52 protein-coding genes (2 of these 52 only partly in view) are annotated in these 57,321 nt (G+C 65.4%); 33 read left to right on the top strand and 19 right to left on the bottom strand.

Annotated features, from left to right (window positions below; all coding sequences use genetic code 11):
• On the top strand, nt 1-517 hold the 3' portion of the coding sequence (locus AB0J47_RS09595) for a TetR family transcriptional regulator (protein WP_364342634.1). 89 nt of this gene lie to the left of the window's left edge; only the last 517 of its 606 coding nucleotides appear in the window; its start codon lies beyond the left edge, outside the window; it ends in the stop codon at nt 515-517.
• Nucleotides 518-564: 47 nt separating this feature from the next.
• On the opposite strand, the gene AB0J47_RS09590 is transcribed toward AB0J47_RS09595, so the two are convergent.
• Nucleotides 565-2,160, bottom strand: coding sequence for a GMC oxidoreductase (locus tag AB0J47_RS09590; RefSeq protein WP_364342631.1), 1,596 nt, complete (start codon nt 2,158-2,160; stop codon nt 565-567).
• Nucleotides 2,161-2,480: 320 nt separating this feature from the next.
• Nucleotides 2,481-4,100: an MFS transporter gene (locus AB0J47_RS09585; protein WP_364342628.1), complete on the bottom strand. Its 1,620-nt coding sequence runs from the start codon at nt 4,098-4,100 to the stop codon at nt 2,481-2,483.
• A gap of 307 nt (nt 4,101-4,407) precedes the next feature.
• On the opposite strand from AB0J47_RS09585, the gene AB0J47_RS09580 reads away from it, so the two are divergent.
• The 12 genes from AB0J47_RS09580 (at nt 4,408) to AB0J47_RS09525 (ending at nt 18,010) form a co-directional block, all read left to right on the top strand.
• On the top strand, nt 4,408-4,920 hold the full coding sequence (locus AB0J47_RS09580; RefSeq protein ID WP_364342625.1) for a hypothetical protein: 513 nt from the start codon (nt 4,408-4,410) through the stop codon (nt 4,918-4,920).
• A gap of 222 nt (nt 4,921-5,142) precedes the next feature.
• A complete protein-coding gene (locus AB0J47_RS09575) occupies nt 5,143-5,952 on the top strand; it encodes an SDR family oxidoreductase (RefSeq protein ID WP_364342622.1) in 810 nt (269 codons plus the stop codon).
• Complete coding sequence (locus tag AB0J47_RS09570; protein ID WP_364342619.1) at nt 5,949-6,143, top strand: ferredoxin; 195 nt, start codon at nt 5,949-5,951, stop codon at nt 6,141-6,143. Before AB0J47_RS09575 ends, AB0J47_RS09570 begins: the two co-directional genes overlap by 4 nt.
• 9 nt (nt 6,144-6,152) lie before the next feature.
• The gene (locus AB0J47_RS09565; RefSeq protein ID WP_364342616.1) at nt 6,153-7,391 is read left to right on the top strand and encodes a cytochrome P450; all 1,239 of its coding nucleotides are present in this window, start codon (nt 6,153-6,155) and stop codon (nt 7,389-7,391) included.
• A 34-nt stretch (nt 7,392-7,425) separates the two neighbouring features.
• The gene (locus AB0J47_RS09560) at nt 7,426-8,598 is read left to right on the top strand and encodes an amidohydrolase family protein (RefSeq protein ID WP_327100537.1); all 1,173 of its coding nucleotides are present in this window, start codon (nt 7,426-7,428) and stop codon (nt 8,596-8,598) included.
• Nucleotides 8,595-9,830, top strand: a complete 1,236-nt coding sequence (locus AB0J47_RS09555) for a Xaa-Pro peptidase family protein (RefSeq protein ID WP_364342612.1) — start codon at nt 8,595-8,597, stop codon at nt 9,828-9,830. The genes AB0J47_RS09560 and AB0J47_RS09555 overlap by 4 nt, the downstream gene beginning before the upstream one ends.
• Nucleotides 9,820-10,974, top strand: coding sequence for a M24 family metallopeptidase (locus AB0J47_RS09550; RefSeq protein WP_364342609.1), 1,155 nt, complete (start codon nt 9,820-9,822; stop codon nt 10,972-10,974). The genes AB0J47_RS09555 and AB0J47_RS09550 overlap by 11 nt, the downstream gene beginning before the upstream one ends.
• Complete coding sequence (locus AB0J47_RS09545; RefSeq protein ID WP_364342606.1) at nt 10,967-11,923, top strand: enoyl-CoA hydratase/isomerase family protein; 957 nt, start codon at nt 10,967-10,969, stop codon at nt 11,921-11,923. The genes AB0J47_RS09550 and AB0J47_RS09545 overlap by 8 nt, the downstream gene beginning before the upstream one ends.
• 3 nt (nt 11,924-11,926) lie before the next feature.
• Entirely contained in the window at nt 11,927-14,341 is a 2,415-nt protein-coding gene (locus tag AB0J47_RS09540; protein WP_364342603.1) for a CoA transferase, read from the top strand.
• On the top strand, nt 14,341-16,014 hold the full coding sequence (locus AB0J47_RS09535; protein WP_364342600.1) for an FAD-dependent oxidoreductase: 1,674 nt from the start codon (nt 14,341-14,343) through the stop codon (nt 16,012-16,014). Before AB0J47_RS09540 ends, AB0J47_RS09535 begins: the two co-directional genes overlap by 1 nt.
• Nucleotides 16,015-16,209: 195 nt before the next feature.
• Nucleotides 16,210-17,682: a fatty acid--CoA ligase family protein gene (locus AB0J47_RS09530; protein ID WP_364342597.1), complete on the top strand. Its 1,473-nt coding sequence runs from the start codon at nt 16,210-16,212 to the stop codon at nt 17,680-17,682.
• Nucleotides 17,683-17,698: 16 nt separating this feature from the next.
• Nucleotides 17,699-18,010 (top strand): hypothetical protein, encoded by a 312-nt coding sequence (locus AB0J47_RS09525; RefSeq protein ID WP_364342594.1) that lies wholly within the window; start codon nt 17,699-17,701, stop codon nt 18,008-18,010.
• Between the two features lie 275 nt (nt 18,011-18,285).
• Here the strand turns inward: AB0J47_RS09525 and cyaB are convergent, their stop codons facing one another.
• The 4 genes from cyaB to AB0J47_RS09505 all read right to left on the bottom strand — a co-directional run bounded on the left by cyaB (nt 18,286) and on the right by AB0J47_RS09505 (nt 21,276).
• Entirely contained in the window at nt 18,286-18,849 is a 564-nt protein-coding gene (gene cyaB / locus AB0J47_RS09520) for a class IV adenylate cyclase (protein WP_364342591.1), read from the bottom strand.
• 7 nt (nt 18,850-18,856) lie between these two features.
• Nucleotides 18,857-20,224, bottom strand: a complete 1,368-nt coding sequence (locus AB0J47_RS09515) for a hypothetical protein (protein WP_364342588.1) — start codon at nt 20,222-20,224, stop codon at nt 18,857-18,859.
• Nucleotides 20,225-20,285: 61 nt separating this feature from the next.
• Nucleotides 20,286-20,507: a hypothetical protein gene (locus tag AB0J47_RS09510; protein WP_364342585.1), complete on the bottom strand. Its 222-nt coding sequence runs from the start codon at nt 20,505-20,507 to the stop codon at nt 20,286-20,288.
• 118 nt (nt 20,508-20,625) lie between these two features.
• On the bottom strand, nt 20,626-21,276 hold the full coding sequence (locus AB0J47_RS09505; protein ID WP_364342582.1) for a hypothetical protein: 651 nt from the start codon (nt 21,274-21,276) through the stop codon (nt 20,626-20,628).
• A gap of 642 nt (nt 21,277-21,918) precedes the next feature.
• Here AB0J47_RS09505 and AB0J47_RS09500 point away from each other — a divergent pair.
• Entirely contained in the window at nt 21,919-22,785 is an 867-nt protein-coding gene (locus tag AB0J47_RS09500; RefSeq protein ID WP_364342579.1) for a hypothetical protein, read from the top strand.
• Here AB0J47_RS09500 and AB0J47_RS09495 read toward each other — a convergent pair.
• The 3 genes from AB0J47_RS09495 to AB0J47_RS09485 form a co-directional block, all read right to left on the bottom strand.
• Nucleotides 22,769-23,305, bottom strand: a complete 537-nt coding sequence (locus AB0J47_RS09495) for an NUDIX domain-containing protein (protein ID WP_364342576.1) — start codon at nt 23,303-23,305, stop codon at nt 22,769-22,771. The genes AB0J47_RS09500 and AB0J47_RS09495 overlap by 17 nt on opposite strands.
• Nucleotides 23,306-23,629: 324 nt before the next feature.
• Entirely contained in the window at nt 23,630-24,007 is a 378-nt protein-coding gene (locus tag AB0J47_RS09490) for a hypothetical protein (protein WP_364342574.1), read from the bottom strand.
• Nucleotides 24,008-24,016: 9 nt separating this feature from the next.
• Entirely contained in the window at nt 24,017-25,627 is a 1,611-nt protein-coding gene (locus tag AB0J47_RS09485) for an FAD-dependent oxidoreductase (RefSeq protein WP_364342571.1), read from the bottom strand.
• 40 nt (nt 25,628-25,667) lie between these two features.
• Here AB0J47_RS09485 and AB0J47_RS09480 point away from each other — a divergent pair, with 40 nt between their 5' ends.
• From AB0J47_RS09480 to AB0J47_RS09450, 7 genes are all read left to right on the top strand, one after another.
• The gene (locus tag AB0J47_RS09480; protein WP_364342568.1) at nt 25,668-25,838 is read left to right on the top strand and encodes a hypothetical protein; all 171 of its coding nucleotides are present in this window, start codon (nt 25,668-25,670) and stop codon (nt 25,836-25,838) included.
• A gap of 152 nt (nt 25,839-25,990) precedes the next feature.
• On the top strand, nt 25,991-26,986 hold the full coding sequence (locus AB0J47_RS09475) for a VOC family protein (RefSeq protein WP_364342565.1): 996 nt from the start codon (nt 25,991-25,993) through the stop codon (nt 26,984-26,986).
• A gap of 10 nt (nt 26,987-26,996) precedes the next feature.
• On the top strand, nt 26,997-28,190 hold the full coding sequence (locus tag AB0J47_RS09470; RefSeq protein ID WP_364342562.1) for a cytochrome P450: 1,194 nt from the start codon (nt 26,997-26,999) through the stop codon (nt 28,188-28,190).
• 36 nt (nt 28,191-28,226) lie between these two features.
• Nucleotides 28,227-29,714 (top strand): AMP-binding protein, encoded by a 1,488-nt coding sequence (locus AB0J47_RS09465; protein WP_364342559.1) that lies wholly within the window; start codon nt 28,227-28,229, stop codon nt 29,712-29,714.
• On the top strand, nt 29,711-30,538 hold the full coding sequence (locus AB0J47_RS09460) for an NAD(P)-binding domain-containing protein (RefSeq protein WP_364342556.1): 828 nt from the start codon (nt 29,711-29,713) through the stop codon (nt 30,536-30,538). Before AB0J47_RS09465 ends, AB0J47_RS09460 begins: the two co-directional genes overlap by 4 nt.
• Before the next feature lie 80 nt (nt 30,539-30,618).
• Nucleotides 30,619-31,521 carry an IclR family transcriptional regulator gene (locus AB0J47_RS09455; protein WP_364342553.1) on the top strand — a complete coding sequence of 301 codons (903 nt, stop codon included), beginning with the start codon at nt 30,619-30,621 and terminating at the stop codon, nt 31,519-31,521.
• A gap of 128 nt (nt 31,522-31,649) precedes the next feature.
• Entirely contained in the window at nt 31,650-32,189 is a 540-nt protein-coding gene (locus AB0J47_RS09450; protein ID WP_364342550.1) for a flavin reductase family protein, read from the top strand.
• 18 nt (nt 32,190-32,207) lie between these two features.
• On the opposite strand, the gene hsaA is transcribed toward AB0J47_RS09450, so the two are convergent.
• Together hsaA and AB0J47_RS09440 are read right to left on the bottom strand one after the other, a co-directional pair.
• Nucleotides 32,208-33,368: a 3-hydroxy-9,10-secoandrosta-1,3,5(10)-triene-9,17-dione monooxygenase oxygenase subunit gene (gene hsaA / locus AB0J47_RS09445; protein WP_364342547.1), complete on the bottom strand. Its 1,161-nt coding sequence runs from the start codon at nt 33,366-33,368 to the stop codon at nt 32,208-32,210.
• Nucleotides 33,369-33,447: 79 nt separating this feature from the next.
• Nucleotides 33,448-34,926 (bottom strand): aldehyde dehydrogenase family protein, encoded by a 1,479-nt coding sequence (locus tag AB0J47_RS09440; RefSeq protein WP_364343084.1) that lies wholly within the window; start codon nt 34,924-34,926, stop codon nt 33,448-33,450.
• A 298-nt stretch (nt 34,927-35,224) separates the two neighbouring features.
• Here AB0J47_RS09440 and AB0J47_RS09435 point away from each other — a divergent pair, with 298 nt between their 5' ends.
• A complete protein-coding gene (locus AB0J47_RS09435; protein WP_364342544.1) occupies nt 35,225-36,721 on the top strand; it encodes an MFS transporter in 1,497 nt (498 codons plus the stop codon).
• A 41-nt stretch (nt 36,722-36,762) separates the two neighbouring features.
• On the opposite strand, the gene AB0J47_RS09430 is transcribed toward AB0J47_RS09435, so the two are convergent.
• Together AB0J47_RS09430 and AB0J47_RS09425 are read right to left on the bottom strand one after the other, a co-directional pair.
• The gene (locus AB0J47_RS09430; RefSeq protein WP_364342540.1) at nt 36,763-37,755 is read right to left on the bottom strand and encodes an LLM class flavin-dependent oxidoreductase; all 993 of its coding nucleotides are present in this window, start codon (nt 37,753-37,755) and stop codon (nt 36,763-36,765) included.
• 42 nt (nt 37,756-37,797) lie between these two features.
• Nucleotides 37,798-38,571, bottom strand: a complete 774-nt coding sequence (locus AB0J47_RS09425) for an enoyl-CoA hydratase/isomerase family protein (protein WP_364342537.1) — start codon at nt 38,569-38,571, stop codon at nt 37,798-37,800.
• A gap of 295 nt (nt 38,572-38,866) precedes the next feature.
• On the opposite strand from AB0J47_RS09425, the gene AB0J47_RS09420 reads away from it, so the two are divergent.
• From AB0J47_RS09420 to AB0J47_RS09410, 3 genes are all read left to right on the top strand, one after another.
• Nucleotides 38,867-39,178 (top strand): hypothetical protein, encoded by a 312-nt coding sequence (locus AB0J47_RS09420; protein ID WP_364342534.1) that lies wholly within the window; start codon nt 38,867-38,869, stop codon nt 39,176-39,178.
• Between the two features lie 10 nt (nt 39,179-39,188).
• Entirely contained in the window at nt 39,189-40,697 is a 1,509-nt protein-coding gene (locus AB0J47_RS09415) for a long-chain fatty acid--CoA ligase (RefSeq protein WP_364342531.1), read from the top strand.
• A gap of 281 nt (nt 40,698-40,978) precedes the next feature.
• Nucleotides 40,979-42,049: a phosphotransferase family protein gene (locus AB0J47_RS09410; RefSeq protein WP_364342528.1), complete on the top strand. Its 1,071-nt coding sequence runs from the start codon at nt 40,979-40,981 to the stop codon at nt 42,047-42,049.
• A gap of 324 nt (nt 42,050-42,373) precedes the next feature.
• On the opposite strand, the gene AB0J47_RS09405 is transcribed toward AB0J47_RS09410, so the two are convergent.
• The 4 genes from AB0J47_RS09405 to AB0J47_RS09390 form a co-directional block, all read right to left on the bottom strand.
• Entirely contained in the window at nt 42,374-42,973 is a 600-nt protein-coding gene (locus AB0J47_RS09405) for a cysteine hydrolase (protein WP_364342525.1), read from the bottom strand.
• A 79-nt stretch (nt 42,974-43,052) separates the two neighbouring features.
• Complete coding sequence (locus AB0J47_RS09400; protein ID WP_364342522.1) at nt 43,053-43,799, bottom strand: glucose 1-dehydrogenase; 747 nt, start codon at nt 43,797-43,799, stop codon at nt 43,053-43,055.
• Nucleotides 43,796-45,115: an acyl-CoA dehydrogenase family protein gene (locus tag AB0J47_RS09395; protein ID WP_364342519.1), complete on the bottom strand. Its 1,320-nt coding sequence runs from the start codon at nt 45,113-45,115 to the stop codon at nt 43,796-43,798. Before AB0J47_RS09395 ends, AB0J47_RS09400 begins: the two co-directional genes overlap by 4 nt.
• Before the next feature lie 18 nt (nt 45,116-45,133).
• Nucleotides 45,134-46,153 (bottom strand): phosphotransferase family protein, encoded by a 1,020-nt coding sequence (locus tag AB0J47_RS09390; RefSeq protein ID WP_364342516.1) that lies wholly within the window; start codon nt 46,151-46,153, stop codon nt 45,134-45,136.
• A gap of 84 nt (nt 46,154-46,237) precedes the next feature.
• On the opposite strand from AB0J47_RS09390, the gene AB0J47_RS09385 reads away from it, so the two are divergent.
• From AB0J47_RS09385 to AB0J47_RS09350, 8 genes are all read left to right on the top strand, one after another.
• A complete protein-coding gene (locus AB0J47_RS09385; RefSeq protein WP_364342514.1) occupies nt 46,238-46,897 on the top strand; it encodes a TetR/AcrR family transcriptional regulator in 660 nt (219 codons plus the stop codon).
• 76 nt (nt 46,898-46,973) lie between these two features.
• On the top strand, nt 46,974-48,206 hold the full coding sequence (locus AB0J47_RS09380; protein ID WP_364342510.1) for a CoA transferase: 1,233 nt from the start codon (nt 46,974-46,976) through the stop codon (nt 48,204-48,206).
• Nucleotides 48,207-48,545: 339 nt separating this feature from the next.
• Nucleotides 48,546-49,745 (top strand): cytochrome P450, encoded by a 1,200-nt coding sequence (locus AB0J47_RS09375; RefSeq protein ID WP_364342507.1) that lies wholly within the window; start codon nt 48,546-48,548, stop codon nt 49,743-49,745.
• 20 nt (nt 49,746-49,765) lie between these two features.
• Nucleotides 49,766-50,236, top strand: a complete 471-nt coding sequence (locus AB0J47_RS09370; protein WP_364342504.1) for a VOC family protein — start codon at nt 49,766-49,768, stop codon at nt 50,234-50,236.
• The gene (locus AB0J47_RS09365) at nt 50,236-51,351 is read left to right on the top strand and encodes an acyl-CoA dehydrogenase family protein (RefSeq protein WP_364342501.1); all 1,116 of its coding nucleotides are present in this window, start codon (nt 50,236-50,238) and stop codon (nt 51,349-51,351) included. The genes AB0J47_RS09370 and AB0J47_RS09365 overlap by 1 nt, the downstream gene beginning before the upstream one ends.
• 484 nt (nt 51,352-51,835) lie before the next feature.
• Nucleotides 51,836-52,135: a hypothetical protein gene (locus tag AB0J47_RS09360; protein ID WP_364343123.1), complete on the top strand. Its 300-nt coding sequence runs from the start codon at nt 51,836-51,838 to the stop codon at nt 52,133-52,135.
• A 423-nt stretch (nt 52,136-52,558) separates the two neighbouring features.
• Nucleotides 52,559-54,055 carry an AMP-binding protein gene (locus tag AB0J47_RS09355; protein WP_364342498.1) on the top strand — a complete coding sequence of 499 codons (1,497 nt, stop codon included), beginning with the start codon at nt 52,559-52,561 and terminating at the stop codon, nt 54,053-54,055.
• 22 nt (nt 54,056-54,077) lie between these two features.
• A complete protein-coding gene (locus AB0J47_RS09350; protein ID WP_364342495.1) occupies nt 54,078-55,331 on the top strand; it encodes a MaoC family dehydratase N-terminal domain-containing protein in 1,254 nt (417 codons plus the stop codon).
• A 275-nt stretch (nt 55,332-55,606) separates the two neighbouring features.
• On the opposite strand, the gene AB0J47_RS09345 is transcribed toward AB0J47_RS09350, so the two are convergent.
• The gene (locus AB0J47_RS09345) at nt 55,607-57,007 is read right to left on the bottom strand and encodes an FCD domain-containing protein (RefSeq protein WP_364343081.1); all 1,401 of its coding nucleotides are present in this window, start codon (nt 57,005-57,007) and stop codon (nt 55,607-55,609) included.
• A gap of 229 nt (nt 57,008-57,236) precedes the next feature.
• On the bottom strand, nt 57,237-57,321 hold the 3' end of the coding sequence (locus AB0J47_RS09340) for an SDR family oxidoreductase (RefSeq protein ID WP_364342492.1). 707 nt of this gene lie beyond the right edge of the window; the window shows 85 of its 792 coding nt (coding positions 708-792); its start codon lies beyond the right edge, outside the window — the gene reads right to left on this strand; its stop codon occupies nt 57,237-57,239.

Genomic DNA, 57,321 nt, shown 5'->3' with positions numbered 1-57,321 from the left:
GGGGTTCCACAACGTCACCGTGGATGACATGGCCGCAGCTGCCGGGGTATCCCGCAGCACTCTCCTGCGATATTTCGGCAGCAAGGAGGAAGCGGTGCTGAGCGCCTTCGACGCACACGCCGACCGGTTCGCGGACGCGCTACGTGCCCGGCCCGCCGAAGAGGACGACTGGACGGCGCTGCGCCGGGCATTGGCCGGGGTCACCGAGTTCTATCTGGAGGACCCGGTTGCCGCGCTCGCCATGACGCGACTCATCTTCGATACCCCGGAGTTGTCCGGGCGGCAGTTGGAAAAACAGCACAGTTGGCGACCCGCCCTCACCGCTGCGCTGGCCGAGCGGGCGGGCGTGTCGGGACCCGTCCCCATCGCGGTGGAGATCAAGGTCGCCGCTGCGACGAGTTGCCTGAATATCGCTGTCGAGCGCTGGTCGGCGTCCGATGGCGAACTCGATCTGGCGCAGTTGCTCGATGAAGCTTTCGACGCGCTCTCGTCAGTGCGCAACGGGCGCGTCCACTAGTGAATCGGCGGGGTCGCCCGCTCAGGGGTGACCCCGCCGAAGGGTGGTCAGATGATGGAACCGACGTCTTGCGCCACGATGTGGTCGAGTGCGCGTTCGGCGACGGCGGCGATGGTCATCGATGGGTTGCAGGCAGCGCTGTTGCCCGGGATCAGCGCACCGTCGAGCACATAGAGTCCGCGCTGCCCGTGCACGCGGCCTTCCAGATCGCAGACCGGGCCCATATTCGCACCACCGAGCGGGTGCCAGGTGGACGGGGCCGCCAGGTTCGTATCGCCGAGAACGCTTGCCGGGCCGGCGATCTTCTGCACCAGCGGACCGATGGTGCCGTTCTGGATCACCGCGTCCCCGTCCTTGGGCCAACGCAGCACGGCCTCGTCCTTGCCCGAGTCGTAGACGAAGCGTCCGCGGGCATTGCTGACGCCGTAGCCGACGAGCATGGTGGTTCGCGCATCAATGCCCGCAGGCGGGATCGATGCCTGGATGACCGTGGCGGCTTTCGTGGGATCGTCCCAGTTCAGGCTGCCGTAGACGACCGGTCCGCCCTGCGGGTAGCCGAGATCGCTGTCCAGGCAGGTCCAGGTGTAGATGCGGTCGGCGTTGGTGCCCCAACCGCTGCCGAGTCCGTCCGGCAGATCCGGGATGGTTCCCTTAGCCTTGGCTCGCACCAGCAGTCTGGTGGTGTTGAGGCTTCCGGCGGCCATGACCAGTGTGCCCGCGGTGAGGATCTTGTTCTCCAGCACCGTGCCGGAGGAGTCGGTCCGGTCGACGTAGACGGTCCACCGTCCGTCCCTGGCGCGTTCGACCGCGGTGACGTGGTGGAGTATTTCGACCTGCACCCGGCCGGTGGACTCCGCCGCGGCGATATAGGTGACGTCGACGGAGTGTTTTCCGCCGTTGTTCACGCCGAGCGCACCGTCACCGTTGGTATAGGAGGGCTTCATCTCGCCACGGAGTTCGGCGAGCGCGTAATTCCAGTCGATCGGCATCGGAATCTTCGACACCGGCAAACCGGCCTTGCGTACATGCTGTTCGAAGACCCGGACGGCCTGATAGTTCGGACTGGCGATCAGTTCGTCCGGGGCGACCGCGAGCTGCAACATCTGCGCGACGCGCGGATAGTGGACCCGGTTCATTGTCGGCCAATCCAAGCCGTCCGGGAACTGCGTGGCGAATGCAGCCTGCGATGGCTGCAGCGACATGCCTTGGTACACAAGCGATCCGCCGCCGACACCGGCCGCGCACAGCGCCGTCATATTGTCACCTGACACCGTCTCGAGCAGTCCGGCGTAGGGGTCGAACGCCACCGGCTTACCGAACAGCTCCGGCGCGGACTCGTACCAGAGAATGCGCTTATCCGGCGACGTGGCATGCGGGAACGTCTCCGTGTTCGGGCCTGTCGGCCAGCGTAATCCGCGCTCCAGCATCAAGACCGGAACTCCGGCCTGGGCTAGGCGCAGCGCGGTGACGCCGCCGCCGAATCCCGTCCCGATCACGATGACCCGATGGTCTTCGCGGACGAGCGGGACACTCCTCATATTTGTCGCGATACCGCTGCCGCCGGCGGCAATTCCCGTACCCGCCAATGCGACTGCGGCACCGGCGGCGCCACCGAGAAACGACCGGCGCGTGAATGCGGACATGTTTGATCGACCTCCTGATCGCGGTGATCGGATCGGATCCCCGCGGGGATGTTGAGAGCAAGGAATACCGGCCCGCGCGGCAGTGGATTTCGCGCGCGGGGTGTCGGGGGAACTCCCGGCGGCGAATCCGGCGGGACGTTGAGAGGAGGAATACCGGCCCGCGGCAGTGGATTTCGCGCGCGCGGGGGTTCGGGGGACCTCCCGCGGATGTCGGTGAGTGCAGGGAGTTGACGACATCCGCGGGAGGTCTGGCCCGCCGACCGGACGTGGGCTCGATGGGTGACGGCCGTCGGCGGGGGATCGGGTGTTGCGGGAGTGGGTTATTCGGCGTGGTCGGCGCCGCCACGCGCCGCTGCTCGGCCATGCCGCAGCATCACCGCCAGGACCAGTGCGATCACAGCGGTGCCCAGTGCTAGCCAGAAAGTCTGGGTGTAGCCGCTGTCGCCGAACACCTGCGGTATCGGCTGGACGACGTGGTTGCCCATGACGTCGATGCTCGCCTTGATCGGATTGTTGTTGAGCAAGGCAGTGACAACCGCGAGGGAGACCGACGTGCCGAGGTTGATGGTGACACCGAGCATGCCGGTACTGATGCCTTGCTGTTCCTGCGGTACCGCGTCGACGACGAGATTGGCCACGGCGGCGTAGAAGAAGCCGAACCCGATCCCGGACAGCGCGTAGAACACCGAATAGGTGGCCCAGCTGTAGTCGACCAGGAGGTAGCCAACCCCCGCGACCACGTTGACGGCGAAGCCCAAGATCGCCGGAATGCGGGCGCCGTATCGGTGCGCCAGCCAGCCGCCGAGTGGGCCGGCGATGACGGCGACGAGCCCGGCCCAGAGTCCGACGTGCAGCGCGTACTGCAACATGGTGAAGCCGTTGCCGTAGCTGTAGCTGGGATCGAGGACCACCTTCACCATGTCGACCGGGAGCGTGGCTCCGGTCATCTCATGGGCTTTGGCCACGACACCCTGTGCGACCTGGTCGCGCAGCCCGTCGGCATTCGGGGTCTGGGTCATGTACGCCAGCGTCAGCGGCTGTATCGCGATGATGCCGACACCGAAGAAGGACATCAGCAGCACCATGCTGACCTTGGGGTTCAACAACAGCCGCAGGTCGACCATCGGGCGGCTCACCCGGGTTTCCACCACGAAGAAAAGTGCCAGCAGCAGCAGTCCGCCAACCAGCCAGGCGATGCTGGTTGCGCGGCCCCAACCCCAGCTTTGGCCGTTGTCCAGGTAGAGCAGAACCAGCAGCGTACCGGCGGACAGCAGCACCGCGCCGAAGGGATCGATCCGATCGCGTACCCGCAGCTTCGATTCCGGGACTACGAGCATGACGAGCAGCGTCATCACGGCGGTGAAACCGCCCAGACCCCAGAACAGCGACCGCCAGGAGAAGTGGTCGAGCATCACACCGCCGATCACCGGCGCTATCGCAGCGGCAATACCGATCCCGGCGCCGACGAAGCCGAGCGCGGTCGCCACGAACCGCCGCGGCATCAGATCCCGGATCAGGCCGAAGGCAATGAACTGGCTGGCGACGGCGAACGCCTGCAGACCACGTCCGATCAGGAACAGCGTCCAGTTGTCGGTGACCGCATCGATCAACGAGCCGACGACGAACAGCACGCCGCACGCCACGAACAGCCGCTTCTTGCCCCAGATGTCGCTCATCTTGCCCAGCAGCGGTGTCGCGGAGGCACCGACCAGGCCGATCAAGATGACCACCCAGTTGATGTTGGCCCCGACGTCGGGGAAGGTGGCGCTCATATCGTGCAGTGCCGGGGTGATCATCGTGTACTGAACGGGGACGACTTCGGTCATCAGCACGATGAGCGCGAGCACCGCGTAGATGCGAAGTCGCGAGGCGTTCTCGAGCCGACCGGTGTCGACGGCGACGTCGACTTCATCCGGTGGAGGAGTGGTGGTAGCGGACATAGAACGCTCCAGGGGGAGAAACGATGAGATGGGAGTCACATGAGGTGGCTCTTGGCGGCGGACGATATGAGCTCGCATCCGTCGTCCGCGCATTCGTCCTACTCACCGGAAATTCGTGCATATCCGTGCGGCGACCTTTGGTGATGCGGTCGAGACCGGGGCGCGGCGGTAGTGGTTGTCGCCCTCAGCGGTGTCGCGCCGATGAGCTACGAGCGCGCTTTGCCCGCTGAGCGGAACAACGGATATGCGATGCGTCATCGAGGGCTTTCATGTGTCTCCCAACACACCCCCTTCACAAGGACGCACTATGACCCATCTGTTCGTTCGCCGTGTACTGGCCACCGCCGGGGCCATGGCAGTGGTTTCGGCGACTGTTATCGGTTGTTCCAGCTCGAATGACGACTCCGCCAGCACCACCACGACGGCGACGAGCGCCGCGGCGGCGCAGGCCACGTCCGCGCAGGCCGATTCGAACGACCCGGCGGTCAAGGAAATCACCGACGTCTTCGTCGCATTCTTCGACGGGAAGACCCCCGCCGACACGAAAGCCGGTCTCGTGGAGAATGGTTCGACCTTCGCCCCGACGCTCGCGGCGCAGGCGAGCAGTCCGATGGCCGCCGGTTCCACGGCAACGGTGTCCAATGTGAAACTCGACGACAGCACGCATGCCTCGGTCACCTACACCGTCCTGATCAACGGCAACCCGGCCCTGCCGAATCAGGCGGGCAAGGCCATCAGCGTCGACGGGAAGTGGAAGGTCGCCGCGGCGACCTTCTGCGGTCTGCTGAAGTTGCAGGGCGGCGCTCCGGCCAGCTGTTGATCGCCGCGATACGGGTCGGTAACTCGGTTTTCTACTGAGTGAGACGGCGACCCGCGAAATTCGTGCGGTCAATAGCATCGGCCATGAGCGCAGCGCCTGGTGAAACTCGACCAGTCTGCATGGGATCCGTTGTTGTCCAAGATTTTTCGTATCACACGCCGAGTATCGGGCGGCAGCAGCTCGCCGATGCTCATTCGGCCGTCGATGAAAGGCATACACGCTGTGGTGAATGAATTAGCTGGCAAAGTCGCCATCGTTACCGGCGGCGCGGCTGGAATCGGCGCGGCCGTTGTCGAGCTGTTCGCGGCCGAAGGCGCCCGGGTCGTCATCGCCGACCGGGATTCGGATGGCGGTGAACAACTGGCCGAACGCCTCGGCGCGGACGTCATCTTCACCAAGACCGATGTCGCGGATCCCGAGCAGGTCGCCCAGCTGGTCGCCACCGCCGTCGAGCGATTCGGCGGTCTCGACATCATGGTCAACAACGCGGGCATTTCCGGTGCGATGCATGCCGGATTCCTCGACGACGATCTCGCCGATTTCCATCAGGTCCTCGGTGTCAACCTGCTCGGTGTGATGGCGGGAACGCGGGAAGCGGCACGCCATATGGTTGCCAACGGGGGCGGCTCGATCATCAATGTCTCTTCGATCGGCGGTATTCAGGCGGGCGCCAGCGTGATGTCTTATCGCGCATCCAAAGCGGCGGTAATACATTTCACCAAATCGGCCGCGATGGAATTCGCCGCCGCCGATATCCGAATCAATTGCATCGCACCCGGAAACATTCCGACATCCCTGCTCGCCTCGGCCGTCGCGAACATGAGTGCGGAGGAAGCCGAAAGATTTGTCGGCGCCGCCCGCGAGATCATGCGAAATACCAAACCGCTGCGGCGAGACGGCGAAGCCCGCGATGTCGCCGAGGCCGCACTGTATTTCGGCAGCGACCGGTCGGCGTATGTGACGGGCACGCTCCTGCCGGTCGACGGTGGCACCGTCGCGGGCATGAAAAGCCAGGTCAAGGGCGTTCGATGAAAGTGATTGTCGACCAAGACAAATGCCTCGCGAACGGTCAGTGCGCGCTGTACGCGGGCGACGTATTCGACCAACGCGACGAGGACGGCGTCGTCGTATTGCTGAACGAACATCCGGCGCCGGACCGGGCCGACGACGTCCATCAGGCAGCTGCGGCCTGCCCCGCGCGCGCCATCAATATCGAGGAATGACGGAGACCCATGTCCGATACACCGAGCGGAACCGCGACCGACGCCGCCGTGCCCCAGTATCCGATGGAGCGCTCGATGCGCTGCCCCTTCGCGCCGCCGCCCCTGGAGCTCGAACTCGCCGCGGCGAATCCGCTCAGCCGAGTGCGGATCTGGGATGGCAGCACGCCGTGGTTGATCACCGGATACGCCGAAGCGAAAGCCCTGTTCTACGATCCGCGAGTCAGCGTCGACGACCGTCGCCCCGGATTTCCGCACTGGAACGAAGGTATGCGGGCCATGTCGACCGTGCGTCCGGGATCGGTATTCAATCGGGATCTCGACGAACATGCCCGACATCGCAGAATGCTGACCAAGCCCTTCGCCCTCAAGCGCGTCGAGGCACTGCGGTCGGCGATTCAGAAGATCACCGACGAGCATATCGATGCCATGCTCGCCGGACCGCGTCCGGCCGACCTTGTGGCGGCGCTGGCATTGCCCGTGCCTTCTCTGGTCATCAGTGAACTGCTCGGCGTGCCCTACGAGGATCACGAATTCTTCCAGGACCGCAGCAACGTCGGACTCGGTCGAAACAACACGGCCGAGGAGACACAGGCCAACGTCGTCGAGATGATCAATTACCTGGCCGATCTGGTGGATGCCAAGGCCGAGAATCCCGCCGAGGACGCGATTTCCGATCTGGCGGAACGGGTCAAGGCCGGTGAGATCGATCGATGGGAAGCCGCCATGCAGGGCGTCGGCCTGCTCTTCGCGGGTCACGAGACCACCGGCAACATGATCGGTCTCGGCACCCTCGCCTTGCTGGAGCATCCCGAACAGCTGGCGGTTGTTCGTGACACCGACGATCCGAAGGTGCTCGCCAATGCCATCGAGGAATTGCTGCGTTACCTCAGCATCATCCACACCGGGCAGCGGCGGGTCGCCATGGAGGACATCGAGATCGGTGGCGAGGTGATCCGCGCCGACGAGGGCATCATCATCGACCTCGCCCCGGCGAACTGGGACCCCAACACCTTCCAGGAGCCGGGCCGGCTGGATTTCGACCGCGCGAATGCGAACCAGCACATGGCATTCGGGCACGGGCGGCATCAGTGCGTCGGCCAGCAACTCGCCCGTGCGGAATTGCAGATCGTCTTCCAGACGTTGTTCCGCCGAATTCCGACGCTGCGCCTGGCGACGACGATCGACCGGGTCGATTTCAAGCACGACCGGCTGGCCTATGGGGTCTACGAATTGCCGGTCGAATGGTGACCAATTCCGATAAGAAATGCATGGGAGGCAAGTGATGTCAAGCCCGACGAAGAACGTCTCGCTGTATCCACCCGAGGGCTACGGCGCGCCGAAGGACAGGCAAGGTAACGCCACGGGCGACGTGGGTCTTCCCCCGGGGACGGAGGTGTGGTCGGCGGATAATCACATCTCCCTCTCGGACGATATTTTCTTCCAGTACCTTCCCGAGGAGCTGAAGGCTCAGGCGCCGCGGATCTGGTATGAGGAAGGTGCCTATCAGGTCGGCGCGGCTGGACATTCGTTCTTGCCGCCCGAATTCAGTGCCGTCCTGATGCAGTACGACGACCTCGTCGGCGCGGCCAGCGGCAACCTCGAGGCCCGTATTCAGCAGCTTGCCGAAGACGGCGTTTACAAGGAACTGGCGTTTCCGAACGCCGTCTTGGCGCTGTTCTTCCATTCCGACAAGGAAATGCGCGAGCGCTTGTTCCGGATCTACAACCAGTACATGGCGGGCCTGCAGGAGCGCTCCAAGGGGCGGTTCTATGCCGCGGGGCTGATCAACTGGTGGGATCCGGCCGGTACGCGCCGGACCCTGGAAGAGCTGAAGTCGTTGGGGCTCAAGACTTTCCTGCTGCCGCTCAACCCGGGTACGGACGCCGACGGCAACCAGATCGACTACGCCAGTACGGCGATGGACCCGGTGTGGGACGAGATCGAAGCGTCGGGCGTGCCCATTTCCCATCACATCGGGGAGACCGGGCTCAAGGCTCCTTGCGAGTTCAATACCCTCGTGGTCGGGATGATGGTCAATGTCGACTCCTTCCGGGAGATGTTTTCCAGGTACATCTTCTCCGGCATTCTGGACCGGCATCCGAAACTTCGGATCGGCTGGTTCGAGGGCGGGATTTCCTGGGTTCCCTCGGCACTGCAGGACGGCGAACATCTGTACGCGTCCTACCTGCATATGTGCGAGCCAAAACTGAAGCACGACGTCCGCTACTACTGGAACAAGCACATGAGCGCAGCGTTCATGGTGGATCCGCTCGGCTTGCAGTTGATCGACCAGATCGGCGTGGACAACGTGATGTGGTCCACGGACTATCCGCACAACGAAAGCACTTTCGGCTATTCGGAGAAGTCGCTGCAGCTGGTAATCGACGCGGTCGGCCCGGAAAAGGCAGCACAAATCGTCAGCGGCAATATCAAGAAGTTCCTGGGTATCGAATGACTAATTCTCCGACAGCGGTAGGGACGTCGGTCCGGATTCCGGACGAACCGGATCGCGCCCGCATGCGGCACGAAACCGGAGCTCGGTTGCGGGCGGCGATGGCGGAGCAGGGCGTGGATGCGCTGGTTCTGCTCGAAGATCAATCCGTCATGTACGCGACCGGAGCGAGCTGGCCGCTCGGCGACGCCGGTTTGTCGCATATCGAGTGCCCGGTCGCGGTGGTTCTGGTCGATGACGAGTGGCCGCACCTGTTCCTGCCCTTCCGTGAGGGCGCGGCCACCGAAACCGAGCTGCCCGCGGATTATGTTCACGGCCCGGTCTATCTCGAATTCGATGAAGGCGTAACCGATTTCGCGCGGATCCTGGCCGAGCTCGTCCCCAGCGGGGCACGGATGGCCGTGGACCAATCCACCGGAGCGATGCGGCGCGCGGAGCAGAGATTGTTCCGGTCCGGTCCGCCCACCGACGCGGCCCTGGTGCTCAGCGCGGCCAAATTGGTCAAGACCCAGGACGAGCTGGCCTGTATTCGCACTGCCTGCCGGATTACCGACACCGCGATGGTCGATGTCCAGGCGGCGCTGGCACCCGGAATCCGCCAGATCGACCTCTCGGCGGCATTCGTGCGGCGGGCGTTCGAGCTCGGCGCCACCGCCAATATCCTCGACCCCATCTGGCAGGTCATGCCGGAAAGCAAGCAAGCAGGCGTCTGGACCGTCCACGACGATCTCGCGCTGCCCTTGCTGACAACCGAACGGGAGCTGGCACGCGGCGATGTGCTGTGGACCGACGTGAGCATCAGCTACGGCGGCTACTGCTCCGACTTCGGCCGAACCTGGGTCGTTGGCCAGGACCCCACCCCGCGGCAGCAGGCGCAATTCACCAGATGGCGGGCGATCTTGGACGCGGTGCTCGCGGTGACTCGCGCAGGAGCCTCGCTGAATGACCTGGCCAGGGCGGCCATCGACGCCAACGGCGGCGAAAAGCCCTGGCTGCCCCACTTCTATCTGGGGCACGGCATCGGCGTCGGCCCCGCCGAGATGCCCATGATCGGCACTGACCTGGGCGAAGACTTCGACAAGAACTTCGTCCTCGCACCGGGCACGGTGGTGGTGCTGGAACCGGTGGTGTGGGAGGACGGCACCGGGGGCTATCGCAGCGAGGAGATCATCGTGATCACCGAGGAAGGCTTCATTCCGTTGACCGACTACACCTACGCCCCCTATGGCAACTGAAATCCTGGCCGACGAACGCGCACTCCGTCTCGGGCGACGGGCGCGCGTGCTGGCCCAGATGGAAGCCCACGACCTCGACCTGCTCGTACTGGGCAGGCAGGCCAATATTCGCTATGTCACCGGTACACCGCAGCTGTGGACCGCGGGGACCAGGCCGTTCGGTCCCGGATGCGTCCTCGTCCGCGAAACCGGCGACATTCATCTGTTGAGCACTTGGGACGAAGGCGTTCCCGAGGACATTCCGCACGAGAACCTGTACGGAATCATGTGGAATCCGCTCAACCTCGTGGGGGTGCTGCGCCAGATCGGCGGTGCCGCCACCGCCAGGCGGGTGGGCACCGATGCCCTGTCCCCGCTGTTCTCCCAGTTCCTGCCGATGGCATTCCCACAGGCGGAGTTGGTAGACGGCGAACAGGCTATGCGGGCCGCCCGGCGGATCAAGACTCCCGAAGAAATTGTGGTGCTTCGGGATTCGATCCGCATCGCGGAAGCGGGCCTGGCGGCGGCGGTCGCCGAACTGCGGCCCGGGGTCACCGAGAAGACCCTGACCGGAGTCATGCTGCAGGCTATGGCGGCCGGGGGCATGAGTACCCCGGCCACTCAGGACGCCGCATGGGTGACCGCAGCGGATCACCCGTGGCGGCGTGCGCCGGGTGATCGGCGTGCGCAGGCCGGTGACCTGGTTGCGTTCTCCGCGGGAGTCATCGGAAATGGTTACATCGCCCAGATCGGCCGGACCTGGCCGACGTGGGCGCCGAAAGACGGCACAACCGCGCTCTACGAGCGGTGGGATCAGCTCTGGTCGCGCCTGCTCGGTGCTTGTCGGCCGGGTCGACTCGCCAGCGAATTCCTGAGTGCTTACGAAGCCGCGGGCGAACCGCTGCCGCCGCTGCCGGTGGCACATGCGCTGGGGCTGGGGTTCGACGCACCCGTGGTATCGCCGCAACTTCCAGCAACCGCTGCCGCGGAGTATCTGGAACCCGGGATGGTGCTCGCCGTAACCGGTTATGTCTGGGAGCAGGGTATCGGTGCGGTCTTCGGGCGGGAGATGGTGCTGATCACCGCCGATGGCCCCGAGGTGCTGACCTCCGGTCCGTCGTGGAACAGCAACGCGGGCATCGCGATCGGAGCGGCGAATGAGTGAGCCCGCGCCTTCCGCGGAGGAAATCATCCTCTACGAGAAGGATCCCAAGACCAAGATCGCGACGATCACGTTCAATCGGCCCGACCACCTCAATGCGCCGACCATCGCCGCTCGGGTGCGCTATGCCGATCTGTTGCACCGCGCCAGTGTCGACGACGACGTGAAGGTACTCGTAATCCGTGGCGAGGGCGATGATCTCGGCACCGGTGCCGATTTGCCGGAGTTCATGGCGGCGCACACCAACCCCGATCAGGGGCCCAAGCTCGCCGAATTCCGTATCGGCGCGGACGAAGTCACCTATCCGCCGCAGAATTCGTTCCGGCACGGCGCGACGCTCAGCTCGTGGTATGCCAACTCGAACTCCGGTATTCGCAGTCTCCAGGATTTCAAGAAGATCAGCATCCTGGAGGTGAAGGGCTACTGCTACGGGTGGCACTTCTACCAGGCCGCCGACGCCGATCTGGTGATCTCCTCCGACGACGCGCTGTTCGGCCATCCGGCCTTCCGCTATGTCGGGTGGGCGCCGCGCATGTGGTGGTGGGCACAGACCATGGGTCTGCGTAAATTCCAGGAGATGGTGTTCACCGGGCGGGCGTTCACCGCCGCGGAAATGTACCAGTGCAACTTCCTCAACAGTGTCGTCCCGAGGGACCAGCTGGAAGCGGAAGTGGACAAGTACGCACAGGCCTGTGCCAGCAACCGGCCCACGGACACCGTGTTCATGCAGAAGTCCTTCTTCGAGTTCATGAAGCAGTACCAGGGCGAATATCTGGGCAGCATGATCAGCGGACTCTTCGAGACGGTCGGCGGCTTCGCGGCGCCCGATACCGACGACATGATGTTCGACCAGGCCATGAATCGCGGAATCAATAACGCGGTCAAGGACAACGACAGCAAATTCCCGCCGGAATGGCGGCTGAGCAAGCGCGCTCGGGAGCGGAAGGACTAGCTCGTGGAACCGCTCGATGGTTATGTGGTCGTCGATTTCTCCAGTGGAATCGCCGGGGCCTACTGTACGAAGCTGCTGGCCGATGCCGGTGCCGAGGTCGTCAAAGTCGAAGCGCCCGAGGGCGATCGGTTACGGAGCTGGTCGGCCTCGCACGCCGAAATCCCGTCGGGTTCCGACGGTGCGCTGTTCGGTTTCCTCTCGTGCTCCAAGCACAGTGTCGTCGCCGATCCGAACGACGCCGGTGAGATCGACTTCGTGGACCGATTGCTGGAATGGGCCGACGCCGTGGTGTGGAGTCGCGGGTCGCGGGTGGCGGAGCATCCGTCGTTCACACCGGAAGCCATCCGGCACCGCCATCCCCATCTGACGGTCACCTCGATCACCCCATTCGGTCTGCATGGTCCCTGGCAGGACCGACCGGCGACCGAGTTCACTCTGCAGGCGTGGTCGGGCGGGATCATCGGGCTCGGCCGCGGCGCTCCCGACCGTGCCCCGGTCCACGTCGGAGGTCGAATCGGCGAATGGGTTGCCGGGGCATATGCCGCCGCCGGCACCTTGGCGTCGCGGGCACGGACCCTCGACACCGGCGTGGGCGCGCTGGTCGACCTGTCCATGCTGGAGACCCAGATCCTCAGTCTCACTTACTATTCCGTCACGTTCTTCGAGGCGCTCGGTCGGCTGATGCGCCCGGGACGAGGGCTCATGGTGCCCGGGGTGGCCAGCGCCAAGGACGGCATGGTGGCCGTCGGATGCGGGACCGCCCAGCAGTGGTTCGACCTGTGCGCGATGGTCGGCCACCCGGAGTGGATCGACGAGAGCGCACCGTTTTCGATCAGTGGGCGGGCGGGCGATCTGGCAAGTGAGATCGCCCCGTGGTTTGCCGACCACACTGTCGAGGAAATCCGTGAGCTGGCAACGGCTTTCAGAATTCCGAATTCATTGGTAGCCAATGGCGAGAACATCGCGGAGATGGAGCATTACCGGGCGCGCGGGTCGTTCGTGGCCAACCCCCGCGACAGCTACATCCAACCCGCCCCGCCGTACCGCCTGGGGTCCGAACCACCGCGCGCACCCAGGCCCGCCCCGCGCCTCGACGAGCACGGGGAACGATATTCCACCACACCCCCGGCCGCTCGGCAGACGACGGCCACCGATACGGCGAAAGCATTGCCCTTCAACGGACTTCGCGTGCTGGACATGACCGCTTTCTGGGCCGGCCCGTCCTGCACACACTTGCTCGCCATGCTCGGTGCCGAAGTGATCCACGTCGAGTCGACCACCCGCCCCGACGGAACCCGGCTCATCGCCGGTGTCCCGCTCAGCGAGGAACAGTGGTGGGAACGCTCGCCGATCTTCTCGAGCCTGAACACGAATAAGAAGAGCGTCACACTGGACTTCCGGAGCGAGCGCGGACTCGAGGTGCTGCACCGGCTGATCCAGAGTTGCGATGTGATCGTCGAGAACTACACCCCGCGGGTGCTCGAGCAGATCGGGCTCGACTACGAGAAGGTGCGCGCGCTGCGCCCCGACGCGATCATGCTCCGGATGCCGGGATTCGGCCTCGACGGGCCGTGGCGGGACAACCCGGCCTTCGCCTACATCATCGAGGATGCGTCCGGACTCACCTGGTTGACCGGCCATCCCGACCAGAACCCGGTCGAGCCGTTCTCGATCGGCGATCCGAATGCCGGTCTGCACGCCCTGAATGCGCTCCTGCTCGCACTGGAACATCGGCGGCGTACCGGCGATGGCATGCTCGTCGAGGCGGCGATGGTGGATGCCGCGATGAATGTCGCTGCCGAACAGGTGATCGAGCACTCCGCATACGGGCAACTCCTTGTGCGCGACGGTAATCGGGGACCGGAAGCGGCACCGCAAAACCTCTACCGGACCGCCGATACCGACGAATACGGCGGCAACGACTCCTGGGTCGCCGTCGCGGTGGCCAGCGATGAGCAATGGTCGGCTTTGTGCGATGCGCTCGGTCGGCCCGACTGGGCGATGGAGTTGGCGCTGTCCACTGCCAGTGGGCGTCGCGAGCAGCACGACCTCATCGACAAGAACCTCGCCGCTTGGTGTGGGCAGCGCAGTGCAGGAGAGATCGTCCAAATCCTTTGGGACGCAGGCGTTCCGGTGGGCAAAGTCATGCAACCGCATCGCGTCGCCGAACTGCCGCAACTCGAGTCGCGTGGCTTCTACGAGTACGTCGAGCATCCGGTGAACCCGACGGTGCGGCACAGCACGGTGCCGTTCACGCTGTCGGACGGTCCCGAACGCTGGCATACGCGCCACGCGCCCTTGTTGGGGGAGCACAACCAGGAAGTGCTGGCGGGACTCGGACTCACTGCGTCAGAGATCGCCGCACTGGAAGACGACGGTGTCATCGGGCGGGCGCCCGCAATGGGTAGGGGAAAGTGATGAACGACTGGGACCATACGACCGACTTCCTGGTCGTCGGCAGCGGCGCCGGGGTCGTTGGCGCGCTGCGTGCCCATGCCCTCGGCAAAGATGTTCTCGTCGTGGAGAAGTCCGACCTGCTCGGCGGATCGACCTGCATGTCGGGCGGTGTGATGTGGCTGCCCAACAATCCGCTGATGCAGCGCGAGGGCGTGTCCGATTCGCTCGACACCGCCATGGCCTATTTCGACTCCGTCGTCGGTGATGCTGGCCCGGCGTCGTCTCCGGCTCGGAGACTGACCTATGTCAATTCCGGAATCGAGATGGTCGCGTTCCTCGAATCCGAGGGCCTGAAATTTCGGCGCTGCGAGGGATATAGCGACTACTACGCCGGAGTTCGGGGCATCGAAGGCGGATCCGCCCGGGGCAGATCAATCGAACCGGAGATCTTCGACAAGAAGAAACTCGGGGCGTGGTGCGATCGGATCCGGCCCGGCTTCGCTGGCAGCATGGTGATCTACACCGTGGAAGCGGCGCCGATGTCGTTGATGCGCACGCGAATCGGCATGGCAACCATCGCCAGGGTCGGACGGCGCACCGTCGGCGGACTCATTCGCGGACAGAAGTTGGCGGCCAATGGCGCGGCCTTGATCGCCCGGTTGGTCGACGCGCTGCTTCGGCGCGAGGTGCCGATCTGGACCGAGTCCGCGCTCACGGATCTCGTGGTCGAGGACGGCCGGGTCGTCGGTGCCGTCATCCATCGCGAGGGCCGGGATGTGCGCGTGCGTTCCCGGGACGGGATCTTGCTCGCCGCAGGCGGTTTCGCCCGCAACGAGACGATGCGCAAGGAGCATTCGGACGGGCTGCCGGTCGGCGCCGACTGGACCTCGGCCAACCCGGGGGACACCGGGGAGGCGATCCGGATCGCGGAGGGTCTCGGAGCCGCGACCGACATGCTGGACGAGGCGTGGTGGATGCCCTCGTGGATCATGCCCGACGGCACCCCCGGCATGTGTCTGTCCGAGCGGTGCAAGCCGGGCTCGCTCATCGTCGATGCGAAGGGCCTTCGGTATTTCAACGAGGCCTGCTCGTATCAGGAAGCCGGACAGCAGATGTACGCGCGGCACCGCGAGAGCGGTGCGGCGATTCCATCCTGGCTCATCATCGATTCGCGCCACCGGTCGCGCTATGTGTTCGGGATGGCGCCTGCGGGCTTCACACCGAAGCATTTGATCACCGGCGGGACGCTGAAGCGCGCTGACACACTGGAAGACCTTGCGCGCCAATGTGATATCCCCGCCGACACGCTCCGAGAGACGATCGATCGGTTCAATCTGTTCGCCGAAAACGGCGTCGATGAGGACTTCCATCGCGGCGAGGGCGACCACGAGCGATTCTATGGCGATCGCACCCACCAGCCGAACCCGAGCCTGGGCCCGATCGAGAAGGGGCCGTTCTACGCGGCCGCGCTGTACCCCGGAGATATCGGTACCAGCGGTGGACTGCTTTGTGATGAGTTCTCCCGGGTATTGAATACGGATTACGAGCCGATTCCCGGGCTGTATGCGACGGGCAATTGCACTGCCTCCGTGATGGGACGCAAGTATCTCGGAGCGGGAGCGAGTATCGCCGCGTCGGCGGTATTCGGTTATGTCGCAGCGGATCACGCCTCGTCGGATGCCAGGGTGTCCTAGTGGGCCGTCCGGAAATGCCTGTGCGGCACCGACCCTCGTCATTTCGGCAGGCTTTCGATCGCGGGGGCGCGGTCGCGGGCCGAAAGCATGCCGTAATGCCAGGTTTCGGACCCGACTTCGCTGCAGGAGGCAGCAGCGACCGGCTCGTCCCGTACCGATCCATCACAGCCCTCGATTCCGGAAGTTGTTGAAGACATGCATCTCTCAGCGATGGTCGAGATGATCGAGTCGGGCTTCGCCGACCGTGTCCTGTTGGGCGACGCCGACCGGCGAGTGACCGGGGCGGAACTCGGTGCGCTGGCGAGGGGCGGGGCGGCGACGCTGCGCGATTCTCCCGCGCTTGTGTATGCGGGGGAGAACCACCCGCTACTGCCGGTCGCTCTCTTGGCGGCGGCGTGCGCGGGGGTGCCGTTCGTGCCGGTGAACTACCGGTTGGACGACGCTCAACTGAACAGTTTGATCGAGCGGCAACCCGACGCTCTCGTGCTGGCGGATGCGGCGACCGCGCCGCGAGTGACGGCGCGGGCACACGTCTTCGACGACTGGCTGGCCGCTGTGCCCACCGACGTGCCACCCCTGGAGCCGCAGTTCGATGACGACGCCGTTGCGGTCGTGCTGTACACCAGCGGCACGACGGCCGCCCCGAAGTCGGCACTACTCCGGCACCGCCACCTCATGGCCTACCTGCTCAGTACTGTCGAATTCGGCAGCGCCGATCCCGAAGAGGCAGTACTGGTTTCAGTACCGCCCTACCACGTCGCAGGCGTCGCCAACATGCTGTCGAATCTGTTCGCCGGGCGACGCCTGGTGTACCTACGCGCCTTCGATCCATCGGTCTGGCTCGACACGGTCCGCGCCGAAGCCGTGACCAACGCGATGGTGGTCCCGACGATGTTGGCGCGCATCGTGGACGCGGTAGCAGCCGACGGCGCGAACCTCCCGACGCTGCGCTCCCTGTCATACGGCGGCGCGAAAGTCTCCGAACGCATACTGCGCGACGCCCTTACACGCTTCCCGGACGTCGGATTCGTCAACGCCTACGGCTTGACCGAAACCGCATCGACAATCGCCATCCTCGGCCCCGAAGACCACCGAGCCGCCCTGCTTTCCGACGACCCACTGATCCGAGCCCGCTTGTCCTCGGCCGGACAAGTGCTGCCCACGATCGAGATCGAGGTCCGCGACGACGAGGGCCACGCACTACCACCGGGCAAATCGGGCATCATCTTCCTACGCGGCGAACAAATCTCCGGCGAATACGCCACCGGCAGCCTCCTGGACGCCGAAGGCTGGTTCTGTACCCGAGACAAAGGCCATGTGGATCGCGACGGCTACTTATTCATCGAGGGCAGAGCCGACGACACAATCATCCGAGGCGGCGAAAATATAGCCCCCGCCGAGATCGAAGAGATTCTACTGTCACATCCGGCAGTCGCCCAAGCATGCGTGGTCGGACCGCCGAGTGACGAATGGGGCCAGACCCTCGCCGCAGCGGTAGTGCTCCGCGCAGGCGCTGTCGCAACCGATGAAGAGTTGCGCATCCTCGTCCGCTCGCGACTGCGCGGCTCGAAGACCCCGGAAACGATCGTCTTCCGAGATTCGTTGCCGCACACCGACACCGGAAAGCTACTGCGCAGGCTCGTGCTCGAGGACCTGAGCGCACCTTAGAGAGGTAAGAAACCCCATGGCACTATCCCTTAAGCCCGGTACACGCGTCTACAGCGCCGTCGATTCGACAGAACTGATCGTCGTCAAAGTCCCCGCGGACCCGATCGAACTCACCATCGGCGGCGCCCCCGCAGTGCTCTCCGCAGTGGAAAAGAACGCCACCGCCGCCCCGGCCACCTCCAACGTCGGCACCGCAATAGGAAAGCGCTACACCAACGCCGACGCAACAGTCGAATTGCTTTGCACCAAGCCAGGTCCCGGAATTCCCGCCATCGATGGCGAGGCGCTGGAGCTCAAGGCGGCCAAGCCGCTCCCGGCATCGGACTGACCGGTGTCGCGCTGGATGGTAGGCCTGAGCCACCTTCAATCAGCGTTCGAACCGGATCGGCGATGCACAGCCACTGTGCAGTAGAGCTCGATCGGTTATGCCGTTCACGGACGAGGTCGCGACGGCGTTGTCTCCCCAGCATGAGGGACACCGCGAACCCGCCGCCGGTGTTCTATTTGGTGGTAGCGGGCAGACCCCTTGGGTGCACGTATTTGGAGCCATCGCACATCGCGCCCGTATTTGCATTGGATGGGTTCCCCGATGAAGTCAGGTCATCAGCTGTGCGCCATGACGAGATCGCGGTAGGGAAGGTTGACCACGGCGTGGTCGGCGATTCCGAGCTCGTTTTCAATTTGTTCGAGATGCGCGGTTGCGACGGTGGTTTCGGTGGCGGTGACTTCAGTTTCGACGAAGGTTCCGGCTCCGGTGACTGTGTCGATGCTGACCACGATGTCCTCGCGGTAGGGGTGGCGGTAGGTGGTGCGGGTTTTCTCGACGCGGACGAGTTCGACCATGCCGATAGCGGCGAGGAGTTCGTTGGCAGCGTCGGCCTGGTCGGGACCGTCGAGGATCACGTTGGTTTCATGCTTCGCGATCACGTCGGTATGGCTGTGTGTGCTGGCGGTCGACGGCGGCTTGTAGGTGACCTCCGCGAAGCCTTCGCGGTGTCGAACCCGCAGGCATTCAACGGTTTCCATGTAGTCGACGTCGGGGCGGCTGTAGTAGGTGTCGACCTCGGTGAGCTGACCGGCCTGCCGGTAGCCCAGTTCGGCAAGCCGGACAAAGAGGGTGTCGCTGTCGGGAAGTTCGCGCTTGCGTTCGACCTCGATCAGGTGCATGGATGGATCATCCTCTCGTGTGGATGGCGGTGTGCACGCGGGCCAGATTGGGTTTGGAGCAATGCAGGCGAACGGTACCGAGGGCCTGCTGAAGCGCGGCCGCGTCGGTGACTGGGATGTTCTGGAAAAGGATCATCTGCTTGGCATCGATCAGCGGGTTGGGAAGCTGCTTGGTCAGAAAGCGGTTGTAGTAGTGCCTGTGCCTGACAAGGACATCAGCATCCCTGACAGGCATCAGCACCGAGTGTGAATTGGACTCCGCCTCAACGGTATTAATCGCGAATGCAGCCATTAGTTCGTCGGCGGTGAGGTAGGCGTATGTTTCGCGGCCCTCACGCTCGAGCCAGCTTCGCCAGATCTCGGCGCAGGATTTGTCGGTCTCGGTGGCAGCAAGGAATAGATTCAGGGCGACATCGGTGACTGCGTCGAAGATGTCGCCGTCGACGACGTAATGGTCGGCGTAAGGTTCGCTGACTGCCAATATGTTCTCGCGGTCGGTGGCCGATATCCAGCCGCTGTCGGTGAATTCGAAGTGGACGCGTTTGTGTCCGGAGCGGAAATCGATCCAGTCGCCGGACAGTTGGCCATCGAGTATGGGTGAGAATCCGAGAACTCCGCAGCGCCAGATGTGGTCGCGCAGTGTGATGTAGTGGCGTTGTACTTCACGGAACACACCGATGGGTGCCTGAATGACCGCGCAGATGCGGGTATTCAGGTTCATGGCCGGGACGATGCGGGAGTCTTGGCGGACGGTCACCTCGTCGTCGTGATGATGGTAGGGATGGACGCCCTCACGCAGGTAGTGCGGTAGGAACAAGCGTAGAAACTGCAACCACGACTGCGCGCTGTAGGACTGGACCGCCGGTTCGTGCAGCGAGGTCGCGTCGACGGCGTATACGTCGCGGTAGACGAAGAATCCATAGGGTTTCAACACGGTCGGGAAGGTGCGCATCATCGAGTGCAATCCGTTGTATGCGCCACCGTAGGAATAGACCTCGTGCAGCAGTGCCGACGCACTGATGACGTCCACCGGCTCGGGTACGAGAGTTGCTAGGTCGTGCGCCCAGCCTTGCACAAGGGCGCACTGCCCCACAGAGTTGAACCGGTCGATCGCCCGCGCCAGCGATTGCGAGCGGACACCAGGGGCTTCGATGAGAGTGAGGCGTGGTGTCTTCGGCTGATCCTGAAGTTGCGCGGCGAGAAATTCGACCGCGGCGCCGCCGCCGGGGCCTATCTCGACTAGATGTGGGTCGGTGTCCGGGATGCGAGTGAGTGCGCGGTGCACCAGCAGCCCCTTTTCATAGCCGTGGTCGTTGGCTGCGACATCGAGATAAGTGGATTCGGATTTGTGTTCGTGGGCAAAAGGATTGGTCATGCCGATCATGGCGCACCGCTGAGAGTCCGGGACCGCCGGGCTGGGGGCGGTCTGATGGCGTTCAAGGTTCGAGGAACAAACGTTCATTCGGGAGGCGGGGTAGTCCGTCGGTGTCACCCGGGATGACGGTTACGGCGTCGTGATAGTGGTAAGTGCGCCAGTCCTGCACGAACAGCAATGCCGCGGTGACGCAGGCGGCGAAATCCATTCGCACATCGTGCAAGTGGACCGACAGATGAACGTCATCCTCCTCCGGACGAGGTGAGGTTGAATGTCCTGTCATGAAGTGGACTCGTCGGTGCTCGATCGAGCCCGGTTTGTGCGAACGACGTGAAGGAGGCTGGCGGGCAATCGATCCGGGGGATTCGAACTCATCCATTCCATGGGCGCTCCCGGGCACGTCACCTCCACGGATTATGGGCGAGTTGGGCACCCAGCGCATGAGCGTCAGCGTCGGGAGCGGTGAGGCCGTCGAGCACTTCCAGCAGCGTGTGAATGTCAGGGCCGACAGTTAGCGGCGCACTGTAATCCAGCGGAGGGAACGGCAGGCCGCGAGCAGCGGCGCGTTCGCGGGGAGTCGTCATGGGCGGGACGAGCTTGCCCGCGCGGACGAGACAGCTCAGCGCACTCGCTTTGCGAGGGCAGGCGGTGGCCCGACATGCTATGTGAGTCTGCATGATTCGGCGAGAATCAGCGAGCGTCAATGGGTGATCGGGATGTGCGTGGGCAGGGTCGACGCCCCCGGGCAACGCAGCGGTCCAAGTCGTCGGAGGGCACACCGTTTCGAGTGTGCAGAAGTCACACACGCGGGCCGGTGTGTTATCGGTCGTGGCCAAGTCGTAGATGATCAACGCGGCCGCACGCACACCGAATGCGATACTGAGCGTGTACCCGATCGGATCGGGGTGACGCTCGGGTGGCCGGACTGTGTACAGGTAGCGGTACCCCAGTTGCTCGGCGTGGCGGCGGGCAGCGATCGCGTGGCGTGATGCGGCAAGTCCGGATTTGTCCGGACGTACCAGGCCAACGGCTTTCAGCTTCATCTCTTCCATCGCTTCAGGACACCGCGCTACCGGGTACGCGCATAAGACGTGCGCGTGGTGGAGGTGTGCGCAGGTGGGGTGGGGGTGTGCACGGGGGGCGTGCGAATCCGGCTGAGGATGGCGCGGGGGTGTTGCTCGTGCCACACTCCGGCTATGGGACGCCAGCCCAAGCAGCCGAACCGGGAACTGGATGAGCTGCTCGACGAGTCCGGTATCAGCAACAAGGGTCTCGCGCGGCGGGTCGTGGAGCGAGGGCGCGCGATCGGCCTGGACCTGGCGTATGACCATCGATCGGTCGGTCGATGGCTTGATGGTCAACAGCCGAATTCGCCAGGGCCGGAACTGATTGCGGAGGTTATGACCGAAGCTCTCGGCCGTCGGATCACTGCATCGGCGTGCGGAATGTCCGGTGGTCGGGATCCGGTCGATTTGGGGTTGGAGTTCTCGCTGAGTTTGGCGGAAGCGACGGCGTCGGTAGCGGCGCTGTGGAGGAGTGACGTGGAGCGCAGACGGTTCCTGCAGGGCGCCTCATATGCGGTGGCGGTGTATCCGGCTGCTTCGATGCGCTGGCTAACTCTTCCCGGACCGGAACACCCTGTCTCAGTGGGTATCCGGCGCGTTGGTCAAAGAGATGTCGATGCGGTGCGCACCATGAGCGCAGCATTTCGCGACCTCGACAACAAGGTCGGCGGTGGCAAGGTGAGGCCGACGATCGTGCAATACCTGCACAGCTCCGTCGCACCATTGCTGCGCGGCAACTATGCCGAGCAAATCGGCCGCCAATTGTTTGCCACGACAGCCGAACTCACCAAACTCGCGGGATGGGCCGCCTACGACCAGGAAGAACACGGACTGGCCCAGCGATACCTAATCCAAGCGTTGCGGCTGGCCCGCGCCGCCGGAGACCCCGGTCTGGGAGCGGAGATTCTTGCGGCCATGAGCCATCAGGCCACATACGTCGGTCGACCAGGTGATGCTGTCGATCTGGCTCGTGCAGCCCAAATCTCCGCTCGCAGTGCGGGACTGGCCGCGCTGGAGTCAGAATGCCATATGGTCGAGGCCCATGGCCACGCCGCACGACTGGACGACTCGATGTGCACCGCATCGATTACTGCGGCCGAACGCACGTTCGCCAAGGCAGAATCGTCTGACCGGCCAGCATGGCTCGCCTACTTCGACAGCGCGTACATGTCTGCCAAGATCGCCCACTGCTTCCGGGAGTTGGGAGACAATGCGCGAACCGCGCGGTTCGCCGAACAATCGCTCGACATGTCCCATGGCTACCTGCGCGGACGCGCCTTCAACTTGGCGCTACTCGCTTCCGCCCGCGCGAGCGAGGACCCGCTGGAAGCCGTACGCATCGGCCACCAGGCACTCGATATCGCGGCGGGCTTGTCGTCGCGACGCAGCTACGCATACCTGGGTGACCTGCGCCAACGACTGAGCCCCCACGCCGCCATGCCGGATGTTGAGGACTTCCGGCAGCAGGTCCGCGAACTCACTACGCGTCGAGACTGAGCGCGCGATAGATCGCGACAACGGTTGCCGCACCGATGATCTCGCCTCGATCGATCATCGCCGCCGCGTCAGCCAGCGGTATCCAACGGATGTCTTCGGCTTCGTTGATGTCCGGCGCCGTGTCGGTGAGGTCGGCACCTCGCGCTATGTAGATCTCTTGTGGCTGGTCCAGGCTTCCGATCGACGGCTGATAGGTGACCAATCGCTCCATCGACTTCGGCCGCCAGCCTGTTTCTTCCTCCACTTCGCGCGCAGCGGCGGCAGCAACGTCTTCGGCGTGGTCGACATAGCCACCGGGCAATTCCCACACCCACTTGTCGATGATGAACCGGTGCCGGTACATCAACAGAGCTTCGCGGTTCTCGTTGAGTACCAATGTCATCGCACAGCGCGGCATCCGTGCCACGTACTGCGTGAACTTCACGCCATCCGGCAGCTCGACATCCACAGTCGACAACCGAATGTGTCGGTTCTCGTCTACCAGCTTCTCGCCGTGGATCTTCCACTGGGTGCGCTTCACGGCTCGACCCTACGCCCGCGGGAATACCTCGGGCTGCTCCTGTCGTACTTGCCATATGGCTGCAGACTGTGAATGCGCCACCACTGGTATGCCCGCTCACGGCTGCCGATAGGCACGTGCACCGTAAGTTCTGCTCAGGCGGCGGCGATCTCGAGTAGCGCGTCGGTCACCGCTTGCGGTTCGGTAGCAACCGAGCCACCCGTTGATAACACCAGCTCCCGTGCCCGCCACCGTGCACCACAACGAACGTAGCCATTTCTCTCCTGAAGCCTGGTGCGTTGCCTGTGCGGGGTCAACGAGTGCACAGGCAACGACGGTATTGCCCTATGCGGCAGGGCCTTTGGCAGGAGCCGCGGACAAGCCTGGGGTGATCAGCCGGCGCTCGACCAGGATTCGGGCGTCGGCGAGGATCAGTGGCAGGGCCGCCGAGCTCGGGAGGGCTGGGCCGAGCCCACCTGCTCGAATCAGATGAGCCTGGGCGCCGTACCGCCCGAATGCCAGCGCGATCGAGGTGGCGGCGCTCGGGTCGGCGTACCGGTGCTGTGGTTCGGGGAAGCACCATTGCCACGACCCTGCCGAGGTCGCGAAGCGCAGTTCGATGTAGTCGGACCGGGCCGGACAACGCAGAGCGATATCGAGTGTGGCAGGCAGGAAGGGCCTTCCCGACAGGGTCGATTCGGTGAGTGTGGCTACTCGGGTCATGGCCGACTCCTATTCGTTTGATGCGGCACCGGCGAGGTCGAGTGCGGCGAGATACGCGAAAACGAGGCTCGAACCGATCGGTGTTCCTGCGCCCGGGTACGCGCCGCCCGACATCGCCGCCATGGTGTTGCCGGTCGCGTATAGACCTTCGATCGGCGTTGCGTCCGAGCGGAGTACACGGGCGTGCTCGTCGGTCACGAGACCACCCTTGGTTCCGATATCGGACAGCACGACGGTGGCCGCGTAGTAGGGCGGGGTGTCGACGGGGATGAGCAGCGGGTTGGGGAGGTCGGTCGCCAGCGGCACGATGTAGTTCTGCCGGGGATCGGCCGGGTAACCGACGATGTACTGGAACATCTGGTCCCACGGCGCCTCGCCGCGATGGAAACGCTCGTCGACACCGGATTTCGCATAGCCGTTGAACTCCTCGATCGACTTGCGCAGTTTCTCCGGCGGCACGCCGATCAGATCGGCCAATTCTTCGAGAGTGTCGGCGCGGCGCAAGGCGCCCGATGCGAACCACTCCGGACGCACCGGCTGCTCCGGATCGCCCCCGAAGCCGTCACGCTCGAGCTGCCGGTGGTCGAAGACCCAGTGCGCGGTGCTGTGCGTAACGCCGGTTTCGAGTTGCAGCCGGGCCATTTCGTGCCCGGCGCGATCGTAGGGCTGCGTCTCGTTCATGAAGCGCTCGCCCTCGGCATTGACCCAGATCCCGCCGCGGGTGCCGGTATGGAAGACGGGCCGACCGTCGGGCTGCACCACCCCGGGGACGTACCAGGCCTCATCGAGCAGGTCGGTGGCCGCGCCGATCGCGCGACCGGCCAGGATCGCGTCACCGGTGTTGCCCGGCGCGCCGTGGGACCATTCGCCGGTGAGCGGTACGGGCGAATACTGCTCGCGCATCTCACGGTTGTGTTCGAAGCCGCCCGCCGCCAGGATCACGCCGCGGGTGGCGCGGAATGTGCGGCGCTGGCCGCCGCTGACCGCAACCACACCGGTGACCCGGTCGTCCTCGACAACGAGGTCGGTCATGGCGGTTTCGAGCAGGTAGGAGCCGTTGCCCGTTGCCAGGAAGGCTTTCAGCGCCCGGCCGATCAGTGCGCGGCCGCCGACTAGCACCGGCCCTTCGTCGATACCCCAGCGTTCTTCCGGGACGGAGCGCCGGATGAGCGGGGCGAGTTCCTCGAGTTCGGCTACCGAGATTTCCTGCGGGAATATGGTTCGCCCGGTGGCGGTGGATCCGGGACGCCCGTAGAAGTATTCGGGCACGGGCTGGTAGGTGAAGGACCCGAACAGTGGGTTCTGCTCGAGGTCGTCGATCAGCTGGGGCGCGGTCCGCAGATAGGCATCCTGCAGCGGTTCGCGCGAGTTGTCGGCGACAACGTCGTGCAGGTAGGTGCGGGCGGCCTCGGGATCATCTTCGATGCCCGCGCGCGCGATCGGGGCGCTGCCGGGAAACCACAGTCCCGCACCGGAATACGCGGTGGTACCGCCGATCAGCGAGGACTTTTCCAGCAGGAGTGTGCGCAGCCCGCGCGCGGCGGCCGTATAGGCGGCGATCAGGCCACCTCCTCCGGACCCCACGACCACGACGTCGTAGGTTTCCTCGTCAGCGGGCATTGCGTTCTCCTTGTCGAATCGAGGCGCTCCGGTCCCTTGCGTGGCGACGCAGGCTGACGCCGCCGAGCCCTTCGTGCACCGCGGTGTTTCGCTGATCTGCCGCAGCCGGTCGCGACGCGATATGGCCGGTGGGGTGACCTGGTTCACGGGAATTCGGATGTCGGATGAGTGTGCGACCTGCGATGTCGGGTCGAGTGCGGGATTCCGCTGAGCGGGATGGCGCCGGTCGCGGTGGGGGAGCAGTCCACGGTGGCTCGTCGGGAGGCAGCGCGTCCCAGTGTTCGGAAAGTCCGGCGTGCGCTGCCCGGTTTCCCGCTCAAACTTGCCAGCCAGCAGGACATTCCGACTCGAAGGAGAGCTCGCATGGCTGGTTCGCACGACTACGATCCCGGCCCGGAGATTGCCCATGCCGGTGGCCTGAACCTGGGGACGCCGGATCTGCGGCGTTCGATCTGGTTCTTCCGGGACCTGCTGGGCATGGAGGTGGTCGCCGAATCCGACGGTGTGGCATATCTGCGCGGGTACCAGGAATTGGTGCACCACTCGCTGGTGCTCACCCAGCAGGACGAGGCGCGGGTGAACAGCTACAGCTTCCGGGTGAAACGGCCCCAGGATGTCGAGCTGTTCCACAAGCAGCTGACCGAGGCGGAGATCGAGGCGGTGGAGTTGCCCGTCGATCACGAACTCGGCCGCGGCACCGCGATCCGCTTCCTCGTGCCCGGCAGCGAGCATCCCTTCGAGCTCTACTACGACATCGAAAAGCCGGTTGCCCCACCGGAATTGCGCTCGAAGCTGCTCAGCAACAGTTCCCGCCGCCGCGGTTTCGGAGTTCGGCGGCTGGACCATCTGAACGTGCAGTGCAGCCCGACCACGGTGAACCAGGCCGAGGGCTGGCTGCGCAATGCGCTGGGGTTCAAGCGGCGGGAGTTCGCGATGATCCCGCAGTTCCCGGAGACCATCCTGGCTTCCTGGCTGTCGGTGACCCCGCAGGTGCACGACATCGCGATCGGTGTCAACGGGGAGGAGAAGAACGGGGCGTTCCACCACGTGGCCTTCAATATCGAGAACTACCACGACATTCTGCGGGCCGCAGACGAGATCCGTGATCTCGAGATCGACTACGGGCACGGTCCGGGCAAGCACGGCATCGGGCAGGCGATGTACCTCTACATCCACGATCCCGGCTCCGGTCACCGCGTCGAGCTCTACTCCGGCGGGTATTTGATCATGGATCCGGATTGGCAGGCGCTGGAGTGGAAGATCCCCGAATTGCAGTGGGGGCAGACGTGGTACGGCGAAGCCCTCGATGTCGGCCCGGGCGGCGCGTTCCTGTCGACCACACCATCGGCCGGATTGTGAGAGGATCGGTATGACGCTCGAATCCCAGGGCACCCATGACGGTGTGCCCGCCTACTATTTCGACAATCGCCTATCCGGTCCACTGCTGAGCCATCATGAGCAGTGGGACCGACTCGCCGGCACCCACTCCGCGTTCAGAAGTACTGTCGCACAGGGTTATTGGGTCATTACGGACGGCCAGGCGATTCAAGAGGCGCTACAGGACTGGCGGACGTTCTCCAGCACCTCGGTGACGGTGCTCGAGCCGAATCCGAAATTCCTGTGGATTCCGGAGATGCTGGATCCGCCGCTGCACACCAAGTGGCGGCGGCTGCTGGGCAGCGAGTTCGGGCCCAAGTGGGTCGCCGCCCGCGAGCCGGAGATCCGCAAGATCGCGGCGGATATGATCGACCGGCTGCTGCCGAAGGGGGCCGCCGATGTTCTCGATGAGTTCGCGCGCCGGTTCCCGACCTTGATCTTCATGCGGCTTATGGGCCTGCCCGAGCAGGATCTGGACCAATTCCTGGAATGGGTCCATGAGATGCTGCACCTGCCGCACGCCGAGGATCCCGACCACCGTCGCCAACTTGCCGCGATGACCGCTGCCTCGGCCTATTTCGAAGAGCAGATCGCGCTGCGTCGCGACGCCCCGCGCGATGATCTGCTGTCGCGCATGATGAGCTGGCGCATCGATGGCGAGCTACTCAGCGACGCCGATATGCACGCGTTCTGCATTCTGATGTTCCAGGCCGGTTTCGATACGGTCCCCATCGCCATCGGCTGGGCCATGTACCACTTCGCCGCGCATCATGAGGATCGCGCGGCCATCGTGGCCGACCCGTCGCTGATCGCCAATGGCGTCGAGGAAGTCCTACGTGTCTATTCGTTCGTCATTCCGGCACGAAAGGCGACACGGGATACCGAGATCGGCGGCTGTCCGGTGAAGTCCGGCGACATGGTGATGCTGCCACTAGCGGTGAGCAACCGGGATGCCGAGCGGTTCGACAATCCGCTCGAGGTGGATCTGCAGCGCGCCACGAACAACCACATCGCCTTTGGTTCGGGACCGCACCGCTGCTTGGGTTCGCACCTGGCTCGACTGGAGCTGAACGTGGCGATGGAGGAGTGGCACAAGCGGATACCGGAGTACCGGATCGCACCCGGACAGCAACTCGAGCAGACCGGAAACATGTATGGCCTGATGTCCTTGCGCCTCGAATGGTGAACCACGGCCGGCACACGATACGAAAGGCATTACCACGTGGGAATTCGTGACCGGCTGACCCGACTGCTTGCCGAGGCTCCCGCCGATGCCGAAGCGATCGAGCACGAGGAGACCTGGTGGACCTGGGGTCGGATCCAGACCACCGCGCGCTCGGTCGTGGATGCACTGGAATCCGCCGGTTTGGGCGCGGGATCCCGAGTCGGTGTGGTCCTGGAGAACCGGCCGGAACATGTCGCGGTTGTCGCCGCGCTGATCGCGACCGGTCGATGCGTCGTACTCCTCGCTCCGCTGCAACCGGCGCCGCGGCTGGCCGCCGACATCATCGCCTGTGACCTGCCCGCGGTTGTGTGCGGATCCGTGCTGCTGGCCCGAGATGGCGTACTCGATGCCGCGACGACGGCCGGTTTCGCCCTGGAACTGCGGGACGACGGTTCGGTGCGACGCGTGAGCGGCACGATCCGCGCGTCCGCCGTGACGAATCCGGGGACCGTCGTGGAAATGCTCACCTCCGGGACGACCGGTGCGCCGAAGCGCGTGCATCTGCGGACCGAGCAGTTGGATCAGGCACTGACTTCCGGCGGGCAGACGGCCAGGGAAGATCGGTTGCTTTCCACCTCCGCGGTACTGGTGAACGCGCCGCTGGTGCACATCGGCGGCCTGTGGCGGGCACTGGCGTGCCTGGCCACCGGTCGGCGGATGATTCTGATGCCCAAGTTCGTCCTGGAACCATGGGTCAGCGCTGTGGAGCGGCATCGGTTGCGGGCCGTGAGTCTGGTGCCCGCGGCGTTGCGGGCGGTGCTCGATTCCGGAGTTTCGCGGGCGCGGCTGGCGAGCCTGCAGGTCGTCACCTCCGGGACAGCGCCCTGCCCGAAAGAGTTGGCGGACTCGTTCTTTCGCACCTACGGCATCCCGGTGCTGATGACATACGGTGCCACCGAATTCGCGGGCGCGGTGGCGGGTTGGACGCTGGCGCTGCACGAACAGTGGTGGGACCTGAAGGCGGGCAGCGCCGGTCGCGCCTTCCCGGGCGTCGAGTTGCGGGTGACCGGCGAGGATGGCGTCGAACTCGGCGGTTGGACGACCGGACGGCTCGAGGTCCGCACCGCGCAGACCGCGGCGGGCGCCGGCGAGTGGGTCCAGACCAGCGATCTGGCGCGGATCGATGTCGACGGCTTCCTCTGGATCGACGGCCGCGCGGACGACGCGATCATCCGCGGTGGCTTCAAGGTCCAGCCGGAGACCGTCAAGCGAGTGCTGGAGACGCATGCGGCGGTGCGCGAGGCCGCGGTGGCCGGACTGCCCGACGCCCGCCTCGGACACGTACCCGTGGCGGCGATCGAAACCGAACCCGGACTCATACCTCCCGACAGCGACGAACTCGTCGAACTCTGCCGCGCTCACCTGCTGCCGTACGAGGTACCGGTGCACGTGGTGGTCCTGGACCAGCTACCACGCACGCCATCGAGCAAGGTGAGCAGGATGGAACTGCTCGACATCGTTCGGGAGCGAAGGAGCCGATCATGACGGCACTGACGATCGGATTCATCGGCGCCGGCCGGATCGGTGCGGCGATGGTGGAGCGATTACTGGCGGCGGGGCACCGGGTCCGGCTGTACGCACGGCGGCCGGAGGTACGGGACCGGCTGGCGGCACTCGGAGCAGAGCCCGTCGATCGGGCCCGGGATATCGCGGCCGCGGATGTCATCGTCAGCTGCCTGTTCGGCGACGAGCAGATATCCACGCTGCTGCCCGAGGTCGTCGGCGCGATGGGGGAGGGCACGGTACTGCTGTCGCACACCACAGGGACGCCGGAGGTGCTGCACGGTCTGGACCGGTTCGCGCCGACCGGACAGGCCGCGCTCGTGGACGCGACATTCAGTGGCACACCGGAGGCGGTGCGCGCGGGTGAGCTGGTGGTCTTCCTCGGTGGCACGCCCGAAAACGTCTCGATCGCGCGACGGGTCGTCGAGTGCTATGCCGGAACGGTCATAGAAACAGGTGGGCGGGGGTCGGCGCTGCGCGTGAAGTTGATCAATAACCTGCTCTTCGCCGCGGTCTCACAGCTCACCCTGCAAGGCCTGACATTGGGCCGCGGGGTGGGCATAGACGAAGACGTAATGCTCGAGGCGCTCGCGGTGAGCAGTGGCGGTACGACGGCTGGACGCTATATCGCCGACCGTGGCGGATCGGAATCCTTCGCCGCCGCGGTCGCACCTTTTCTGCACAAGGACGTCGCCGCCTGCCGAGCCGCATTGACCGATTCCGGCGTAGATTTCTCGGGTCTGCTCGGCGTGGCCTGCGGCGGACCGATCGACATCGGCGATATTGCCCCTAAAGAGGAAACTTAATTTCGATATCACCATTACACAGCGGCTCACTTTCGCTACACTCGCGCCTGAGGTTCGAGCTCCAAGAAGGAGGCTGGCCAATGGCCTCAGTGGTGAATGACAATGCGGTCGCCACCTCCGAACGACACGAGGCGCCACCGTCCATGGTGGAGCGGATGACACTGATCATGGATTCGTTCGGTGGTCCGCAGATCCGGCTCTCGCTCGAGGATGTTGCCGGACGCACAAATCTGCCGCGCTCGACGACTCATCGCATCCTGGAACAGCTGGTTCGGCTGCGATGGCTCGAGCGCAACGGTCGTGACTACGGCCTCGGTCAACGGGCGCTCGGGTTCGGCGGCCGGGAAGAGGGCCACGGCGCGTTGCGGACCGCGGCGTTCCCACTCCTGCACAACTTGTCGGTGCGCACCGAAATGGTGGTGCACCTGGCTGTTCTGGACGGCGCCGAGGCGTACTACCTGGACAAGTTCGGCGGCAAGGCCGCCGTCCAGGTGCCGTCCGTCGTCGGCGGCCGGGTACCCGCGCACTGCACGGCCGTCGGAAAGAGCATGCTGGCGTGGCTGTCGCCGGAACAGATCGACGATCTGTACCGCGATGTCCTGGTCAAGCGGACCGCGCACAGCATCGGCGATCTCGAGGTCCTGCACCAGGAGTTGATTCGCATTCGTGCGCGTCGCGGCCTGGCTTTCGAGCGCGGCGAATGCTTCCAGCACATCGCCTGTGTGGGTGCGGCCGTCCGCGGTCCCAAGGGGCCGGTCGGCGGGATTTCGCTCGTCGGCGATGTGCGAGCACCGCTCGAGCGGCTGGCGCCGCTGGTCGCCAATACCGCGCACGCGATATCTGAAAAGCTGATGGGCGACACCGCGCGCAAACATTCGGCGCGCTTCGAACCCGTCGTCGTGCGGGATGAACCGCCGATCCCGGCACTCACCGAGACCCTCGGACGAATCGTCGCACTGGGCGAACGCGGTGAGTGGTTCTGAGGTTCGCGCACGTATCCGGACCGCTTTCCGCTGAGCGGAAACAACCACGGGTCCACCGGGTTTCCTGACCAAACTTGCGTTCAGTCGGCCGTCGGCTCGACCGTTGCGCAAGAGAGGTGAGGGCCCATATGAGTCCGCTTCCGGATCCGGTGTCGATGGGTGCCAGGCGCTTCCGCGACGTGCTGGGACATTTTCCGACGAGTGTCGTCGCGATTACCACCACGGCATCCGACGGGCGTCCGCACGGGTTGATCGTCGGCACCTTCACCTCGGTTTCGCTCGAGCCGCCATTGGTGTCTTTTCTGGTGAACCGATCCTCGTCGACGCTGGCAATGATCCAGGAGGCGGGCGGCTTCTGCGCCAACGCGCTCGCGGGCAACCAGGAGCCGACGTCACGCCGATTGTCGGCTCGCGGATCGGACCGTTTCGAGGGCGTGGTCTGGGCACCGTCACCGCTGGGCAATCCGGTGCTGGACGGCATCGTGGCATGGGTCGACTGCAAGCTCGAAAACGTGGTCGAGATCGGTGACCACTATCTGGTCGTGGGCCGGGTCAGCGATCTGAATATCGAGTCGGTGCGAACACCGCTGCTCTTCTTCCGCGGTGGGTACGGCGACTACCTCGCCAGTGCGACGCTGCTGATGGACCGTCTCGTCGGCTGGTGGTGACCGGGTCCGGATTCGGACTCAGACCAACATGTCGTCGACCGGCAATCCGAATGTGCCGCGGCCGTAGAGCGTCAATGCCGTGCCGACATCGTTGGACGCGTGAATGCCCGCGATATGTGCGTCACGCCAGGCCCGCTCGATCGGATTGCGACGGCGCAGCAGCATCCCACCGGTCGCCGCGAAAACCAGATCGATCGACGTCAACGCGCGTTCGGCGCCACACGCCTGATCACGGCGGGCGCGCAACCGCAACTCCAGCGGAATCTCCTGTCGCGCACACACGCACTCGTACAAATCGCGAAGGCTCCGGCTCATCTGCAGGATGGCCGCGTCGATTTCCGCGCTGGCGCGCGCCGCGGCGGTCGGCTGATCCGCGGTGATACTGCCGCCACCGAAACTGAGCCGGTTACTGTCGCGCATCCGGCTCAGAAAGACATCGAGGCAACCCTGTGCCATGCCGACCATGGGTGAGCTGTTCGCGTAGGTGTACATGGTTCCGTATGGCATCCGGTAGAGCGGGCCTGGGTTCGCCTTATGTCCCGGGCTCTCCAGTCGTGCGATGTCGTAGAACCGCGTTACCCGGTGTTCCGGGACGAAAATCCGGTCGACGTACAGATCGTCGCTGCCCGCGCCGCGCAGTCCAGCGGCATCCCACACCTTCGACATCCGATAGTCGACGCAGGGCACCAGCCCGCTGACCATATCCACCGGCTGGCCGTTCTCGGCCACGATGGTGCCGCCCAGCAGCGCCCACGACGAGTGCGCACAACCGCTGGCGAATCGCCACTGGCCCGAGACTTCGTAACCTCCGGCGACCGGAACGAATCTGCCGACCGGCGCATAGGACGAGCAGATCAATGCGTCCGGATCGTCCGACCACACATCACGTTGCGCGCGCTCATCGAAAAGTGCCACATGCCAAGGGGCCAAGCCGAGTACCGACGTCACCCACCCGGTCGAACCGCACGCGGTGGCGACCATGCGCACCGCGTCGTAGAAGTCCAGCGGATCGGCCTCCAGCCCACCCTGGGCTTTCGGGCGCAGCAGTCGGAAGATTCCGGTACCGATCAGATCGGTCATCGTCTCGGCCGGTATCTCGCCGGTCTCGTCGACCAGCGCCGCCCGTTCGGCGAGCGTTGGCAACAGTTCGCCGACCGCTGCGGCTACGTCTGCATTCATGCCGGCTCTCTCGTGTCCTCGCCCCCTGCGCCATTGGCTCCACGGCGGAGCGTAACAGGCACCGACACTGCCCGGCCGATCAGCGGGCGGCCCAGCTGATCGCCTTGGTCTGCAGGAATTCGTCTAGGCCGAATTCGCCCCACTCCCTGCCGATTCCGCTCTGCTTGTATCCACCGAACGGCGAGCGCGGGTTGACCCCCGCACTGCCGCCGTTGATCGCTATGCCGCCCGCGCGGACGCGCGTGGCGATCTCATACGCGGCCTTGGTGTCGGCGCTCCAGACAGCACCGGCCAGACCGTATGGGCTGTCGTTCGCGATGCGTACCGCCTCGTCGTCGGTGCGGAACGGAATGACGACGCCCACCGGGCCGAAGAACTCCGTCTGCGCGATCGTCATCGAATTGTCGACATCGACAAACAGGGTCGGTTCCACGAAGTAGCCCTTGTCCAGCCCGGCCGGGCGCCCGCCACCGGCGACGATCCGCGCACCCTCCTCCTCGCCGACACGAATCAGCTTCTCTACCTTTTCCCGCTGCGCCTCGGTGATCAGCGGGCCCATCGTGGTGGATTCCTGTGCCGGATCGCCGACCCGGACACCGGCGAGCGCGACGCGCAGCCGCGCGACCAGTTCGTCGTGGACGGATTCGTGCACGATCGTGCGGGTCAGGATCGAACAGCCCTGGCCCGCGTGCACCGTGATGCCCATCAGTGCGGACCGGACCGCCCCGTCGAGGTCGGCATCGGCGCGGACGATATTGGCGGACTTGCCGCCGAGCTCGAGCACGACCTTCTTGATCGAGCTCGCGGCCTGGGTATAGACCATCCGTCCGACGGTGTCCGATCCGGTGAAGCTGACCAGGTCCACCATGGGATTGGTGGTCAGCTCCCGGCCCGCGTCGATATCGCCGGTCACGATGTTCAGCACGCCCGGCGGCAGACCGGCGGCATCGGCGAAGTCACCGATCAGCAGGGATTCCAGCGGGGTGGTCGGCGCGGGCTTCAGCACGGCGGTGCATCCCGCGGCCAGGGCCGGTATCACCTTCATCATGCTGAGGAAGAACGGGAAGTTGTAGGCCGCGATCAGTGCGCAGACCCCGAAGCCCTCGCGCCGGATCTGTCCCTGGGAGATGCCGATGCCCGGCGCGATCGTGGGTTCCATCGGGCGCTCCCACGCGAAGGTCGGCATGACGCGTTCGGCCATATCGCGCAGATGGGCTACCGGCACCCGGGTTTGCAGGGTCTCGGCCAATGAGCGGACCGAACCCGCCTCGGACATATTGACGGCGACGAGCTCGGGCAGGCGACGCTCCATTTCCTCGGCCATGCGCAGCAGTACCGCCGCCCGCTCGGCAGGCTTCATCCGCGGCCATGGCCCCTCGTCGAATGCCTTGCGCGCGGCCGTGATCGCGCGACGCACATCCGGGATCGAGGCCTGCGGAATGTAGGCGATCGTCTCTTCCGTCGCCGGATTGCGCACGCTGATGAGCTCGTCCGATTCGCCGTCGGTGCGCCGCCCGTCGATATAGAGCTGCGTCGAGAACGAGTACGCCGTGGTCATGTTCGGTCTCCTGATTGCCGGATCTGCGTCGGTCTTCTGGGCAGGCTCACCTGCGGCGCTGCCCGCACAGCACGCTTTAAAAGTGTACTGAATAGCTGAACTGGCTGATTCGTTTGTCCGATTGCCGCTGAGTGGAAAGTCCGATTGTGTGACCCGACCCACAGGGAGTGTGCTGTCGCGTACGTCTTCGCCCCACTCCGAGCAGGGCGAACGCGATCACCAACCACAGCCACGGCTCGATTGCTCGGTGCGAGTCGGAAACGAGAGCTCCGTGGCAGCCCCCGAAAGGACTCGTTCGATGAGCCCTGCAATGCAATTCGACGAATCGCCCGATGTCGCACAGTCATGGACGCCGCGGCTGGTGCTTTCCCTGGCCTCGATCGTGCTGACGCTCGAGATACTCACCCTCAGCTACATGATGGTTTCGATGGCGGCCCCGGAAATCTCCATGCATTTCCAGACGACGCAGGGTGCCTGGCTGCTGACAGCATTCCTGCTGGTCGGGGCTGTGACGGGTCCGCTGCTCGGCAAGCTGGCCGATATGTACGGCAAGCGCAAGATCCTGTTGTCCTGCGTCGCTGTCTCGGTGCTCGGCTCGCTGGTCTCCGCGGTCGCGACCAGTTACGCGGTGCTGATCGCCGGGCGAGCGTTGATGGGGGTACTCACGCCGTGTGTCTTCCTGGCCTATTCGCTGATCCGGGATGTGTTCCCGAAGAAGACAGTCGCGCTCGCGGTCAGCGTTACCACCAGTGGTTTGGGACTCATCGCGATACCGGCTCCGTTCATCACCGGCTGGCTGCTCGATGACTACGGTTTCCGCAGCATCTTCTGGTTGTTCGTGATCGGGCTCGCGGTCTTCGGCACCCTGATCTCGCTCACCACCGGCGAATCCACCGTGCGGGTGCGGTCGCGGATCGACTTCGCCGGTGCGCTGCTGCTCGGTTTCGGCATCGCGGGCATACTCGTCGCGGTCAGCTTCGGTCCCAGCTGGGGCTGGACGACCGGTTCGACGCTCGCGTACCTCGTCGGCGGCGGCGTGCTGGTGGCGGCCTGGTTGGTTTCGGCCGGAATCGTGCGCGATCCGCTGCTCGATCTGGATGTGGTGCGCAGGCGGCCGGTCCTGCTGATCTCCATCGGCTCGGGCATGTGTTATGGCTGCAGTGCCCTCATCACGATTCTGCTGCCGATGATGGTGATGACTCCCGCCGCCATCGGACTGGGCTACGGATTCGGTGTCAGCGCAAAGGGATTCGCGGTCTTCCAGGCGCCTATCGGCGGCATGGTCGTGGTCGGCGGAGTGGTGGTCGGCGTTCTGGTCGGCCGCAATGTTCGGCCGCGGTTGCTGATGATCGTCGGCCTGCTGCTGTTCGCGCTCGCTTTCGTGCTCATCGCGGTCAAGCATGACGACAAGGCGCTGCTGCTCGTGTTCGCTGGTATGGCGGGCACCGGTATGGGGCTGGGCTACGCATCGGTTCCGAATCTCTTGATCGAAGCGGTTCCGCCGCAGTTGCAAGCCAGTACGGCGAGTGTCGCGGGCGCCGCGCAGAGTGTCATCGCGGCGGTCTTGCCGGTGCTCGCGTTCACGGTGCTGAACAACTCCTATATGGCACCGATCCCGCTCGAAATGACTCATGGCGCCGTGCTTTACACGGAAAAGGGATTCCAGGTCGCATTCCTGATCGGCGCGGTGGCCTGCGCCATCGGCGCGCTGCTCGCCGTGCTGCTGCCCCGTAAGATCGAACAACTTCCGGCGCCTGTCGCGCAGGATGCCGAGGCTCCGGTACTGGCGCACTGATCGAGCCGAGGGCGGCCGCGTGCGAACGCGGCCGCCCTCTCTCAGGATGTGGCGCCGATCAGGGCGAGGCTGGAATGGGCATATGCCGCACGACGTTTGGGACTCACCAGATACGACGGCGGGGCGAAGTAGCCGACATCGCGGGGCAGTGCGTCGGCGCGGCGCGCGAGGGCCGCACGGGCGTCGACGGTGGTCCCGCACAGCGCGATCTCGGCGAGCATTTCGTCGGTGACCGCCTTGACCATGCCGTCGGTATCGCCCGCCCGGAATGCCGAGCGCAGTTGTGCCACAGGGCTTTCCCAGCCGTGATGGGTGACGTAGGGGTCGTAGGTCTTGACGGTGAGGTAGAAGGCGATCATCCGCTTGGCGTCGGCGATGGCGCGTTCGGGTGCGTTGTCATCGATCGCGGTGATGATCCAACCGTGTTCGAGTGGGCTCCGACCACTATCGGCCGCGCCGCGGTCGACCGCAGGGCGCACGACGTCGCTCCACCAGGTGCGGGTGAACAGGCCGTGGCCGATCACACCGTCGCCGACTCGGCCCGCGGTGGCAGCCATCCGGCTGTTGAATCCGGCGAGCAGCACCGGGATATCGAGGCGGCCGAGCACCGGAGCCCGGACATCGGCGTCGATCGAGTAGAACTCCCCGGAGTACTGGATCTTTTCGCCGTTTTCCGCATGCAGCCAGGCGCGCACCACATCGATGGTCTCGGCGATCCGGTCCACGGGACGATCGGCGGGGACGCCGAACCAGTCGCGGTTGATCCGGAATGCGGCGGTGCCGAGGCCGAGGAACAATCGGCCGGGCGCCTGGCGGTGCAGTTGACGCAGGGCGGTGGCGTGCGCGTACGGGGTACGCGCGAAGGCGTAGGCGATGGCCGGGCCGACCAGTGCGCGTTCGGTATTGGCGACGATCTCGGCCACGGTCAGGTAGGCGTCGTGGTCGACGAAGTCCCCGGTGCAGAAGGCCTGCACACCTGCCTGCTCGGCCTCCCTCCCGACGTCGCGGCCGGGCCACGGCATGCCGAACTTCATCGAATTCTCCTCTTGGACTTTGTGATCGGTGATGGAAGCGCGTCAGCGCAGCGTCCATTTGCTGCGCGGCACCGCGGCGCGGTCTACTTCGGCCTTGCCGATGGGGTTTCCGATCTGGGTGTAGGACAGGCCGGTGCGCAGTGCCTGGGTGCGGCCGGTGTCGAGCGACTCCCAGATCGCCCGGACCGTGCCCTGGATGGCAGCGGGTGGTTTGGCGGCGATGATGCGGGCGATCTCGTCGGCGCGATCCCAGAGTTGATCGCGCGGCAGTATCTCGCTGACCAGGCCGATCTGCATGGCGCGCTCGGGGGACAGGCGCTCGTCCAGGCCGAGCAGCGCGATGCGCAATGTCTCACCCAGCGGAATGCGGCGCGCGAGCCCGATCGGCTCCAGCGCCGCGGTCAGTCCGTAGCTGACATGCGGGTCGAAGAAGCTCGCGTCCTGCGCGCAGATGATGATGTCGGCCTCGTTGAGCCAATAGAACGCGCCACCGGCCGCCATCCCGTGCACCGCGCAGACCAGTGGTTTCCACACCTGGTTGAGCTTGGGCGACAACTTCTCGCCGGGATCGGTCTGCGACCAGACATTGGTGTGCCGGTCGATGCCCTGTTTGACGTCCATGCCGGTGCAGAATGCGCGGTCGCCCGCGCCGCGCAGCACGACGACACGGATATCGTCATCGAACTTCACTCGCTGCCAGATGCGATCGAAGTCCTCGAGCATCTCCTGATTGAAGCTGTTCATCGCTTCCGGTCGGTTCAGGGTGATCGTCGCGACGTGCTCGGTCACGTCGAACAGGACGGTTTTCAGCTCCATCCGGAAACTCCGATGTTCGTGGGTCGGCCTGAATGCGGCGCAGCAGCCGGATTAGAGTGTAACAAATTGTTCTACCAGCGACATTGGAGTGCGTGCTGGTCGCCGTCCGAATCGAACCGCTTAATATGTGGTAGACAAGCAATAGCAGCGCGCTGTCCGGCACCTCGGGCTGGCCTCGGGCTGCTGCGGATTCTAGATAAGTCGTATACTCTTCTCTGGTCTCGGTCGTCCGGATGTGCTCGTGACGACGGCGGTCGGGGCGAGATGCACGACGAGATCCACGGAGGAAGTTGCGATGAAGCCACGCGTGGGGCAGACGCTCGCCAGCACGGTCGACACGACGACGGTCATTGTCGTCCGCGCTCCGCAGGTCGACCTCGAGATCACCTGTGGCGGTGCGGCGATGGTCGATCCGAAGGGCCCCGACGGCGTCCCGGTGGGCACCGCCGATCCCGCACAACTCGGCGGTTCGCAGCTCGGCAAGCGCTACGCTGATGAGGAAATCGGTGTGGAACTGCTCTGCACGAAAGCGGGTCAGGGCACGCTGGCGGCAAATGGCGTCGCGCTGCCGCTCAAGAACGCCAAGCCGCTGCCGGCCTCGGACTGAAAGCGCATCGATGAACGTAGCGATGCTGTTGGATATGGCCGCCGACGGTTTCGGCGACCGAATCGTGGTCGGGCGGACCGACGATGGACTGACTCCGGTTCGGCTGCGTGAACTGGCCGCCGGTGCTGCGCGGGTAGTTCGTGCGGCCGGTGCCGACGCGATCGTCTACCTCGCTGTCAACGGTCCGGCCTTCCCGGTGGCGCTGTTCGCGGCGGCCCAGGCGGGTGTGCCGTTGGTGCCGGTGAACTACCGCCTCGGTGCGGAGCAACTGGACGCGTTGTTGGCGAATCACCCACGCGCACTTGGTATCGCAGATCCTGAGCAGGCCGAGGCATTGCGTCGGGCGGGGTTGTCGGTGCGGAGTCCCGAAGAGTGGATTGCTGCCGCGGCGGATGCCGGTGGCGACGATGACGAGGTTCCGGCGGCTCCGGAAACACCGGCGGTATTGATCTATACCAGCGGCACGACATCCGCGCCGAAGGGTGTGGTGCTGCGGCACCACAACTTGGTGTCGTATGTGCTCGGGACGGTGGAATTCGCGGGCGCGGACGCCGACGAGGCCGCGCTGATGAGCGTGCCGCCGTACCACATCGCGGCCGTGTCGAATGTTTTGACGAACCTGTATGCCGGGCGTCGGGTGCTCACCCTCGAACAGTTCAGCCCCCAGCAGTGGCTCGAACTCGTGCGTGAGCAGCGGATAACGAATGCGATGGTCGTGCCGACCATGCTCGCCCGGATCATGGACGGTGACGGGCTGGACCGCGCGGTGCCGTCGTTGCGTGGGCTCGCTTACGGCGGCGCCAAGATGCCGGTACGGGTGATCGAGACCGCGCTGCGCGAGTGGCCCCATGTCGATTTCGTCAATGCCTATGGGCTGACGGAGACCTCGTCCACGATCTCGGTGCTCGGGCCCGAGGAGCATCGCGCGGCCGTCGCCAGTGACGATCCCGCGGTGCGTGCCCGCATCGGTTCGGCCGGTCGGCCGGTGCCCGGTATCGAACTCGAGGTTCGCACCGAATCCGGCGGTGTCGCCGCGGCCGGGCAGCCCGGCCAGATCTGGGTGCGCGGCGAGCAGGTCTCGGGTGAATACGCCGGGCACGGTGCCTCGGTCGATGAACGCGGTTACTTCAACACCCGCGACCACGGCCGCCTCGATGCCGACGGCTATCTCTACATCGAGGGCCGGGTCGACGACACCATCATCCGCGGCGCGGAGAATATCGCGCCCGCCGAGATCGAGGACGTCCTGCTGCGGCATCCCGACGTGCTCGACGCGGTGGTCGTCGGTGTGGCCGACGAGGAGTGGGGTCAGCGGATCGAGGCCGTCGTCGTGCCGCGCAGCGGAGTGCACGTCGATGCCGAGCAACTGCGCGCGCAGGTGCGAAAGACATTGCGCGGCTCCAAGACTCCCGATCACATCACGTACTGGCCGGAACTGCCGCGCACTGCGACCGGCAAGTTGGTGCGCCGAGATATCGTCGCGGCGCTGACGGCCGATCGTCAGCCGACCGCAGGGTGAGTATCAGCCAACCGGGACCGGTATCGCACGACGCCACGGTCGAGGGGGCCGTCGCATGGGTGCGGTTCGACCGGCCGGACGCACGCAACACTCTCGCCGAGATGCGCATCCGCTCGTAGGGCACCTGCAATCTGATCGCCGCCGCGCCGACCGCAGTCGCGAAACACCTTCTCGCTCAGAGCCTTGTGTGGAGGCGCAGCAACGACATCGTGAGCCTGTCGCTGAAACGTGAGCCGGCACATATGGTCGCCGATCGTACCGACGAAAGGATAAGGGTGAGTATGAGCATTGTCGCGAATAGTTCGGCGTTGATGCGGGACCTAACCGCGCGTAGCGCGACCGCGGTCCGTAGCTGGGCGCCCGGCGCCACGGTTGTCGGTATCGAACCACTCACGGGCGGGACATCGAGCCTGACCTACTTGGCCGAATTAACGGGTGCGCCAACTGGATACGAACGTGTCGTGCTGAAGGTGGCGCCGCCCGGTTTGGCACCGGTTCGCAACCGAGATGTGCTGCGCCAGGCACGGATCATGGAAGCACTGGCGGATCGACCAGGGGTGCGGGTGCCGAAGGTTCTGTTCCACGACGGGGGCGCACCGCCGACGGTCCCACCGTTCGTCGCCATGGACCGGGTGCCTGGTACCTGCGTCGAGCCGGTGCTCGTGCCGCGCGGCACGCTGCCCGCGAACCAGGTGCGGGCTCGTGCCTTGGACGCGGCCAGAATGCTCGCCGATCTGCATCGGGTGAACCCAGAGCACACCGCGCTCGCGACTGAGCCGGTGGTCACTCTCGGCGCTGAGATCGACCGCTGGACAAGGGCTTTCATCACTGTGACGGACGATCTGCGCACCGGATACGAAGCGGTCGCGGACCGCCTGCACGCCACCGTGCCCGCCGCCATGACACCGGTCTTCACCCATGGTGATTACCGACTCGGCAACACACTGTGCGAGGCCGACCACATCACCTCGATCATCGACTGGGAAATCTGGTCCCTCGGCGACCCCAGGATCGACGTGAGCTGGTTGACCTTCTTCACCGACGAGGCCGCACATCCGGCGTCGGTATCCGATGAGCCGACCGGCATGCCGGGCAAGGCCGAACTGGTCGACGCCTACCAGGAGGCGCGCGGCGCCGCCCTGCGGGACCTGCCGTGGTTCGAGGCGCTCACCAAATACAAGGAGTCCGCCGCGACCGCCTTGCTGATCAAACGCGGCCGCAAGTCCGGCCAGTGGAACGACATGCACCAACGCATGCTGCCCGCCCTCCCGCTGCTGCTGGACGAGGCGATGGAACTGCTGGGCCGATACCGCCGATCTAGACGGGGTGATACGGATCGGGCGCGCCGATAGCGCGAACGCGGTGAGGCGCACCCCCGGAACGTCGAAGTCGGTCGCCGCGTTCACAATGCGGGTCGAGGGCCTCGAAATATCCTCGGCAACTGCGTATTCCGTGGCTTTCGCTACTGCGGCCGCCAGCGCCGCCGTCGCTCCGATCCTGTCGGCCATCCTGGTGGGCGTGCGACTTAGGCAGCGAAGACCGCTGTCGGTGCGGTGGATCCGTCGGTTACTTTCGGGCGTGCCGGTACTCCCGGCTGAACAATTCGCGCAGCGGGGTTTTGCGCAGGTCGCCCTGGTGGGTCCGGAGGTTGGTCCAGGCCGCCGTCTCGGCGAGATTCATCCGCTGATCGTGGACCTGTCGAGGAGGGCGAGTATCTCGTCGGTGGTGCCGGTTTCCGCGATCTTGGGAAACACCTTGCGCAGCACGTAGTCGTGATCTTCCTGATCCAGATCGGTCACCGCGTCGGTGGCGATCGTGACGTTGAAGCCGTACTCGTGCGCGCCACGCGCGGTCGATTCGACACCCATACTGGTGGCGATACCGGTAACCACGACCTGGGTGACGTCGTGCTCGCGCAGCCACGCCGCGAGCACGGGATCGTGGAACGCGCCCCAGACCCGTTTGATCACGGTGTGGTCACCCGGCCGCGGCCCCAACTCGGACAGCAGCGCGACGGCCTCGGCCGCCGAATTCGCGGCCGCCGAGCTGGACTGTCCGCCCGCCGCGCGAGCACGGCTCGCCTCGGTGCGGCCGGGCGCGACGCCGGCCGCCGTCACGATCACGACCGGGAGGTTGCGTTTCCGGAACGCGTCGGCCAGCCGGATCGACTGCTCGACAATCGACTTCGCGGAGCGCACGGTCGGCAGCGCTACCACCGCATCCTGGAGGTCGACGACGACCAGCGCGGTGTGCGCATCTATTTCGGTTAATGGCATGTGATCACCTTTCGGTCCGAGAGCAACGTTATTCTCTACCGGAAATATTAATTCCGTTGTCCGGCAGTCGGATCAGCCCTCAGTACAGCCCGCCGTCCACCCGGATCAGTGCGTCGGTGGTGTAGCTGGAGGCGTCGCTGGCGAGGTAAAGCGCGGTGCTGATGATCTCCTCCGGCTTACCCGGCCTGCCGAGCGCACTGCGGGTGGTGTGTCGTTTCTCCGCCGCCCAGGCCTTGGAGATATCGGTGAGGAACGGGCCCGCCGAGATGGTGTTGACCCGCACCTTCGGGCCGTACTCCTGGGCAAAGACAGTGGTCAGCACATTCAGGGCGGCCTTGGCTCCGGCGTAAGGGCCGAAGCGCGGTTGCGGCAGCAACGCGCCCGAGGAGGAGATATTGATGATCGAGCCGCCGTCGCCGTCGGCCATCCGCCGCCCGATCAGCGATGCGAGCCGGAACGGGCCCTTGAAATTGACCCCGATCACCTTGTCGAACAGCTCTTCACTGGTCTCCTCCGAGGACGGCGCCAGCGGCGACATACCGGCATTGTTGACCAGGATGTCGACCTTGCCGAACTCCTCGTACGCCGCGTCGGTGAGTCGGCCGAGATCGTCCCAGTGACCGACATGCGCCGCGAACGGCAGCGCGCGCCGCCCCAGCGCCCGGACCTCCTTGGCGGCCACCTCGCAGGCCTCGAGTTTGCGGCTGGTGATCACCACATCCGCGCCCGCGGTGGCGAAGGCGCGCACCATTTCCAGGCCGAGGCCGCGGCTGCCGCCGGTGACCAGCGCGACCTTGCCGGACAGGTCGAACAGCCCCGCCGTCATGCGTTCACCCCACCGCTCAGGCTGTCGTCATTAATGATGTGCGCGTAGCGCTTTCGCGCATCCTCGAGCTTCGGCGGAATGTGCTCGCTGGGGAACAGCCCCTCGGCGGGCCGGTACTTCTTCAGCATCTGCTTGGCGACAGTGGTGCGGTGCACCTCGGTCGGACCATCGGCGAGGGCGAGATTCGGGGCGGCCATCCACCACTTCGCCAGCGGCAGCTCGTTGGTGGTGCCGAGCGATCCGTGCAGATGCAGTGCGCGCTGGATGATGTCGTGCAGCACCTTGGCCATCGCCACCTTGCACATCGCGATCTGTGTGCGGGCTGCGCCGTGCGGCTGCGTGTCGATGATCCAGGCGGTGTTCAGCACCAGCAATCGGTACTGCTGCAGTTCGATCCAGGAGTCCGCGATGAACTGCTGTACGGCCTGCTTATCGGCGAGCAGGGTGCCCTGGGTGCGGCGCGACAGCGCTCGCTCGCACATCATGTCGAAGGCGCGGGTGCATTTGCCTACCGTGCGCATCGCGTGGTGGACGCGACCGCCACCGAGGCGGGCCTGGGCGACCTTGAAGCCCTCGCCGGGTGCGCCGAGCATGGCGTCGAGTGGAACGCGGACCTGGTGGTAGCGGATGTAGCCGTGGATGCCCTCATCGAGGGCGTCGCGTTCATCCATGGTTCCGACATTGCGCTTGATCTCGATGCCGGGCGTCTCGGCGGGCACGATCAGCATCGACATGCGGGCGTGTGGCGGCGCATCCGGATCGGTGACGGCCATGACGATGAGGAATGCCGCGTACCTGGCATTGGAGGAGAACCACTTCTCGCCGTCGATCACCCATTCATCCCCGTCACGCCAGGCGCGACACACGAACTCCTTCGGGTCGGCGCCCGCCTGCGGTTCGGTCATCGAGAAGGTGGAGACGATCTCGCCGTCGAGCAGCGGCTGTAGGTAGCGGGTCTTCTGCTCCTCGGTACCGAACATGGCCAGGATCTCCGCATTACCGGTGTCCGGTGCGGCGGTGCCGAAAACCGTTGGCGCCCAATAGGATCGGCCGAGGATCTCGTTGAGGTAGGCGAGTTTGACCTGACCGTAGCCCGGCCCACCGAGTTCGGGGCCGAGGTGACAGGCCCACAGGCCCTGCGCCCGGACCTGCTCCTGCAGCGGCCGCAGGATCGCACGGGCCTTTTCATTACCGGTGTCGTACGGGTCGCCGCCGTGCGGGAACAGCAGGTCGAGCGGCTCGACCTCCTTGCGCACGAACTCCGCGGCCCAGTCCAGCTTGGCCTGGAACTCGGGTTCGATCGTGAAATCCAGCATCGGGTCCTCCGAAAGGGATCAGTGGGTCAGGTAGGTGCGGGCGGCCATGAGCAACGGCCGGATGCCGTGGCGCATCCGTTCCACCCGCTCGGTGACCTGGCCGCGGCGTACGGCGTTCTTGACCAGCAGCGCGGATGCGGCGGCCTGTTTGTAGCGGACCAAGGCGTCGAACCAGCCGAGGTCCGCGACCGGTGTGCCGCGCGCCGTCTCGTACGCGGCGAGCAGTTCGTCGGGTTCGAGCGTCGGTGCCGCGGGCGCGACGGCCGTGGGATGGGCGGGATCGGACATCAGTCGCAGCCACGCCAGGTCCAGGCGCGGATCGCCGACCGACCAGATTTCCCAATCGATCACAGCCCGGATTTCGGTCCCGACGCACTGCATATTGCCCAGCCGCCAGTCACCGTGCAGGAGTGCGGGCGGCAGCGGCTTCGGAACTGCCGTGGTGAGCAGTGTCCGGCACTCGACTTCGTCGAGCTCGGCATCTGGTTCGAGCACACAGGTGGCGAAGGCCCGCTGCCACCGCTCGACCTCGGTGTCGAGGGCGACCGCCGGTTCGTCGATGCCCAATTCGGCGGGGCCGACCGTATGCAGTGCCGCCAGCATGCTGGCCGCCGCCGCCGCCCGCGCACGCACCTCGTTCGGAGCGGGGCGACGTTCGAGCTCGAGATGGCGCGGTTCGTAACCCTCACCGTCCGCGAAGGACATGACGAACAGCGGCGGAACTTGCGGCGGTGCGCCGACATCGGAACCGAGCACCCGCGGCACGGCCACGGCGGGCACCGCGGCGAGGGCGGTGAGTGCGCGGGCTTGGCGCAGCACATCCCGGTTCCGGACCGGCTCGAGACCCGGCGGAGCGACCTTGACCACGACGCGAACTCGCTCATCGGTCACGGCCGAGTAGGTGAGGCTGGAAGTGCCACCGGTCAGCTGGGTCAGCTCGTGCAGTGGACGGCCGATCGCCGCGGCCGCACGGAGCGCGATATCGGCGGGATCGGCAATGCCGATCCGCGGTCCTACGACCTGTGACCCCTCGGCCATTCCAACTCCGTTCGACAGAACGCCATACCACCGTGCAAGAAAACGATTCTGGTGAATCGATGTTCGAACAGTACACTCTTTTATATGACGAGTCCACACGTCGGGGACGACCCCGTCGATGGCGAATCCCTGGTGGCCCGGGCGGTGCGGCGGCGAACGGGGGATCGCTACGCGATCGCACGGGATGAAGTGCGCCGCCTGCTCGACGCGGGCATGGAGCTGATGCGCGACGATCCGGACGGAAATCCGCGAATCGTCGAGATCGTCCGCCGGGCAAGGGTTTCCAATGACGCCTTCTATCGGGCATTCCGGAGCAAGGACGATCTCATGGCCGCGATCGCCGACGACGGAGCCCGGCGGTTGCTCGGTCATATCCGTCGCCGATGTGCTCGCTATACCGACCCCGTCGATCAGGTCAGGGCCTGTATACAGGTGGTTTTCAAGCAGGCGGCCGACCGGGAGGTGGCCGCGACGACACGGGCGGTGCTGCGCAATACGTCCCGCGACGGGCGATCGGCCTTCGGTGGTGTCGAGCTGCGTCGCCGGATCGCCGAACTGCTCGCGGTGCCGTTGGCGGCGGGCGGGAGCCCGGATCCGGACCGTGACGCCATGGTCGCCGCATGTGCGATCTTCGCCGTGATGGAGCAGTTCCTGTGGACCGAGCGGGTGCCGACGGCCCTGGATGTGGAGCATCTCGTGGCCTGGATCGTGCCATCGAAGCCCAGGGCGACCGATGCGGTCTGAGGCCGCACAACCTTGTGGTGTCGGTTGAATAGCGGATACTCTTCTTGAATTACCGACGCTAAGAGGAGCTGGTTCGATGCACAAACCGATGCAGGGCGTGCGCGTACTCGAGGTCGCGCAGTTCACCTTCGTCCCGGCGGCGGGTGCGGTGCTCGCGGACTGGGGCGCCGACGTGATCAAGATCGAGCACGCGGAACGGGGCGATGCCCAGCGCGGACTGGTCAGGGTGCTCGGCTACGAGGCGAACAGCGCCGGATCGTCGTTCTTCCCGATCATGGAGGGCCCGAACCGGGGCAAACGCAGTGTCGGTCTCGCACTGGAGAAACCGTCCGCACGCCGGGTGCTAGAGGAGTTGATCCGCAGCAGCGATGTATTCCTGACGAATTTCCTGCCGCAGGCGCGAGCCAAATTGCGGATCGACCTCGAGGACGTGCGCGCGATCAACCCGGACATCATCTACGTGCGAGGCAGCGGCTTCGGTGTGCGCGGCGAGGAGGCGACCAAGGGCGGCTACGACAGCACGGCATTCTGGGCGCGCGGCGGCAGCGCCGCCGGGGTGACCCCGCCCGACGCCGACCGTATGACGCGGATGCCCGCGGGCGCCTACGGCGATTCGATCGGCGGCATGACCATTGCCGGTGGTATCGCGGCCGCCCTTTACTCGCGGAAGATGACGGGGGAACCGTCGGTCGTTGACGTCTCACTGCTCGGCGTCGGCGCCTGGGCGACGCAGTTCACGGTCAATCTCGCATTGATGAATGGTGGTCCGCTGCCGGTGAATACGCCGCCGCGGCACGGTTCGGCCACGAACCCGCTCATCGGGGCGTACCGCACTTCAGATCAGCGGTGGCTCGAATTGTCGATGCTGCAACCCGGCCGCTACTGGCCCGAGTTCTGCAGGCTGGCCGGTCGCGCGGAATTGGCCGCCGATGAACGCTTCGACAGCACCGAGAAGCTGATGGCCAATGCGGCGCGGGCCGCCGAGCTCGTCGCCGAGATCATCGCGGCGCGTCCCTTCGACGAGTGGGTCGAGATCCTCGGCAGTGGGGAGGGGCAATGGGCGGCGGTGCAGAACGCGTGGGAGGTCGGTCGGGATCCGTCGCTGCGTGCCAACGATTTGATCGTCCCGGTGGTCGATGCCGACGGCATCGACCGTGAACTGGTCGCCAACCCGGTCCAGTTCGACGAAACGCCGGTAACCCTCACGCGGGCACCGCAATTCGCCGAACATACCGACGAAATCCTGCTCGGGCTCGGTCTCAGCGAGGAGGAGCTGATCGCGCTGAAGATCGACGGCGCGGTCACCTGACCGGGAGGCATGCCGAAGGGAATGTGTCCTCGTCGGAAGCTGAATGTCCATCCCATGGGATAGCGCCTCGACTGGCACTGGCAGTCAAATAGGCTGCTAATTGCGAGTTGCTTCAGCGCACGACGAGGAAGAATTCGTCAACAGAAGGCAAAAGAGGTTACGAAATAAGGGCTGGCCGGTATATTGGACCAGCACGACGAGTCGAGGCATGCCGGGTCGCGGCATGCGCGTGACGTACTACGAGGCCGCGATGCGGCACGGGTGCGGCCGTAACGCCCACCGGCCCGCGGAGACGCGAATACAGTGCCCGGCGCGGCGGCATTCCAGAGAGGATCAGCGATGAGCACTGCGCTCGAGCCCGAGGGCACCTACGACGGTGTCCCCGCGTATCACTTCGACAACCGGCTCGGCGGTCCGGTCCTGAGTCATCAGCGGCGATGGGATGAAATCGCCCGCACCCATTCCGGATTCCGCAGCACCATCGCGCGCGGGTACTGGGTCGTCACGGAAGGTCGGGCGGTGCAGGAGGCGCTGCAGGACTGGCGCACCTTCTCGAACACCTCGGTGACCGCACTCGAGCCGAATCCCAGGTTCCTCTGGATTCCGGAGATGCTGGATCCGCCCGTGCACACGAAATGGCGGCGACTGCTCGGCAACGACTTTTCCCCGAAGACCATCGCCGCCCGTGAGGCGGAGATCCGGCAGGTCGCGATCGAGCTGATCGATCAGCTGAAGGACGGCGGCAGTGCCGATGTCCTCGACGAATTCGCCCGCCGGTTCCCGACCATTATCTTCATGCGGCTGGTCGGCCTGCCCGAGGCGGATCTGCCGATCTTCCTGGACTGGGTGCACGACATGCTGCACCTGACCTACGACGAGGATCCAGAAGGGTCCCGACAACTTGCCGCGATGCGGGCCGTTTCGGATTATTTCGACGAGCAGATCGCACTGCGGCGCGAGGCCCCGCGTGACGATCTGCTCTCGCGGGCAATGAATTACCAGATCGATGGCGAGCCGATCAGCGATGCGGATATGCACGCGTTCTGCATTCTGCTGTTCCAGGCGGGCTTCGATACGGTCCCGATCTCCATCGGCTGGGCCCTCTATCACTTCGCCACCCATCCCGAGCAGCGCGAGGCGATCATCGCCGACCCGTCGCTGATCGCGACGAGCGTAGAGGAGATCCTGCGCGTCTACTCGTTCGTGGTGCCCGCCCGGAAAGCGATGCGCGACACCGAGATCGGTGGCTGCCCGGTCAAGGCAGGCGAGATGGTGATGCTGCCGCTGGCGGTCACCAATCGCGATCCCGAGCGGTTCGAGAATCCGCTGGAGGTGGATCTGCATCGCACCGCGACCAATCACATCGCATTCGGATCCGGTCCGCACCGTTGCCTGGGTTCGCATCTGGCGCGCCTGGAGCTGAATGTGGCGGTCGAGGAGTGGCACAAGCGGATTCCGGAATATCGGATCGTGCCCGGACAGGAGCTGTCGCAGCACGGCAACATGTACGGCATCCAGTCACTGCGCTTGGAGTGGTGATCGCCGTGACGGATTCCCCTGTGACACAAATACTCCGCGCCGCGGATCTCTATCACACCGGGATAGTGGTGCCGGATATCGAGGAATGGAAAGTGCGGATGACCGAGCTCGCGGGCTACCGGTGGACCGCGACGCAAACCGCCGAAGTGCCGGTCCGGCTGGCCGACGGCGAGCGGGTGATGCAGCTGAGCTTCACCTATTCGCTCGACGCTCCGCACATCGAACTGGTGCAGGAGATTCCCGGGACACCGTGGACGGCGGCGCCGCCGCACGTCGCGACGCACCATCTCGGCTACTTCTGCGACGACGTCGCGACCACATCGAAGCGGCTCGAGGCGGCGGGATTCGCCTTGGAGGCCTGCGCGGTGGTCGACGGCGAGCCGTCGATCTTCGCCTACCACCTGGCGCCTTCTGGTGTGCGGCTCGAGATCGTCGACCGGTCGCGGATGCCGGACTTCGATGTCTATCTGCGCTCGAAGTTGCCGCGGTGATGGCCTTTTCGTTCACGGCGGAGCAGGAAGAACTCCGCGCTACCGTGCGCCGTTTCCTGGCGGACAAATCCCCGAGTGCGGCGGTGCGGCACTGGATGGAAACCGAACCGGGCCACGATCTCGCGCTGTGGAAGCAGATGGCCGAGCAACTCGGCCTGCACGGCCTGGCATTGCCGGAGGAGTACGGCGGATCGGGCGGCGGTCCGGTCGAATTGGGCATCGTGCTCGAGGAGATGGGGCGGGCGCTGCTACCCTCGCCATATTTCTCGACGGTCGCACTAGCGGGCCAGGCGCTTTCCACCTGCGATGACGAGTCGGCCAAGGCGCGCTGGCTGCCCGCAATCGCCGACGGCTCGCTGACCGCGACACTGGCGCTGGCCGAGGAGAGCGGCTCGTGGCGGCTGGCGGATGTCACCACCATGGCGACGCGGGCGGGGGAGGCCTGGACGCTGTCCGGCACCAAAATGTTCGTCATCGACGGCGACAAAGCCGATCTGCTGCTCGTCGTGGCGGGCGGTGAGGCCGGACTCGGGCTGTTCGCCGTGGACGCAACCGCGGCCGGGGTCACCAGAACCCGGTTGGAGACGCTGGATCCGACCCGCCGACTGGCCAGGATCGACCTGAACAACGCTGTGGCGCAACGGATCAGCCCGCCCACGGGTGCCCCGGCGTATCTGCGCCGCGTTCTCGACCTCGCGGTCGTCGCGCTGGCCGCCGAGCAAGTCGGTGTGGCGCAGGCATGTCTGGACGCCGCGGTCGAATACGCCAAGATCCGGGTTCAGTTCGACCGGCCGATCGGCTCGTTCCAGGCCATCAAGCACAAGTGTGCGGACATGCTGCTCGAGGTCGAGGCGGCACGCTCGGCCGCCTACCATGCCGCCACTGTGGCGGCCGCCGGTTCGACCGAGCTGTCGACGGCCGCGGCATTGGCGGCGGCGTACTGCTCGCAGATCGGCACCCATGCCGCCAAGGAGAACATCCAGATCCACGGTGGCATCGGATACACCTGGGAGCATGACGCGCACCTGTATCTGAAGCGCGCGAAGTCATCCGAGCAGCTGTTCGGCGGCCCGGCTTCGCATCGGGCGCGGCTGGCCGACCTCGTCGGAATCTAGCGGCCGGGCCGGGAGATGTCGACGGCGCTGGCCCGGCCCCGAAAGCGCACTCTGCCACCTTCCGGCGACTCGCGGGTGGACGTCACCGTGGTCCTGTCAGGCGCAGCATCACGCCTGGAATGCAACGGCGAGGGTGGCGGGCCAGGCCCCGTACACGCGGACATGGCAGTACGGTGCCGCCGAGATCCATGGTCTTCGTTCAGAACGGTTTCCGGACACCGCGCGTGTACCGACTGCGGCAGCGGCCGGGGCCAGGAGATGTCGACGGCGCTGGCACGGCCCCGAATCCGCACTCCGCCAAGGCTTTCCGGCGATTCGCGTGCGGAGGTCACCGTGGTCCTGTCAGGCGCAGCATCACGCCTGGAATGCGGCGCAGGGGCCGGCGGGCCAGGCCGCGTACACGCGGACATGACGGCACGGCACGGTGTCGTCGAGATCCACGGTCTTGGTTCAGAACGGTTTCCTGCCACCGCGTGGACCGACTGTGGCAGCGGCAGGGCCCGCAGGCGTCACCCGGTCGGATGCAATGGCGTGGGATTTCGAGACCGATCCGGAGCACCAGAAGAAGTTGGAGTGGGCAGATGAGTTCGTGCGCGCGGAAGTCGAACCGCTCGACTTCGTTTGGGAGCACGAGCAGTTCGTGCCGCTGGACGGCGTGGCGCAAGGCGATCCGCGTAACCGAGGGTCGCTGTCTGCCCAGTTCGAGCTGCTGGTGCCGGCCACGCGGAGGCATCGGGGTGGGGCGGCGGTGCCGCGCGTAACCGCTGCCAGTGATCCGGTCTAGTGCCGCTGGGATCCGCTCGGTCGCTGTAGCGATGTCGGCGCGGGGGTGGGATCCGTTGATTCCGCCCAGTCGGTGTATCGGTGCCCTGAAATGGGTCGGCTGACCCGAAGTGGGCATCAGGTCCGCCGCTCTCCTTGCTGGCGACACGGTTCGGTTCGCGCGCTGGAATCAGGTGGCAGATTGGAAATCTGGTGCGGAAATCTGCACCTTCATGCCACGGATGTGATCTATCAGGCTTCTCGGGTGTCTGTTCGAATGAATAAATCAGTGTACTCTTATTCGAGTGGTGAGCTCGTGGACTCGATCTCCGCGCAAGACGGAGTGGTCCGAGCAACGGCCCGATGCGGCGCTATCGCGCGGAGTCGAACACCTCGACCGACGTTCTCGCCGAGCAGGTGCTCGGCCTTCCGAAAGGCTGATCACATGGGAATTCGCGACCGACTGTCCCTGTTGCTGGCCGAGGCGCCCGCCGATGCCGAGGCGATCGAGCACGAGGAGCGCTGGTGGACCTGGGGCATGGTCCAGCAGACCGCGCGGACCGTCGATGCTGCGCTCGATGCCGCTGGCCTGCGCGCCGACGCGCGCGTCGGCGTTGTGTTGGAGAACCGTCCCGAACATGTCGCGGTCGTCGCCGCGGTGATCGCCTCCGGGCGCTGCGTGGTGATGCTCAGCCCGCTGCAGCCTGCCGCCCGGCTCGCGGCCGATATCGCCCGCTGCGAGCTTCCGATCGTTATCGCCGGGTCCGAGGCGCTCGCGCGTGCGGGCGTACTCGCCGCGGTGACCGCGCACGGTCTCGCCATGGAACTCGGCACCGATGGTGCGCTGCGTCCGGCGGGTGGTGCCACCGCCCCTGACGCCGCGACCAATCCGGGCGTCGCCGTCGAAATGCTCACCTCCGGCACGACCGGTCCGCCGAAGCGGGTGCACCTACGCGTCGGACAGCTCGACCACGCCCTCGTTTCGGGTGGACAAACGCCGAAGCCTGGTCGGCTGCTGACACGATCGGCGGCACTCGTATCCGCGCCGCTGGTGCATATCGGCGGGCTGTGGCGGGCATTGGCCTGTCTGGCCACCGGGCGTCGCATGATCCTGATGTCCAAATTCGCCTTGGAGCCGTGGCTGCGTGCGGTGGAACGCCACCAGCTGCGTGCGGTGAGTTTGGTGCCCGCGGCCCTGCGCACCGTGCTAGAGGCCGATGTGCCGAAGCAGCGGTTGGCGAGCCTGCAGGTGGTTACCTCCGGCACCGCGCCCTGTCCGCCCGAACTCGCCGACGCGTTCTTTCAGAAATACGGTCTGCGCGTCCTGATGACCTACGGCGCAACCGAATTCGCCGGTGCCGTCGCCGGGTGGACACTGCCGATGCACGAGCAGTGGTGGGACCGCAAGGTCGGCAGTACCGGGCGCGCCTTGGACGGCGTCGAGCTGCGCGTGACCGACGAGAACGGCATCGAACTGCCGACCGGGAAGACCGGACGGCTCGAGGTCCGAACCGAGCAGACCGCACAGGGCGCCGCGGTGTGGGTGCGCACCAGTGATCTGGCCCGAATCGACGAGGACGGGTTCCTGTGGATCGAGGGCCGCGCCGATGACGCCATTATTCGCGGCGGCTTCAAGGTGCAGCCGGAGACGGTCCAACGCGTACTGGAAGCGCACGACGCGGTGCGGGAGGCGGCGGTGGCCGGACTGCCGGATGCGCGACTCGGCGCGGTGCCGGTGGCGGCCGTCGAGATCGAACCCGGACGCACGCCGCCCGCGGTCGCCGAACTCGTCGCGCTCTGCCGTACTCAGCTGATGCCCTATGAGGTGCCCGCGCACATCGTCGTGCTCGACGAATTGCCGCGTACACCGTCGAGCAAGGTGAGTCGCGTGGAACTGCTGGATATCGTGCGAGCCCGACTCGCCGAACGCACGACGGCCTGACCGTAAGGATCGAGGAGGATCTGTGACGAGCACCGAGGACAAGTCCGCCGAGCAGTTCGGCGTGCTGACCGACCAGGCGATCGAGCGGTCCCGCCGCCGCCTCGGCATACCGAATCCGCAGCGCAATCCGCCGCACAACTACCAGGTGACCTGGGATGGTGTGCGCCACTTCGCATTCGGCTACGGCGACGACAATCCGCTGTACTGCGACCCGGAATACGCGCAACGCACCCGCTGGGGTTCGCTCATCGCGCCACCCACCTTCCTGTACACGATGGGCGAAGATGCCGCACCGAAGCCGGACGCCGAGACCAAGGCACTGCTGAAGGGCGACCCCTTCGCCGGACTGGGCTCCTATCAGGCCGTAATGGAATTCGAGTGGTGGCAGCCGCTGCGCCTCGGTGACCGCAGCAGGGTCCTACAGACACAGGTGGGCGTGCAGCCCAAGCGCAGCAGCTTCGGTGGCCGCACCGCGCACGTCACCCAGGATTACCTGTACACCAACGGATCCGGTGAGATGCACGCCGTGCGGCGCGGTACCTGGATCAATGCCGAGCGGCACACCTCGAGTAAGCGGGCCAAAGAGAAAATGGAGCAAACCCCCTATACGCCAGCGCAACTCGCCGAAATCGACGCGGCGTACGCCGCCGAGACCAGGCGCGGCACCGAACCGCGCTACTGGGAGGACGTGGCGGTCGGCGAGGTGCTGCAACCCAAGGTGAAGGGGCCGCTGACCACCACCGATGTGGTCGTCTGGCATCTGGGCTGGGGTATGCAGCTCACCCCACCGGGCGCATTCAAGATCGCCGCCAATATCCGGCGCAAGGCACCGGGGCTGTACCCGGCCAACGGGTTGAACATTCCGGATACCGTGCAGCGGCTGCATTGGGAGCCCGCGCGGGCACAGGAGCTCGGCCTTCCGAATTCCTATGACTACGGCGGCATGCGCGAGACCTGGCTGTGTCACCTGCTCACCGACTGGATCGGCGACGACGGCTGGCTGTGGAAGCTGCGCTGCGAACACCGCAAATTCAACTACATCGGCGACACCACCTGGGTGCGCGGCACCGTCGTCGACAAGCGACAGGCCGACGGGCGCAACGAGATTCACCTCGAGGTGCGCTGCGAGAACCAGCGAGGTGAGATCACCACCCCCGGCACCGCCGTAGTGCTGCTCCCGACACGAGATCACCCCGTCGAACTCCCCACGCCCCCCGCCCCTGATCTGGACGGCATGGTGTCCCACGAACTGGCCCGGTTCAGCGTCACCGGCTGACCCCCGGCGACCGGGACGCGCTGCCGCAGATCTACTGACGACCGCACACAGTGAAACACGATATAGCTTGTGCGAGGCCGTCAGCGGCTATACGGCAGCGCTCCCGATCGCCGAAGCACCCAGTGGCACGGACGAGTTCGGTGCCATGCCGCGCATGTTCTGGCGTGACGCGCGCGAGTTTGCCCGGCGAGATCGTGCGCGGCGCGCGAATCCGTGCGCTGCACCATCACATCACGCCGAGTTGGCGGCCTGACAGCGCCGTGTGGCAGGGAGGGTCAGTGCCACCAGGGGGCGAGGGCGTCGAGGTGGCGGCGCATGCGGTGCCGGGCGATTCCGGCATCGCCCTGCACGATCGCGTCGAGGATGAGTTGGTGTACGTGTTCGACTTCCGCAGCGGCGGTGTCGCCGGGGAGAGGCTGATCGTGTCCGGCCGCATGGCGGCGGAAAAGCTCGGTGATGATCGACAGGAACAGCGAAAGCACCGGATTCCCAGCCAAATCGGCCAATTCGGTGTGGAAGAGGTCGGCCTTGCGCGGGTCGTCGGCGGGACCGTCGGTCGGCCACCGGACCGCTGCCGAAAGACGTTGCGCCACTTCGTTGTCGCCGTCGGCGTGGCGCGCGGTCACCCGGGCGAGGGTGCCGAGTTCGATGGCATTGCGGACGATTCGCAGATCGTCTGCGGTGACGCCCTCGTATTCCAGGAACAGCGCCATCGTGTCGATACTGGCTTGCGGTTCGGGTTCGGTGACGACCAGTCCACCGCCCGGCCCGCGGCGCATCTGGGCGACCGCGTGGTATTCGAGCAGTCGGACGGCCTCGCGCAGCACCGCACGGCTGATCTCGTAGCGGGCGAGCATATCGGTCTCCGAGCCGAGCACCATGCCGACCTGCCAGCCGCGCGCGGCGATATCGTCATGAATCCTGGCGGCGACCACCTCGGCCAGCTTTGCCCTTGGCCCCTCGACCATTTCGGGTTCGATCACATTGCCCGCGACCCGCTGGCCACGACGCACCCGATGCTTTTCGATCCAGGCGGCCACCGACTCCAGGTGTGCGGTCAGATCCGTCTGGGCTCGCGCGCCGTCGCCATCGATGACGGCCTCGATGATGGCCCGATGCGCGATACGTGAAGTCTCTTTGGAGCTCAGTATCTCGGCCTTCGAGAGCCGGCGTGAGGTATGCGCATATCGTGCGGTGAGGCGGGTCAGTACATCGATGAACAAATGCAGCACCGGATTTCCGGACAATGCACCGAGCATCGGATGCAACGGATCCTGCGACTGAACCTCAGGCGCCTCGGCGTGGCGGAGTTCGTGTTCGAGTGCCGTGCGCAGGGTATCGATTCCGTCCTCGGTGATCCGCTCCGCGGCAAGACCCGCCGCGATCGGTTCCAGCAGCAGCCGGGCCTGCAGCAGATCCGACACGCTGGTGCCGATGTATTCGAGGTAGATCACCATGGCTCGTGTCGCAGGCCCGGCATCGGGAGCGCAGACGAACAGGCCCCCATTGGGGCCGCGCCGCATCTTGGCGACCTGATGATGTTCGACCAGCCGCACCGCCTCGCGCAGCACCGCTCGGCTGACCCCGAAGCGTTCGCGCAGGTCCACCTCGGATCCCAGGGATTCGCCGACCGGCCAACCGCGGCGCATGACATCCGCCTCGATACGACGGGCGATCTGGGCCGCGAGTTTGCCGACCGGTGCGCCGGTCTCGACGGTGGTGAGGTCGGAGTCCTGCTCGCTGTCGGCGGGCTCGACGTCGACGGCAGTCACTATGGGCCAACTCCTCAATGCGGATTTTGCGGATCCTCAGTCTACTGGCCGGTTGGCCAAAAGCGTGTGCGACGTGCGGGGGGAAGTGGTGAATGACGGGATTAGGGCCACTGTTTGTCACTCACTCACCGGATCAAGCGCCCAGCATCTGCAATCCACCGCTGACCGCGATCAACTGGCCGGTCATATAGCGTGACCCCGGTCCGGCCAGGAACACC

This window comes from Nocardia sp. NPDC049737 (genome assembly GCF_040674755.1).
GTDB lineage: Bacteria > Actinomycetota > Actinomycetes > Mycobacteriales > Mycobacteriaceae > Nocardia.
This window is presented reverse-complemented; position numbering and strand designations above follow the sequence as displayed.

Coding starts and splice junctions, on each gene's coding strand:
- AB0J47_RS09590 (WP_364342631.1), bottom strand. CDS start 2,160: ATGTCCGCATTCACGCGCCGGTCGTTTCTCGGTGGCGCCGCCGGTGCC.
- AB0J47_RS09585 (WP_364342628.1), bottom strand. CDS start 4,100: ATGTCCGCTACCACCACTCCTCCACCGGATGAAGTCGACGTCGCCGTC.
- AB0J47_RS09580 (WP_364342625.1), top strand. CDS start 4,408: ATGACCCATCTGTTCGTTCGCCGTGTACTGGCCACCGCCGGGGCCATG.
- AB0J47_RS09570 (WP_364342619.1), top strand. CDS start 5,949: ATGAAAGTGATTGTCGACCAAGACAAATGCCTCGCGAACGGTCAGTGC.
- AB0J47_RS09565 (WP_364342616.1), top strand. CDS start 6,153: ATGTCCGATACACCGAGCGGAACCGCGACCGACGCCGCCGTGCCCCAG.
- AB0J47_RS09560 (WP_327100537.1), top strand. CDS start 7,426: ATGTCAAGCCCGACGAAGAACGTCTCGCTGTATCCACCCGAGGGCTAC.
- AB0J47_RS09555 (WP_364342612.1), top strand. CDS start 8,595: ATGACTAATTCTCCGACAGCGGTAGGGACGTCGGTCCGGATTCCGGAC.
- AB0J47_RS09550 (WP_364342609.1), top strand. CDS start 9,820: ATGGCAACTGAAATCCTGGCCGACGAACGCGCACTCCGTCTCGGGCGA.
- AB0J47_RS09545 (WP_364342606.1), top strand. CDS start 10,967: ATGAGTGAGCCCGCGCCTTCCGCGGAGGAAATCATCCTCTACGAGAAG.
- AB0J47_RS09535 (WP_364342600.1), top strand. CDS start 14,341: ATGAACGACTGGGACCATACGACCGACTTCCTGGTCGTCGGCAGCGGC.
- AB0J47_RS09530 (WP_364342597.1), top strand. CDS start 16,210: ATGCATCTCTCAGCGATGGTCGAGATGATCGAGTCGGGCTTCGCCGAC.
- AB0J47_RS09525 (WP_364342594.1), top strand. CDS start 17,699: ATGGCACTATCCCTTAAGCCCGGTACACGCGTCTACAGCGCCGTCGAT.
- cyaB (WP_364342591.1), bottom strand. CDS start 18,849: ATGCACCTGATCGAGGTCGAACGCAAGCGCGAACTTCCCGACAGCGAC.
- AB0J47_RS09515 (WP_364342588.1), bottom strand. CDS start 20,224: ATGACCAATCCTTTTGCCCACGAACACAAATCCGAATCCACTTATCTC.
- AB0J47_RS09510 (WP_364342585.1), bottom strand. CDS start 20,507: ATGACAGGACATTCAACCTCACCTCGTCCGGAGGAGGATGACGTTCAT.
- AB0J47_RS09505 (WP_364342582.1), bottom strand. CDS start 21,276: ATGGAAGAGATGAAGCTGAAAGCCGTTGGCCTGGTACGTCCGGACAAA.
- AB0J47_RS09500 (WP_364342579.1), top strand. CDS start 21,919: ATGAGCGCAGCATTTCGCGACCTCGACAACAAGGTCGGCGGTGGCAAG.
- AB0J47_RS09490 (WP_364342574.1), bottom strand. CDS start 24,007: ATGACCCGAGTAGCCACACTCACCGAATCGACCCTGTCGGGAAGGCCC.
- AB0J47_RS09485 (WP_364342571.1), bottom strand. CDS start 25,627: ATGCCCGCTGACGAGGAAACCTACGACGTCGTGGTCGTGGGGTCCGGA.
- AB0J47_RS09475 (WP_364342565.1), top strand. CDS start 25,991: ATGGCTGGTTCGCACGACTACGATCCCGGCCCGGAGATTGCCCATGCC.
- AB0J47_RS09470 (WP_364342562.1), top strand. CDS start 26,997: ATGACGCTCGAATCCCAGGGCACCCATGACGGTGTGCCCGCCTACTAT.
- AB0J47_RS09460 (WP_364342556.1), top strand. CDS start 29,711: ATGACGGCACTGACGATCGGATTCATCGGCGCCGGCCGGATCGGTGCG.
- AB0J47_RS09455 (WP_364342553.1), top strand. CDS start 30,619: ATGGCCTCAGTGGTGAATGACAATGCGGTCGCCACCTCCGAACGACAC.
- AB0J47_RS09450 (WP_364342550.1), top strand. CDS start 31,650: ATGAGTCCGCTTCCGGATCCGGTGTCGATGGGTGCCAGGCGCTTCCGC.
- hsaA (WP_364342547.1), bottom strand. CDS start 33,368: ATGAATGCAGACGTAGCCGCAGCGGTCGGCGAACTGTTGCCAACGCTC.
- AB0J47_RS09440 (WP_364343084.1), bottom strand. CDS start 34,926: ATGACCACGGCGTACTCGTTCTCGACGCAGCTCTATATCGACGGGCGG.
- AB0J47_RS09435 (WP_364342544.1), top strand. CDS start 35,225: ATGAGCCCTGCAATGCAATTCGACGAATCGCCCGATGTCGCACAGTCA.
- AB0J47_RS09430 (WP_364342540.1), bottom strand. CDS start 37,755: ATGAAGTTCGGCATGCCGTGGCCCGGCCGCGACGTCGGGAGGGAGGCC.
- AB0J47_RS09425 (WP_364342537.1), bottom strand. CDS start 38,571: ATGGAGCTGAAAACCGTCCTGTTCGACGTGACCGAGCACGTCGCGACG.
- AB0J47_RS09420 (WP_364342534.1), top strand. CDS start 38,867: ATGAAGCCACGCGTGGGGCAGACGCTCGCCAGCACGGTCGACACGACG.
- AB0J47_RS09415 (WP_364342531.1), top strand. CDS start 39,189: ATGAACGTAGCGATGCTGTTGGATATGGCCGCCGACGGTTTCGGCGAC.
- AB0J47_RS09410 (WP_364342528.1), top strand. CDS start 40,979: ATGAGCATTGTCGCGAATAGTTCGGCGTTGATGCGGGACCTAACCGCG.
- AB0J47_RS09405 (WP_364342525.1), bottom strand. CDS start 42,973: ATGCCATTAACCGAAATAGATGCGCACACCGCGCTGGTCGTCGTCGAC.
- AB0J47_RS09400 (WP_364342522.1), bottom strand. CDS start 43,799: ATGACGGCGGGGCTGTTCGACCTGTCCGGCAAGGTCGCGCTGGTCACC.
- AB0J47_RS09395 (WP_364342519.1), bottom strand. CDS start 45,115: ATGCTGGATTTCACGATCGAACCCGAGTTCCAGGCCAAGCTGGACTGG.
- AB0J47_RS09390 (WP_364342516.1), bottom strand. CDS start 46,153: ATGGCCGAGGGGTCACAGGTCGTAGGACCGCGGATCGGCATTGCCGAT.
- AB0J47_RS09385 (WP_364342514.1), top strand. CDS start 46,238: ATGACGAGTCCACACGTCGGGGACGACCCCGTCGATGGCGAATCCCTG.
- AB0J47_RS09380 (WP_364342510.1), top strand. CDS start 46,974: ATGCACAAACCGATGCAGGGCGTGCGCGTACTCGAGGTCGCGCAGTTC.
- AB0J47_RS09375 (WP_364342507.1), top strand. CDS start 48,546: ATGAGCACTGCGCTCGAGCCCGAGGGCACCTACGACGGTGTCCCCGCG.
- AB0J47_RS09365 (WP_364342501.1), top strand. CDS start 50,236: ATGGCCTTTTCGTTCACGGCGGAGCAGGAAGAACTCCGCGCTACCGTG.
- AB0J47_RS09355 (WP_364342498.1), top strand. CDS start 52,559: ATGGGAATTCGCGACCGACTGTCCCTGTTGCTGGCCGAGGCGCCCGCC.